This window comes from Pseudomonas sp. S37 (genome assembly GCF_016658545.1).
Lineage (GTDB): Bacteria > Pseudomonadota > Gammaproteobacteria > Pseudomonadales > Pseudomonadaceae > Aquipseudomonas.
The window spans coordinates 1-44983 of the sequence record NZ_JACVZC010000042.1 but is presented as its reverse complement, the minus strand read 5'-3'; the positions used below and the strand labels follow the sequence as shown (position 1 = coordinate 44983).

Genomic DNA, 44983 nt, shown 5'->3' with positions numbered 1-44983 from the left:
AAATCCTGGGGCTGCTGCGCAGCCCATCGCGACGCAAGGCCGCTCCTACAAGTGCCAGTGTTGGCCAGAAGACTTTTGCAAGACAGTTGCTGCCAATGCAGCCCCCCACCATGGCAAGATCACCACTGGCCCTGACTGCGACTCCCACCCATGCCGTTGCCGCTGATCTACCACGAAGACTACAGCCCGGAGTTCCCCGCCGAACACCGCTTCCCGATGGACAAGTTCCGCCTGCTGCACGACCACCTGATCGATAGCGGCCTGACCACCGACCAGGCCCTGCTGCGCCCGGAAATCTGCCCCAACGACATCCTCGCCCTGGCCCACGACCGTGGCTATATCGAGCGCTACATGAACGGCGCGCTGTCACGCGAGGACCAGCGCCGCCTTGGCCTGCCCTGGAGCGAAGCGCTGGCCCGGCGCACCGTGCGTGCAGTCGGTGGCTCGCTGCTCACCGCCGAAATGGCCCTGCAGCATGGCATCGCCTGCCACCTGGCCGGCGGCACCCACCACGCCCATTACGACCACCCCGCCGGCTTCTGCATCTTCAACGACCTGGCCGTGATCAGCCACTACCTGCTGGAGGCCGGGCGGGTACACCGGGTGCTGATCTTCGACTGCGACGTGCACCAGGGCGACGGCACCGCTCGCATCCTTCACGACACGCCGGAGGCCATCACCGTTTCACTGCACTGCGAGCAAAACTTCCCCGCGCGCAAGGCCCACAGCGACTGGGACATCCCGCTGCCCCGTGGCATGGGCGACCACGCCTACCTGAAGGTGGTGGATGACACCCTCAACTACCTGCTGCCGCTGTACCAGCCCGACCTCGTGCTGTATGACGCCGGTGTCGATGTGCACAAGGATGATGCCCTGGGCTACTTGCAATTGAGCGACGCCGGCGTGGCCGCCCGTGACGAGGCCGTGCTGCGCCACTGCCTGGGCCGCGATATCCCGGTGATGGGCGTGATCGGCGGCGGCTACAGCAAGGACCGTGTAGCCTTGGCCAAACGCCACGGCATCCTTCACCACAGCGCGGCACGTGTCATCGGTTGTTCACAATGACTGTGGAACCGCTTGTGGATAACCTGCGGGAAAGACGCTGTAGCCCTTAGCCGACAAGGCCTGCAGAGCATTGATCGATTTTTGATCAGTGCTTCCATGGGCAGCGCTGCGCTAGAATGCGCATCTTTTCCACAGCCCGCTGCCGACCATGCCCGATCTGAACCCTACCGCACCTCCCCTCGCCGTCGTAATCGGTGGCGGCCCCGCCGGCCTGATGGCCGCCGAAGCCCTGGCCCAGGCGGGCCTGGCGGTGGAGGTGTTCGATGCCATGCCATCGGTGGGGCGCAAGTTCCTGCTGGCGGGTGTCGGCGGCATGAACATCACCCATTCCGAACCCTACCCGGCGTTCACCACCCGCTATGCCGAGCGCCAGAAGGAAATCGACGCCCTGCTGCGCGACTTCGACGCCGACGCCTTGCGCCAATGGATTCACGGGTTGGGCATCGAAACCTTCGTCGGCACCTCGGGCCGGGTGTTTCCCACCGACATGAAATCCGCGCCACTGCTGCGCGCCTGGCTCAAGCGCCTGCGTGACAGTGGCGTAGTTATCCACACCCGTCATCGCTGGTTGGGCTGGAACGCCGATGGCGCCTTGCGGATCGCTTATCCACAGGGCGAACGCGCGGTTAACGCAGCCGTGGTGGTGCTGGCACTGGGTGGCGGCAGCTGGGCGCGCCTGGGTTCCGACGGCAGCTGGCAAGCGCTGCTGGCCGAACGGGCTGTGGATATCTCACCGCTGCAGCCAAGCAACTGTGGTTTCGAAGTGGCAGGCTGGAGCGCGCTGCTCAAGGACAAATTCGCCGGGGCACCGCTGAAGAACATTGCCCTCTCCGTGCCCGGCAGCGCGCCGCGCAAGGGCGAGTTCATCCTCACGGCGCAAGGTGTGGAGGGCAGCCTGGTGTATGCCTTGTCGGCGCCCGTGCGTGAAGCCATCAACCGCGAAGGCCGTGGTGTGCTGTTGCTCGACCTGCTGCCGGACAAGCCTGTGGACAAGATTGCCAAAGCCCTGGCCAGGCCGCGTGGTTCGCGCTCCATGGCCAAGCACCTGCACAGCCAGTTGGGGATTGATGGGGTCAAGGCCGCGCTGCTGCGCGAGCTGACCGATCAGGCGACCTTTGCCGACCCTGATGCGCTGGCGCGGGCGATCAAGGCGCTGCCGATCACACTGCTGCGCACGCGGCCACTGGATGAAGCGATCAGCAGTGCCGGCGGGGTGCGCTTCGAAGGCCTGGATGCGGGGCTGATGGTCAAGGGTATGCCGGGGGTGTTCTGTGCCGGCGAGATGCTGGACTGGGAGGCGCCGACCGGGGGTTACCTGCTGACGGCGTGCTTTGCCAGCGGGCTGCGCGCCGGGCGGGCGGCTGCAGAATGGCTCAAATCCCAGGGCTGACACCGCTCCCTGTAGGAGCGGGTTTACCCGCGAACACGGGCGAAGCCCGTGCCATGCACCGCGTCGCCTTCTTCGCGGGTAAACCCGCTCCCACAGGGCCCGCGTAGGCCGCGAGTCTACGGCTTACGCTTGCGCGGCCCACCATTGAAGCTAGGCACCTTGCGCACCGCCTTCACCGCAGGCTCCGCATTACCCGCCTCAGTGCTATCCATCCAGCGCCCCAAACCACGCTTGGCGCTGTTCTCTTTCGGCTTCTTGGGCTTCTTCGGCTTCTTGACCACCTGGCCACTGGCATCGGTCATCGGCACCCGGTGGTCAGGGATGAAGTCCGGCTCTTCATGGCGCGGCAAGGTCTGCCGGGTCAGCACTTCAATCGCCGACAGCAACTGCACTTCATCCGCGCACACCAGCGAAATTGCCTCGCCCTTGTTACCCGCTCGCCCGGTACGACCGATACGGTGCACATAATCCTCGGCAACGATTGGCAGGTCGAGGTTGACCACCAAGGGCAGGTCATCGATGTCCAGGCCACGGGCCGCCACATCGGTAGCTACCAGCACCTGGATCTCACGGGCCTTGAAGCTGTCCAGCGCGCGCTGGCGGGTGGCCTGCGGGCGGTCACCGTGGATGCCGTCGGCATTCACGCCTTCGGCCAGCAAGCGCTCTACCAGCTGGTCGACACCATTACGGGTCTTGGCGAACACCAGTACCTGCTTCCAGCGCTGCTTGCGCATCAGGTGGCAGAACAGGTCTTCCTTGCGTTTTTTATCCACAGGCACCAGCCACTGCTTGACGCTGCTGGCCGTGGCATTGCGCGGGCTGACTTCGATGCTCAGCGGGTCGTTCAGTGCCAACCCTGCCAACAGGCGGATCTGCTCGGAGAAGGTTGCGGAAAACAGCAGGGTCTGGCGCTTGCGTGGCAGCGCGGCGTACACCGACTGCAGCTCTTCGGCAAAACCCAGGTCGAGCATGCGGTCAGCTTCGTCCAGCACCAGGGTCTGCACCTGGTTGAACTTCACCGCGTTCTGCCGGAACAGGTCGAGCAGGCGGCCGGGGGTTGCCACCAGCAGGTCGACGCCACGGCGCAGGCGCATCATCTGCGGGTTGATGCTGACCCCACCGTACACCGCATAGGTGCTCAGCGGCAGGTTCTCTGCATACTCGCGCACGTTGTTGTGCACCTGCTCGGCCAGCTCGCGGGTGGGCACCAGCACCAGCGCACGGATCGAGTTGCTGGCCACCTTTTCGCCTTCCAGCGCGAGGCGCTGCAGCACGGGCAGGGCAAAGCCTGCGGTCTTGCCAGTGCCGGTCTGGGCAGCGGCCATCAGGTCGCGGCCGGCCAGCACGGCGGGGATGGCCTTGGCCTGCACCGGGGTCGGGGTGGTGTAGTCCAGCTGCTGCAGGGTGCGCAGCAGCGGTTCGATCAGGCCGAGTTTGGCGAAATTCATGGCAATACCGTCAGGGGGTTCAGCGAAGGCGGCAAGTTTACCGCATCGCCCCTGCCTACTTGCAGATTTCGCCTTTCAACGGCTGCGTGGGCTGGGGTGCCTTGCGCCACTGCGGCAGGCCGATCAGCACCACGGCGCCAATGATCACCGCCATCGCCACGCACTCTTCGGCACCGATCTGTTCACCGGCAAATACGATACCCAGCAGCACCGCCACCGCCGGGTTGACGTAGGCATAGCTGGTGGCAGCAGCCGGGCGCACGTGCTTAAGCAGGTACATGTAGGCACTGAAGGCCAGGATCGAGCCGAAGAACACCAGGTAGGCCAACGCGCCCCACCCGGCAGCGGTCGGCATTTGCGTCATGCGTTCGCCCGACAGCACACTGCCCAGCAATAGTACCGCGCCACCGACCAGCATTTCGGCCGCGCTGGCCATCGGCCCCTGCGGCAGCGGCAAGCTCTTGCTCCACACGGAGCCGAACGCCCACGACGCCGCCGCAAATATGATCAGCGCTGCACCAACCGGGCTGGCCTGCAGGTTGGAGCCCAGGTTCAGCAGGCCGATACCCACCAGCCCGAGGGCAATGCCTGCCCACTCCAACTTCGAGTTGCGGTGCCCGAACAACAGGCCGAACAGCAAGGTGAACAGCGGCACCGTGGCTACCGCCAATGCCGCCACGCCCGACGCCACGCCGGCATGCTCGGCAACGGTCACGCCACCGTTGCCGCAGCTGAGCAGCAAGAAGCCAATCGCCCCTGCCGCCCGCCATTGCGGCCAGGTCGGCGCCGGCGCACCACGCCAGCGCAGAAAGCCGTACAGCAGGCCACCGGCAATCAGGAAACGCACCCCGGCCATGAGCATCGGCGGCCAGCTTTCGACACCAATACGGATGAACAGATAGGTGGAGCCCCAGACCAGGTAAAGGGCCAGAAAGGCGCCGATCAGCAACAAGGGAAAGCGACGGGAGGCAGGCATGGGGAAAACTCGAAATCCGTTTACGGGTGATTCAGTTTAAGGGCCTGCCTGGGTAAACATAAGTTACAAAATCGTGCGAAATGAGCGGCACACTTTTGGTGCGTTCGGCTTTGGGTTGTGTTGCATGTGATGGCCTCTTCGCGGGTAAACCCGCTCCTACAAAGACCGCGCAACATTGTAGGAGCGGGTTTACCCGCGAAGAGGCCGGCACAGGTGCCACAACCCTCAAACCGAATGCTTGTCAGCCCTCAACAAAACCTCGCCAATGCCTCGCGAACCTTCGCCGCCGGGGTTTTCTGCAACCGGCACAACAGCGCATGCGAAAGCTGTTGCACCCCATGGTCCTGGCGCAACACGCCAGCCAGGTGTTGCAACAGGTTTGCCGCCATTTCGGCATCCGCCATGGCCCGGTGCGCCGTACCGGTATCCGGTAGCCCCGCCCAGCGGGTCAGGGTGCCCAACTTGTGGTTCGGCGCCCCCGGCAGCAAGCGCCGCGACAACAGCAGCGAACAGGCAAACGACTGGCTGCGGCTACGGCCAATGCGGCTCAGTTCGTAGTCCCAGAACTTCTGGTCGAAAGCGGCATTGTGTGCCAGCAGCGGGGTGCTGCCGACAAACTCGGCCACTTCGTTCATCACCTTGTCCACCGGCGGCGCGCTGCGCAGCATGGCGGTGGTAATGCCGGTCAGGCCGGCAACGAACGCCGGCACCGGTACACCAGCGTTCATCAGGCTCTGGTAGCGCTCGACGATGCGCCCGCCTTCCAGCATCACCACCGCTACCTCGGTGGCCCGGCAGCCGGTACCAGGGGAAATGCCGGTGGTTTCAAAGTCGATGACAGCGATACGTTCCACGAAAAACCTCAGTGCTTGAGCAACAGCTTACCCTCGATGGGCACATAGCGGGTGGCGGCGCGGATCAGCGACAGGGCCGTCAGCCCGGGCACACCATACACCACGGCTTCAGTGCCATGGCGCTGGATCACCCGCTCCAGCAGCAGGTCGAAATCGCCATCACCGGAAGCCAGCACCACCTGGTCGACCCGGCTGGCTGCGTCGATCACATCCAGGGTAATGCCTACATCCCAGTCACCTTTGGCCGAGCCGTCGCTGCGCTGGATGAACGGTTTGAGGCGCACGTCGAAACCGAGGTTGCGCAAGATCTGCTGAAACTGCTGTTGCTTGCTGTCGCCCCGGTCAATGGCGTAGGCAACGGCCTCGACGATCTGGCCTTCACGGCTGACGTCGGACCACAGGGCGGTGTAGTTGAAATGGCAGCCGTGGGCTTGGCGCACGGTGTAGTAGAGGTTCTGCACATCGGCGAACAGCGCGATCTTTTTCACCTGGGAACCTCGTGTCTGGGCTGGGAGTGCTGGGGGCTGCTTTGCAGCCCTTTCGCGACGCAAGGCCGCTCCTACAGGGGATTGCGTACCCATGTAGGAGCGGCCTTGCGTCGCGAAAGGGGCGCACAGCGCCCCCAGAAATGCCAGCAGTATGCCAGACCTGTCAGACGTACGAATCGTCGTCCGAGAAGAACCCGCCATCGTCGCTGCCATAATCAGTGTCGGCGTAACCACCCTGGTCACCGCCCCAACCACCATTGTCAGCCACTTGCTGCTGCGCGCCTTGGTCGTTCCAGCCGCCGCTGTCGCTGGCCGGTGTCGGCTCTTCCTTGATCACCTCCACCACCTCTTCAGGCTGCGAGTTGTGGTTGAACAGGCTGCTGATACCCTGCGCCAGCAACACGCCACCCGCCACACCCGCTGCAGTCTGCATCGCCCCACCGAGGAAACTGCTGGCACCACCGCGTGCTGGCGCGGCGCCAAACCCTGCCTGCGGCTGCGCTTGCGGTTGGGAGAAGCCCGGTGCCGACGGCTCACGCCAGCCACCACCAGACGCTACAGGGGCAGCCGAAGGCCGCTGCGGCTGCACCGCCGGGGCCGCATTGCGCCCACCCGAACCAAAGATGCTGGACAGGAAACCACCCCCGCCATTGCTCGGCGCGTTGTTGGCGGCTTGTGCTGCCTGGGCGGCCTGAGCCTGGGCACGGGCCTGCTGCAGCTCGGCTTCCAGCTGTTTGTTTTGTTCGTCGAGGCGCTTGATCGCGGCCTCCTGCACCAGGATTGCCTGGGCCATGTAGTAAGGCGCAGCCGGCTGCTGGCGCAGGTGTTGCTCAATGCAGGCCTGGGCCTGCGGGTCACGCGGCTGGCTTGGGTCTTCGGCTTGCTTGATGCGGCCGAACAGGCCGTCGATCAGGGTTTGTTCTTCAGTGTTCATGGGGCGACCTCGTGGGGTAGCAGGACAACGGACAGCGTCAAAGATGGGGCGTTACGGCGTGGGATTCAATCATTGGCGCGGTGAAACTTTTTTCAGCAAGTGACAGCCGCGGGTCCACTTTGGGCTAAAGTGATGCCCTTGTTTTTACTGCCATGCGATGTAGCCCGATGAATCCGCTGAGCGTCCTGCGCGACTCCCTGTACTTCTTCCGCCGCCACCTGCCGAACATCCTCCCGTTGTGCCTGCCGCTGGTGGTGGCAGAGGCCTTGCTCACCCAGTTGCTGTACCGCCAGCTGGGCGACCAGGCATCCCCCGCCTACGGCATGCTGGTCAGCCTGCTGTTCTACCCGCTGTACAGCGCCGCGCTGATTCTCTACCTCGACACCCGCAGCAAGGGCCAGGACATCGCCAAGCGCGACCTGTTCGCCCGCGCCCTGCAACTGTGGCCACAATTGGCTTTGCTGATCCTGATCAGCTCCTTGCTGATCATGGCCGGCCTGGCGTTGTTCATCTTCCCGGGCGTGTGGATCATGATCAACCTGGTGTTCGCCGAGTACCTGCTGGTATTGCGCGGCCGGCCGGTGATGCTGGCCATGCGTGAAAGCGCCAGCATGACCACCGGGCATTTCATGCGCATCATGTTCTGCGTGGTCGCGGTGCTGGCGCCGATCTGGCTGATCGACGGGCTGCTGCTGATGGCCTTCCCCGAGCCTTCCCCCGGCATGGAGCTGGCCATGGACAGCCTCAGCGGCTTCCTGCAACTGTTCAGCACCGTGGTGCTGTACCGCCTGTTCATGTTGCTGGAAGGTGAGGCCGGCGCCTGAGGCCACAACCTTTCTGCTCAACCCAGTTGCCTGAGCGGCCCCTGCGGCGCCCCTCAGGTCCCGCGAGGCTTGGCCCGCGCGGTGGCTTCAGCCACCAGCGGGTCTTCGGGCCAGTAGTGTTTCGGATAGCGCCCTTTCAGGTCCTTCTTTACCTCGGCATAGGTGGTACGCCAGAAGTTGGCCAGATCCTGTGTCACCTGCACCGGGCGGCGTGCCGGTGATAGCAGGTGCAGCTTGACCTGCTGGCGGCCATTGGCGATGCGCGGGGTATCGGCAAGACCAAACAGTTCTTGCAGGCGCACAGCGAGAATTGGCGGGTTCTCGCTGTAGTCCAGGCGAATGTTCGAGCCGGACGGCACCGTCAGGTGCGCGGGGGCCTGTTCCTCCAGGCGCTGCGGCAATGGCCAAGGCAACAGGTTGCGCAGCATCGACGACAGGTCCAATGCGGCGAAATGGCTGAGGCGCGACACTTTGCCCAGATAAGGCTGCAACCAGTCTTCCAGGCTGGCGAGCAACGCCTCGTCGCCCAGATCGGGCCACTCGCTGTGGCCCTCCTTGGCCAGGTCAAGTTGCCGCAACAGCGCCACGCGTGCCTGCCACTGGCGGAGTTCCGGCGTCCAGGTCAGCAAGCTCAGGCCTTTGCGCCGAACCAGGCCAAGCAGTGCCCGAGCCTTGGCGTCATCATCCAGACCAGGCAGCGGCTCGCGGCTAAGCACCAGTTCGCCAACCTTGACCTGACGCTCGGCGCGCAGCACCTGCTCGCGTTCATCCCAATCGAGGATATCAACCCGCTCGACCTGCTCCGCCAGCACGCCATCAAGCAAGGTCGAATCGAATTCGGCTGCCAGGTAGATACGTTCCTCACGCTGCCCTTGGCGGCTGCCCAAGTCAGCGATCACCAACCACGTGCACTTCATCAGCGCGTCGACCTCGGCAAACAGTGCCGCACGGCCGTTGGCCAGCCGGTACTCCGCCCCACCCTCGCGGCGCTGCTGGGCAACGCGGTCAGGATAGGCCAGCGCCAGCAGTGCGCCCAGCCAACGCGGGTGATCAGGGTCGGTGACCGCTGCCGTGGCCTTGCCACGCAGCAGGCCACGGTACTGGCGAGACAGTTGCCGGGCCCGCTGTACGCCGCCCTGCCCACCTCGTGCCGCCTTGCTTTCGCCGCTCACCAACGCCAACCGGCTGTGCAAGTCAGCACCACCGCCACGCTGAATATCCCGCTCGCCCAGCAGTGCGGCGACATCACAAGCCATCTGCGCCAGGCCCAGGTCCTGCCCGCGTAGCAACAAATGCGCGATACGTGGATGCGCCGGCAGTTCGGCCATGGTCTGGCCATGCTCACTGAGGTTGTCACGGCTGCCGGGCTTGAAGGCATTAAGCCGCGCCAGCAGTTCCTGGGCCTGGGCGAAGGCCGCAGTCGGTGGCTGGTCAAGCCAGCGCAATTGCCCGGGGGTAACGCCCCAACGCGCCAGTTGAAGGGCCAGCCCGGCCAGGTCGGCCTGAAGGATTTCGGCACTACCGTGAGCAGCCAACTGGTCATGCTGCGCCTCGGACCACAGCCGGTAGCACACGCCCGGTTCCAGGCGGCCGGCGCGGCCAGCACGCTGGGTGGCACTGGCGCGGGAAATACGCTGAGTGTCCAGGCGGGTCATGCCGCTGCCCGGGTCGAAGCGCGGCACCCGGGCCAGGCCGGCATCGATCACCACGCGCACGCCATCGATGGTCAGGCTGGTTTCGGCGATGTTGGTCGCCAGCACCACTTTGCGCAGGCCTTTGCCCGGTGGGTCGATGGCGGCGCGCTGGGCTTTGAGGTCAAGCTCGCCATGCAGCGGGCACAGCAGAATCTCGGGGCGTTCGCCCAAGGCCTCCTGCAGGCTCTGGTGCACCCGGCGGATCTCGGCCTGCCCGGGCAGGAACACCAGCACACTGCCGGACTGGTCGGCCAGCGCCTGCAACACGCTGTCCACCACCCGCGGTTCGATGAACTCGCCAGGCTGGAAAGGCCGCCCCCAGTGGATATCCACCGGGTGCATGCGGCCCTCGCTGCTGACCACCGGGGCGTCGTCCAGCAGCCGCGACAGGCGCTCACCCTCCAGCGTGGCAGACATCAGCAGAATTTTCAGTGGCGGGTCGTCACGCAGCAATTCGCGGCCATTGAGGCTCAGCGCCAAGGCCAGGTCGGCATCCAGGCTACGCTCGTGATACTCATCGAAAATCAGCAAACCCACGCCTTCCAGCGCCGGGTCCGCCTGCAGGCGACGGGTAAGGATACCTTCGGTGACCACCTCGATACGGGTTTTCGGCCCGACCTTGCTGTCCAGCCGAATGCGGTAACCCACCGTTTCCCCGACCTTCTCACCCAGTTCGCTGGCCAGCCGTTCGGCCGCTGCACGCGCCGCCAGGCGCCGGGGTTCGAGCATCAGGATGGTCTGCCCGGCCAGCCACGGCTCGTGCAGCAGCGCCAGCGGCACGCGGGTGGTCTTGCCCGCGCCGGGCGGCGCCTCGAGCACCGCTTCGTCACGGTTTGCCAGGGCCTGGCGCAAAGCGGGCAAAACTGCATCAATGGGTAATGAAATCATGGTGGTCCTCGAACAGTCTGGCGAGTATAACGGCGAACCCAGCCTGCTCTATCATGGTCTTAGCATCAGGTGCAGGCGCTTCGCTTGCCCTGCTGAATACCTTCTCGGAGATTTACATGCGCATCCCAACCCGCGTCATCGGTGGCGCTATCATCGTCACCCTGCTGACCCAGCTGACCGCCTGCGGCACCATTTTCTACCCGGACCGGCGCGGCCAGATTGGCGGCAAGATCGACCCCGTGGTTGCCGCAATGGACGCTATCGGCATCCTGTTCTACGTGATCCCCGGGCTGATCGCTTTCGGCATCGACTTTGCCACCGGCGCCATCTACTACCCGGGTGGCCACACCGCCCAGGTCGACCCGGCCAAACTGCAGGACGCTGTCAGCCCTGATGGCAAGGTCGACAACCTGAAACTGCAGGCCATTCTCGAAAGCGAACTGGGCCAGCGCCTGCCGCTGGACGACCCGCGGCTGATCCAGCACCGCGGCAGCATCGAGCAACTGGCCAGCCTGGGCCTGGTTCCGGCCGCCTGAGCCACAAGGGTACAGACCACGGATGATCACCACCCCGGCTGAACACCAGCGCCTGCTGCGCCTGGCCACCCGCGCCTCACTGGCGGTGGCCAGCATCCTGGTGCTGAGCAAGGCGCTGGCCTGGTGGCTGAGCGGCTCGGTGAGCCTGCTGGCCGGGCTGACCGACTCGGCACTGGACGCCGTGGCCTCGTTCCTCAACCTGCTGGCGGTGCACTACGCCCTGCGCCCGGCCGACGATGACCACCGCTTCGGCCATGGCAAGGCCGAAGCACTGGCCGGCATGGCGCAGGCGCTGTTCATCGGCGTCAGCGCGGTGCTGATCGGGGTGCAGGCCGTTGAACGCCTGCAAACGCCACAACCGCTGGGTGATACCGGCATCGGCATCGCGGTAATGGTCCTTTCGCTGGTATTGACCGTCGCCTTGCTGGCGCTGCAGTCCAAGGTCATCCGCCTGACCGGCTCCACGGCGGTGCGGGCCGACTCCCTGCACTACCGCTCGGACTTGCTGCTGAACAGCAGCATCCTGCTGGCCCTGCTGCTGGCACGCTTTGGCTGGCCGCAGCTGGACGCGCTGTTCGGCCTGGGCATCGCTTTTTACATTCTGTGGAGCGCGTTGCAGATCGCCCGCGAAAGTACGGCCATTTTGATGGACAAGGAACTGCCTGGCGATGTGGGTGAGGACATGGCCACGCTGGTACTGGCCATTCCCGGGGTAAAAGGCGTGCATGACCTGCGTACGCGGGTGTCGGGCAGCCAGTGGTTCGTGCAGTTGCATCTGGAGTTGCCGGGGCAGTTGCCGCTGGATCAGGCGCATGGGCTGTGCGTAGAGGCCTCGCGCGTGATCCGCCAGCGTTATCCGCAGGCCGATGTGATGGTGCATGCCGACCCGGTATGAATCTCTCAAGCCACACACGATCGCTGTAGGAGCGGCCTTGTGTCGCGAAAGGGCTGCGAAGCAGCCCCAGCAATATTTGAACTAAAGCTGAAATCTGGGGCCGCTTTGCGGCCCTTTCGCGACACAAGGCCGCTCCTACAGGGTTTCGCGCAGGCCTCAGTTGATGCTGTACCCCCGCCCACTGAAACAAGCCCCCAGCGCCCGCTGGTAAATGCTGAGCACATTGGCCGGCGGCGCGTATGTCGCCGTCGCCGGGTCAAACCCCGACTGGCTCACCGCCCAGCGGTGGCACTGGTAGCGGTCCTGCTCCTGCTGCTCCTGGCCCTGGCCATGCATCGGGTACGCCACCACGTCATAACCACCATTTGATGGCGCCACCGGCGCTGGCGCCGGCACACCGACCGGCGGGTTGACCACCACATACTCCTGGCTGTCGGCCAGGTACTGGTAATAGGTATCAGCCACGAGGAAGAACAGCGCCCCACCCAGCCACACTTCCTGTGCATAAGACGGCAGATAGTTGACCCGCACGCCATAAGGCGGGGTCACCACGATGTAACTGCCGCCATGCGGGCGGTACCAGTAGCCGCCAGAATAGAAGTAATCATTGCCGCGATAAGGCACCTTCCAGTAGCGATCGGGGAAATGATCGATGGTGTGCCCGGGGCGATACTGCGGCCCGGGGCCCCAACCATTGCCATGGCCATCCGGGCGCCCCTGCCAGTCACCCCCGGGGCGTTGCCCCGGCCCGCCAGCTTGCCAATGGCGGTTGTCGCCGTGACGCTGGGGAATATCCTGGTAATAGCCTTGGCGCGGCGGCTGGGTCTGGCGCACTTCGTCGCGCGAGTTGAGCGAGCGACCGGGCCCACCCTCACCTTGCACCTGCTGACCGTGTTCACCGTGCCCCTCACCCGGCCCTTCGGCCATGGCTCCGAAACTGATGCTCAAACCCAGCAAACCAACACCTGCCAACTGCCAGATGCGCGACTTCATGGTATTCCTCTCGGTAGAAAAACTGCACCTGCAACCAGTCTACCGCGCCCGTCACGCAGGCCAATTAAAATTCCGGTCATGAAAAAAGGGAGGCCACAGGGCCTCCCTTCAGGAATTGTCGTCCGTGCTCGGCACTTGTGGCGCCGGCTCACCTCACAGCGTCTTCTGGAAGCTGTGTAGCCCGGGGGCCTGCTGATCCTGTTGGATGGCTGGCCGCGACCGCCCGCCTAGGGCGCGTCGCCGTGGACTGATGTCCGGGCAGTGATTCTGTTGATAAAGATACCGGACAGGTTGCGACAGAGGATTGCGAAGATTGCTCGGATAAATAGCACTTGCGCAATTTTTCACCCTGGATTGATAATTCGCAGCAATATGAACAGAAAAGGCAAATGCCATGAGCAAACTTGACCGCTACGACCTGAGCATTCTCGCCGAACTGCAGCGCGATGCGCGCATTTCCAACCAGGAACTGGCCGAACGCATCGGCCTGTCGCCTTCGCCATGCTCGCGTCGGGTCAAGCAACTGGAAGACGATGGCTACATCTCGCGCCAGGTTGCCCTGCTCGACCGCAAGAAGCTGGGCCTGAGCCTGACCGCCTACGTACTGATCGGCATGGACCGTCATACCCCGGAACGCTTTGAAACCTTCGAAGCGGCCATCCGCAACCTGCCACAGGTGCTCGAGTGCAGCCTGGTCACGGGTATGGATGCCGACTACCAGCTGAAAGTGGTGGTACCGGACATGGACCACTACCAGAAACTGCTGCTAGGCAGCCTGACCCGCATCGACGGCGTCACCAGTGTGCGTTCGAGCTTCGTGCTCAACCAGGTCCTGGCCAGCACCGAGCTGCCATTGACCCACCTGCGCTGAATGCCTGCGCCTGCAGACGTATAATCGAACGCTCAACCCGCCTGGAGAACACCGATGGATCCCGCCGTATTCGAAGAGTGGATGATGATCATCCTGGTCACCGTACTGATCGGTTTCATGGGTTTCATCGTCTGGGACCTGGCGAAAAAGTCCAAGGCGGGCAAGTTCGGTACGCTGATCCTGTTCTTCGTGCTGGGGCTTGGGGTGTTGGCCTTTATCATCAAGAGCGTGGTGGTGGGGTTTCTCGAGGGCGTTTAAAAATTCCAAGGCCTCTTCGCGGGTGAACCCGCTCCCACAGTTAGCCCGCCGCACTCAAGGACAGTGCAGTACCTGTGGGAGCGGGTTTACCCGCGAATGGGCCTAGCGTTGTGGAGTTACTTCACGCCAGCACCCCTGCTCCAACCCCTCCAGCGCCCAGTCACCAATCCGCACCCGCACTAGGCGCAAGGTCGGTAACCCCACCGCTGCCGTCATCCGCCGCACTTGGCGGTTACGCCCCTCACGAATCACCAGCTCCAGCCAACTGGTCGGCACGCTCTTGCGAAACCGCACCGGCGGGTTGCGTGGCCACAGCTCGGGCTCATCCAGGCGCCGCGCCTCGGCCGGCAAGGTCGGCCCGTCATTCAGTTCCACGCCATCGCGCAAACGCTGCAACTGCTCGTCGCTCGGCTCACCTTCCACCTGCACCCAATAGGTCTTGGCCAGCTTGTGCTTAGGGTCGGCAATCCGTGCTTGCAGCCCGCCATCGTTGGTCAGCAACAGCAAGCCTTCACTGTCGCGGTCCAGCCGCCCGGCCGGGTACACGCCCGGGATGTCGATGAAGTCCTTGAGCGTCGCCCGCCCTTCGCCATCGCTGAACTGGGTCAGCACGTCGAACGGTTTGTTGAACAGGATCAGGCGTGGCTCGGCCGGCGGCGCCTTGGCCTGGCGACGTGGGCCGGTGGCAGGCCGCGCCTGGGGGCGGCGCGGCTTGTTACGGGGTGGCAGTGACATGGATCCTCAGCGGAACGGCGGCTCATCGAAGCTGCGCAGTTTACGCGAGTGCAGCGAGTTGAGCTCGGTACGCAGCAGGTCGAGGGCGGCAATGCCGATCTTCAGGTGCTGGCTGACCGCCCGGTTGTAGAAGGCGTTGGCCGAACCCGGCAGCTTGATCTCGCTGTGCAGCGGTTTGTCGGACACACACAGCAAGGTGCCGTACGGCACCCGCAAACGGTAGCCCTGGGCGGCAATGGTGCCGCTTTCCATGTCCACCGCCACGGCGCGCGACAGGTTGATCAACGGGCGCTCCTGAGCCCAGCGCAGCTCCCAGTTGCGGTCGTCGTAGGTCAGCACGGTGCCGGTGCGCAGGCGCTTCTTCAATTGCTCGCCACGCTCACCGGTGACTTGCGCGGCAGCCTCCTGCAGGGCCAGCTGCACTTCGGCCAGGGCCGGGATCGGAATGTTTGGCGGCACGACGCGGTCGAGAATGCCATCCCGGCGCATGTAAGCGTGGGCCAGCACGTAGTCGCCGATGGTCTGCGACTGGCGCAGGCCACCGCAGTGGCCGATCATCAACCAGCAATGCGGGCGCAGCACCGCCAGGTGGTCGGTGATGTTCTTGGCGTTGGACGGGCCGACACCGATATTGACCAGGGTAACGCCGTCGCCATCCCCGGCGATCAGGTGATAGGCCGGCATCTGGTAACGGTGCCAGACCACGCTGGCCACCAGCGCCTGGGTTTCACCGTGGTCCATGCCCTTCTCGATCACCACGTTGCCCGGCAGCACCATGCGCACGAAGCGCGGGTCGTCACGCAGTTGCTCCAGGCCATGGCTGATGAACTGGTCGACATAGCGGTGGTAGTTGGTCAGCAGGATCCACGGCTGCACATGGCGCCAGTCGCTGCCGGTGTAGTGCACCAGGCGGCGCAGCGAGAAATCGACGCGCGCCGCATCGAACAGTGCCAGCGGCAGGACCTCGGCACGTTCCCAGTCGCACAGGCCGTCGGCAATGTTGTCGGTGGCAGCCGACAGGTCGGTGCTGGGGAACACCCGCGCCAGTTGCGCGGCGGTAATGCCGCTGCCGGCCAGTTCGTCACCCTGGTCGACCACGTAGGGGTAAGGGATGTTCTGCTCGCTGACGCCGACCTCCACCGTGACGGTGTAGTCGTGCATCAGCGGACGCAGTTGCTCCAGCAGGTAGCCACGGAACGCGGCGGGCTGGGTGACGGTGACGCTGTAGGTACCGGCTACCTGGACCTTGGCATAGGCGCGGGTGGTGGCAGCCACTTCACCGTGGCTGTAGTAGGTCAGGCGCAATGCCGGGTAGCGGAACAGGTCACGCTCATCGGCATCGGGCTCGGTACGGTCCTTCAGATAACGCTTGAGGGCCTGGCTAAGGGCACCGGTGGCCTGTTCATGCAGGGCCGCCAGACGGTCGACGGCCTGTTCGGGGGTATCAACGACTACAAAAGCGTGGCTCACACTGTGCTTCCTGTCTGGACATGCATGTGAACCATCTTGCCTGCCTTCTGGGCTAATTACATCCCCATTGATCGGTGTTGATCAGCAGGCCAGCGCTGATCCCTGTAGGAGCGGCCTTGTGTCGCGATCGGGCTGCGAAGCAGCCCCAGCAATTTGTGCAGCTGTGCTGATACCCTGGGGCTGCTTCGCAGCCCGATCGCGACACAAGGCCGCTCCTACAGGTCCACTGATGGCGTCGCCCTTGCCACCAATGCCTCCACATCCACACCACGCGGCAACGCCCCATACACCCGGCCACCCCCTGCCAGCCGGCTGCCAATGAACGCATCACTCACCAACGCATTCCCCGCCTCCAGCAACAGCTTGGCCTGCAATGCCAGGGCAATATCCTCGGTCAGTTGCCGCGCGCGGTACTGCATGTCGCCAGTATCGGCAAACGCCCCCTTGAGGTTGCCGATATGCGCCGCCAACCGCGGGTCGCCATGCCCATCGCCCAGCTCGGCGAACAAGGCATCAAGTACCCCCGGCTCCTTGGACAAGGCCCTTAGCACATCCAGGCACTGCACATTGCCCGAGCCCTCCCAGGTCGAGTTGACCGGCGCTTCGCGGTACAGCCTTGGCAGGATACTGTCCTCCACGTAGCCTGCACCGCCCAGGCACTCGGCGGCTTCGTTGATCATGGCCGGCGCACGTTTGCAGATCCAGTATTTACCTACCGCCGTGACCAGCCGGGCGAAGTGCGCCTGTTGCGGGTCGTCGAGCTGCTCCAGCGCTTGCCCCATGCGCAGGCTCAGGGCCAGCGCGGCCTCGCTTTCCAGCGCCAGGTCGGCCAGCACGTTCTGCATCAACGGCTGCTCGTTCAGCACCCGCCCACCGACCTTGCGGTACGCGCAGTGGTGGGTAGCCTGGGTCAGGGCCTGGCGCATCAGCGCACTTGAGCCCACCATGCAGTCGAAGCGGGTCATGGCCACCATCTCGATGATGGTCGGCACGCCGCGCCCTTCCTCACCGATCATCCAGGCCAGCGCGCCACGGAACTCGACTTCGCTGGAAGCGTTGGAGCTGTTGCCCAGCTTGTTCTTCAGGCGCTGGATATAGAACTGGTTGCGGTTGTCGTCCGGGCGGTGGCGCGGCAGCAGGAAGCAGCTCAGCCCCTTTTCGGTCTGCGCCAGGGTCAGGAAGGCATCGCACATGGGCGCCGAGCAAAACCACTTGTGGCCAACCAGCTCATAGGCCTGGCCGGGCCCCGGCGCCCCGACCGGGTAGGCCCGGGTAGTGTTGGCGCGCACATCGGTGCCGCCCTGCTTTTCGGTCATGGCCATGCCCAGGGTGACCCCGGCCTTGTGCCGATCGCCGACGTTGCGCGGGTCGTATTCGCAGGCGAGGATCTTCGGCAGCCAGTATTCGGCCAGTTCGGGTTGCAGGCGCAGCGCCGGCACGGCGGCGAAGGTCATGGTCAGCGGGCAGCCGGTACCGGCCTCGGCCTGGCTGTGCAGGTAGGTCATCGAAGCCCGCGCCACATGTGCGCCGGGGCGGGGTTCGGCCCAGGGCAGCGACGGCAGGCCGTGTTCGACGGCGGTGCGCATCAGTTCGTGGTAGGCCGGGTGGAATTCGACCAGGTCGATGCGATGGCCATAGCGGTCATGGCTGCTGAATTCGGGTTTGTGCGCGTTGGCCAGGAAACCTGCCTGCATCAGCGGGCCGCCGGCCAGGGCCCCGTAGGCATCGATCCGCGACTCGGCCCAGCCCGCGCCGAAACGCCGCGACCATTCCTGGAGTGGCAGGTCCAGGCGGTACAGGTTGGCACCGTCGAGGGATGGCGGCTGGTTGGTGACTTCGTGGGTTTCAGCGTACTGGTGCAGGTTCATCGGGGGCTCCTGGATCCGGGTAGGCTTGAGAGACCCAGTGAAGCACTGCCTGCGGGGTTGGCAAAGTGGCATTCGTGACTAAAGGTGTGGTGGTGGGGGCATGGGTTGCAGATGCATGGCTTGCGCCTGCATCTGGGCTGGCAGGTGTTCGCCACAGGCGCTGCATCTGTCGTGGCAAGCACCTGCAAGCCCTGACCCAATCCCCCGCCTTACTTCCCGGCAGTCAACGCGTTGTAGCTGGTCATCAGATTCCGATAATCCGGAATATGGTTCGAGCACAGCGCCGCCAGCCCTTCCACATCATTACGCCAGTCACGGTGCAACTCACAGGCCACCCCAAACCAGGTCATCATCTGCGCCCCTGCCTGGCTCATGCGGTCATGCGCCGCATCACGGGTCATTTCGTTAAAGGTGCCGGAAGCATCAGTCACCACGAACACCTCAAACTCTTCCTCCAAAGCCGACAGCGCCGGAAACGCCACACAAACCTCGGTCACCACACCGGCAATGATCAGCTGCTTCTTGCCAGTCGCCTTCACCGCCTTGACGAAGTCTTCGTTGTCCCAGGCATTGATCTGGCCTGGGCGGGCGATGTACGGCGCGTCCGGGAACAGCTCCTTCAGCTCGGGTACCAGCGGGCCATTGGGGCCTTGTTCGAAGCTGGTGGTGAGGATGGTCGGCAGGTTGAAGAACTTGGCCAGGTCAGCCAGGGCCAGCACGTTGTTCTTGAACTTGTCCGGCTCGATGTCACGCACCAGCGACAGCAGGCCAGCCTGGTGGTCGACCAGCAGTACGGCGGCGTCGTCTTTGTTCAGGCGGTTGTAGGTGAATTTGCTCATGGTCTGTGCTCCTAAGGGTTTTGATCTTTTCAGTAAGTTGGGTGTTTCGCGTTGATGGGAGAAGATTAAAACCATCACCTTTGGAGCGGTAGATAGTGGTTTTTGGCTTTAGCGTTCTGTTTTATGAACGATGGATTTGTATTGGCTGCACTGGCCCTTTCGCGGCGGTTCGACGCCTCGATAAACCCGCTCCTACAAGGGACTGCGCAAGTCTTGGGCACTGCGCTGAACACTGTAGGAGCGGGTTTACCCGCGAAGAGGCCATCATTGCCAGAACAAACATGTAGTCCAAATCCCTATTCCTTGTAGGACCCTTCCTAAAGACTCCCCACCCCGAAAATACCTGCCCACAGCCTGCTAGGTTCCTGGCTCCCACCTTGAAAAAAGAGGCGAGCCATGAGCATGCGCATGAACATCTTTGGCCGATACCAAGGCCTGGACGGCGACCAAACCACCACAGGCGCCATCTGCATTGCCAGCCAGGCCAGGGGCCGTGTGCATGGCCGCAACTGGCTGCTGCAAGGCGACCCGACCACGCCGTGCCCGCTATGTGGACAAGCAGGCACCATCGTCGAGGGCGAAGTCCGCTGGCGGCAGGATGGCATTCCCACGGCTCTGGACGGCGCACTGGTGCAATGCGGGTGCCCACAGGGCAGCAATCGCGTGGTTGCGGGTGGGTCTGCAACACCGGCATCGCACAGGGCACCGGCAGCTGAGCCTGTTCGTCAGGCACCCGCGCAGGCTCAGGCGAGTAGCCCAATCAGAAGTACCTATCAGCCAGAAGTGGCTCAGCCTTCGCCTACTCCACAAGGCATGGAGCCTGGGTTCTACATCGTTCCACGTTGCATGTCGTATCAGGAAGTACTGGCAGAACTGGGCGCGCCGCAGGCCAATATGCCTCGATCAATTCTGGAGCGGCTGAACCCGACGCATCAGCGTGGGTTCAAGGCGGGCGAGATCTTTGTCATTGGTGATGGTTTGCGGCGGCCGGTGTGTACTCAGGAAGAGCTTTATGCGATGAGTGCGGCGAAACAGGCTAGGGAAGCGTTAGCGGAACTGACGCCAGAGGAAGCCGAATTCATGATGCGCCATCAGGCCGAGATCGCCGGGTTGCTCAGTGATGTGAGCCTGGCGATGGGGGTCAGCGAGGCGATGGTTGGCAAGTCGCTTGATGAACTCAGCGAGATATTGCGAAAAATTGAGGACCTGCATAAAAATCAATTCATCAAACACGGGCATCTTCGGCACCCTGATTTTTTTGCAGAGCGTCAAAAACTATTTAAGCAATTGAGCTCAAGTCTGAAAGCGACCGTTCTGAACAAGCGACTCAATCTCGGAAACTATGAGAGCCTGCGTCGGGACTTGGGAACCTCATCGAGAAGCTTGGTGCATCACTGGAGTAAGGCTGGAGGACCGACACACATCCCTGGCTACTCGACACATTTGGATAAGCTGGCCAAGATGGCCAAATATTTAAAAACCGGAGGACATATTAGCGTTGCTATTGGCGGGGGCGGATCAGCACTAAAGATTTCTGAGGTATGCAAAGAGGGCAACACAAATGCCTGTAAAAAAGTCAGCGTTACCGAGGCAGGTAATTTCTCCGGTGGCTTAGCTGGTGGCTGGCTGGCAGGAAAGCTTGCAGGCGAAATCTCTGCGAAGATTTGCTGGAGAGCCGGCCCCTACGCCCTAGCATGCGGAGTAGTAATCACCGGTGGAGGCGCTTTGACCGGTAGCATTGGTGGCATGGAGGCTGGCGAGGAGTTCGGCGAATTAGTCTTCGAGGTCTTTGGAGATGATTGACCAACTTGACGTAAAACTAAGACTATTTCTGTTGGGCACTCCTATATTCCTCGCGTTAATCGGGCTTGTTTCTGACCTTCACATCGCCTGCTCTCGCCAATATAAAGAAATGACCTCAGCGCTCCAACGGAGCGCTTGCCTTCCATTTGCGACCAGCATGTGGGGAGAGAAGAAAATAGGTTCTAGGATTCTAGTTATTTCTGTAATCGCTGGCGCCATTGGCTCCCCCACCTCAAGCATTCGCAGTGGGCTATTGGATGAGCAAGACCATTTACAATTCCCTAGGAATTTAAGAAGAAAAATACTTATTGCATCTTCGCTAAATACCATTGGCATTGTATGGGTAGCGATATACTACCTAATGAAGCTGATAAAATGAGAAACTACCATATGAGCTCAGACCAGAAGCACCATCCGGAATCGCTAACCACCTCGCACTCCAAAAACATACAACTCTATGTGATTTCCATTTCAAAACTAATAATCATGGCTTCCTTATCAATGGGCCTGTACCTCTATTACTGGAACTATCGACACTGGTTACTCATCAGAGGTCAGCATGGCCTCAGACTCATCCCGCTGCTTTGTACAATATTCGGCGCTTTCACAATATTTTTCTTGATGAAAAAAATTGTCGATCGATGCCACCAAACGAACCGCCCGATAGAAGGTACCGCCCTCGGTGTCACCCTGATGTATTGCATCCCTCCACTATTGCTAATGCTCTGGGAGTTCTCACTTACCGAATCCATTCTTGCCAACATGCCGCTCTCGATCTTGATTATGGCCCCGATTATGCTGATGCTCATCTACATCACATTTTTTGTGGTAGCCGTTATACAAGTTCAGCAGGCAGTCAATGTTTTCGAAGGAGATGCGTGTGGACTGAAAAACTCACAAATCACTTGGACAAATGTTATCTGGTTAATTGCTTGCTGGATGCCTATGGCCGCGCTCTTCGGATTCCTGTCAGCTTACGCACCATTCACGGAGTAACTCGTTCAGCCAAGCCTTGCCTACTGGAACCTGCCCTGGATGAAGCCATTCCCACAGGAGTTGCGCAAGGCCAGAGCCATACGCAATCCCTGTAGGAGCGGCTTTAGCCGCGAAAGGGCCGGCCCAGTCAATACAAAAGTCAGCGCATCAAACCCAACTCGGCATCATCCAGCAGCGCCTTGGCCATGGCTGCGAAGTAATGCGATGCCCACATCATCTGCTGGTCGCCATCCATCAAACCGGTCAGCGACAGGTCGCGCGCATAGCCCATCAGTTCAGAGGCCTGCTCGCGGGCGCTGCGGCAGGGGATGCCCTCGGCGATGCGGAACAGTGGGTGGGTTTGGCCTTCGCCCTGGAAGAAGTAGGTGACGCCGGGGGTGGTTTTGGTTTCGTCGGTCATGGGTTTTCCTGATTGCTAGTTAAACCCTGAAATGCTTGCTGCAGGTTTCCACACCCGATCGCTGAACCGTCAGCGACAGGCAAAGCCTAGAGGGCGGGATTTGCAGGAACAATCAGACGCGTGTCGACAGAGGTTGTAGGGTATTTCGCAGGGGGTGGAGTTTCCAGTGCTGGGGCGTAGGAAGAGTCTGGAATTGTTGTAGGTTGCTGGGGGCATGGCTGGGGACGGCATCAGCCCCTCCCTCAAACCGAACGCCGCGCCTGCAGAATCGTCGGCCCCACCCGCACCTGCGAAACGGCCATATTCAAACTCAACTCAAACTTGCTCCCCAACCCGCGCGTCGACTCATGCGCCAACCGCGCCCCCAGCAACTCCCCCATCTGCCGACAAATCGACAACCCGATCCCCAACCCGCCATAGCGCCGGGTCATCGAGCCATCCACCTGGAAGAAGCGCTGATACAAGGTCGCCTGGTCCAGGTCATCAAAACCGATCCCGCTGTCACTCACCGTAAAGGTCAACGCCAGGTCATCCGGCCCTACCCGACGCCCGCGTACCTGGATCATCACCCCGCCCTGATGGGTGAACTTCAGCCCGTTGTCCACCAGGCACCCCAGGCAACGCGCAAGCTTCTGCCCGTCACCCAACAGACCGTCCGGCAAATCGGCCGGGATGTCCAGGCTCAGGTACAGGCCCTTGCCCAGGGCCTGCCCGGCATACCCGGCACGCAAGCTCTGCAACAGCGTGCGCAAGCTGAACGGCGCCGGCTGCGCACGCAGGCGGCCCGCTTGCAGCTCGGACAGGGTCAGAATCGCATCCACCATGTCCATCATGCCCTGCGCCGAGCCCACCGCCGTACGGTGGTACTGGGCCATCTCGCCCTCCATCGGCAGCGTGTGCATCAGCTCCAGCGAGCCAATTACCCCATTCATCGGCGTGCGCAGCTCATGGGTCACGCTGGCCAGGAACTCATCCTTCAGCCGGTTGCTCCTGGCCAGTTGCAGGTTCAGTTGCTCCAGCGTACGCCCGGTCTCACGCAAGGTCTGCGCCTGCTGCTCGCGCAAGCTGTTGATACGGTCGGCCAGCGCCAGCGACAGCAACGCCACTTCCAGCGCCGAACCCAACTGGCTGGCATACATGGTGATGAACACGTTCGGCAGGTAACCCAGCACCATAAGGGTGTTGACCAGCCCACCGAGCAGGAACGCCGTCCAGGCAATAATGAACCAGCGCGCCACGCGCAGGCCGCGCCACCAGGCATACAGCCCGGCACTGAAAATGCTCACGGTAAACAGCAGCGCCAGCAACGTGGCCATGCGCAGCGCAATGCCATAAGGCACGCTCACCGCCAGCACCATCACCACGGCGCCGCCCAGCATCAGCAGTTGCAACAACCGGTCGAAGCTGCGGCTGATGCTGCCCAGTTGCAGGAAGTGCCGGGCAAACTGGCAACCGAACAACCCGGCAGCGCCAATGAACAGCGGTGTCGAGGCATTCGCCCACCATGGGCTGTCCGGCCAGAAGTAGGCGACACCGGCACCGTTCACCGACACCTGATAAAAGCCGAACGACGCAATATAGAGGATGTAATAGAGGTAACTGACATCGCGCACGCTGAGGTAGATGAACAGGTTGTACACCAGCATCACCAGCAACACGCCGTAGATCATCCCCAGCACATACAGGCGTGTGGGCTGGTCCTCCATATAAGCTTGGGGGGACCACAGCGCCAGCGGCGCCTGCACCGAGCCCTGGCTGTGCAGGCGCAAGTAGGCGGTGGTGACCTGGCCAGGCGGCAGCTGCAGTTCGAACAGGTAGTTGTTCTGGCGGATTTGCCGGCTGTCGTAGGGCAAGGCATCGCCGGTACGCTGGGCCAGGCGATACACGCCGCGGTCATCGGCAAGATACAGCTCAAGGTGATCCAGTGGTGGATAGGCCAGCTCCAGCAGCCATTGCCGGGGGGCAGCACCAGGCGCGGCAACGGGGCGCAGCTCGACCTTGAGCCAGAACACCGAAGTGGAGTAACCGGCGTTCAGCACGTCTTCATGATGGGGGCGAAAGCGTTTGGCGAACCCGGGGGCGCTGACCTGGGCGATGCTGGCACTGCCATCGAGGTCTTCGTAAACCTGCATGGCCTTGCCCAACGGAACATGCCCGGTCGCGTCGTCGAAATCGACCGCTCCGGCCAGCATGGGCAGCAAACCCAGAAGCACAATCAGCAAATAGCGCATACAGCCCCAGCATGGCCTGTCCGGTCGCGTCGCGGTTGCCTCCCATCCGTTTGAGACGACGTGATCCGGCAGAACCCGTTTGTCGAGTTATCCGAGCACTCTAGCATAGCTTCACAACCTGGCAATCGGCCATAACAAATCACAAAGAAAAGGCTCTAACTCAATGCTTTCAGAAGAAAAACAAAAACAAATCTGACCGAACGATCAGCAAATCTCGTTTGTCGGACGATCCGCCCAAACAGGTTTGGTGGTAAGCTCGCCGACCATGAATACCTACAGCTCCCGCCCCGTTGTCCTCTGTCTCTCCGGCCACGACCCAAGTGGCGGCGCCGGCTTGCAGGCAGATATCGAAGCCCTGATCGCCCAAGGCTGTCACGCTGCACCTGCAGTGACCGCCCTGACCGTGCAGGATACCGTCAACGTTTCCGACTTCCGCGTGCTCGACCGTGAGTGGGTGCTGGCCCAGGCCAACGCCGTGCTGGCCGACTCCACGGTGGCCGCCGTCAAGCTGGGCATGCTCGGCTCGATCGACATGGTCGACACCGTCGCCGAACTGCTCGCCGCCCACCCGCACCTGCCGCTGGTCTGCGACCCGGTACTGCGTGCCGGTGGCGGCGGCCGCCTGGGCAAGGACGAAGTGGGCTACGCGCTGCGCGAACGCCTGCTACCGCTGGCGACCATCGCCACGCCGAACCTGCCCGAAGCGCGCATCCTCGCCGAACTGCCCGAAGGCACTGCCGACCAGTGTGCCGAGAAACTGCTGCCGTTCTGTAGACACCTGCTGATTACCGGCGGTCACGGCGACGAAGACGAAATTCACAACCGCCTGTACACCCAAGACGGCCAGCAACATACCTGGACCTGCCAGCGCCTGCCTGGCAGTTACCACGGCTCGGGCTGCACCCTGGCCAGCGCCCTGGCCGGTCGCCTGGCCCTGGGCGAGCAACTGGAAAGCGCCGTGCGCAGCGCCCTGGACTACACCTGGCGCACCCTGCGTGACGCCGAGCAACTGGGCAAGGGCCAGTACGTGCCACGGCGCCTGCCCCTGGATTTCTGCTCCTGATACGAGGCTTTCAATGACGCTACGCGGTCTGTATGCCATCACCGACAGCCAACTGCTTGCCGGCCGTTTCCTGTCCCATGTCGAAGCGGCGCTGGAAGGCGGTGTGTGCCTGCTGCAGTACCGCGACAAAAGCGACGACGCGGCGCGCCGCCTGCGTGAAGCCGAAGGGCTGCTCAAGCTCTGCGAGCGCTACGGCACGCAGTTGCTGATCAACGACGATGCCGAGCTGGCCGCGCGCCTGGGCGTTGGCGTACACCTGGGCCAGACCGACGGCCCGCTGACCCCGGCCCGTTCCCTGCTCGGCCGCCAGGCGATCATCGGCTCTACATGCCACGCCAGCCTTGAGCTGGCCGCCCAGGCTGCCAGCGAAGGCGCCAGCTATGTGGCCTTTGGCCGTTTCTTCAATTCCGTCACCAAACCGGGCGCGCCCGCTGCCAACGTCGAACTGCTGGAGCAGGCCCGCGCCCAGGTGAAACTGCCGATCGCGGTGATCGGCGGCATTACCCTCGACAACGCCGCCCCGCTGGTCGCCCATGGCGCCGACCTGCTGGCGGTGATCCACGGCCTGTTCGGTGCCGACAGCGCGCAGGAAGTCACCCGCCGCGCCCGCGCCTTCAACGCCTTGTTCGCATCCTGATTCGAGAGAACCCCCATGTCCCGTTCCGAAGCCCTGTTCGCCCAAGCCCAGAAGCACATCCCCGGTGGCGTCAACTCGCCGGTCCGCGCCTTCAAGAGCGTGGGCGGCACGCCGCTGTTCTTCAAGCATGCCGAAGGCGCCTACGTCGTTGACGAGGACGACAAGCGTTATGTCGACTACGTGGGCTCCTGGGGCCCGATGATCCTCGGCCACGGCCACCCGGACGTGCTCGACTCGGTGCGCAAGCAGCTGCAACACGGCCTGTCCTACGGCGCACCGACCGCCATGGAAACCGAAATGGCCGACCTGGTCTGCTCGATCGTGCCGTCGATGGAAATGGTACGCATGGTCAGCTCGGGCACCGAAGCCACCATGAGCGCCATCCGCCTGGCCCGTGGCTACACCGGCCGTGACGCCATCATCAAATTCGAAGGCTGCTACCACGGCCATTCCGACAGCCTGCTGGTAAAAGCCGGTTCCGGCCTGCTGACCCAGGGCGTGCCAAGCTCGGCGGGCGTGCCGGCGGACTTCGCCAAGCACACCCTGACCCTGCCGTTCAACGACATCGCCGCGGTCGAGAAAACCCTGGCCGAAGTCGGCCAGACCGTGGCCTGCATCATCGTCGAACCGGTGGCCGGCAACATGAACTGCGTACCACCGGCGCCGGGCTTCCTCGAAGGCCTGCGCGAGCAGTGCGACAAACACGGCGTGGTGCTGATCTTCGACGAAGTGATGACCGGCTTCCGCGTATCCCTCGGTGGCGCCCAGGGCCACTACGGCATCGAGCCGGACCTGTCCACCTTCGGCAAGATCGTCGGCGGCGGCATGCCGGTCGGCTGCTTCGGTGGCAAGCGCGAAATCATGGGCTGCATCGCCCCGCTGGGCCCGGTCTACCAGGCTGGCACCCTGTCGGGCAACCCGCTGGCCATGGCTGCCGGCCTGACCACCCTCAAGCTGATCAGCCGCCCGGGCTTCCACGCCGAGCTGACCGATTACACCAGCCGCATGCTCGACGGCCTGCAGCAGCGCGCCGATGCGGCTGGCGTGCCGTTCGTCACCACGCAGGCCGGGGCCATGTTCGGTCTGTACTTCAGCGGTGCCGACGATATCGTCACCTTCGAAGACGTGATGGCCAGCGATGCCGAGCGCTTCAAGCGCTTCTTCCACCTGATGCTCGACGGTGGCGTGTACCTGGCACCGAGCGCGTTCGAGGCGGGCTTCACCTCCATCGCCCATGGCGACACGGAGCTGCAGATCACCCTGGATGCGGCTGAGAAGGCTTTTGCTGCGCTGAAGTGATATTTAGCCTGTACTGGCCTCTTCGCGGGTGAACCCGCTCCTACAAGGACCGCGCGCCCATGAAAGCAACGCGGTCCTTGTAGGAGCGGGTTCACCCGCGAAGAGGCCGGTACAGACAATAATTATTCATGCACAATCAGCTGACTTCCCCAACCAAGCAGAAATTCGAGTAAAACTTTGTAAGGTTGGCGCTGCTTATCCCATAATGTGCCACCAGAGACATTGGCCGCAGCTTTGCAGAGGTAAGTCGATCCCCATGAACCGCACCGGCCGCGCCCTGACCCTGGGCTGCCTGTTGCTTCTTCAGCCCCTGCTGGCCCTGGCGGAGGGCGGTAACTCGCTGCTGATTCCGGCAACGGGCCGCTGCACCTTGAACGTTCAGCCAGAAGACCTGGCGAACGCCCTCGAGGCCTGCGAGCAGACGGCAACCGCGGGTGATGCCCAGGCGCAATTCGAACTGGGCGAGTACTACTACACGCAAACGCCAAAAAACCTGAACAAGGCGCTGGACTGGTTCCAGAAGGCCTCGTTGCAAGGCCACGCCGATGCACAGTACCGCTTGGGTGCCATTTTCTTCCATGGCGAAGGGGTCAAGGCCAACAACGTGCAGGCCTACATCCTGCTGAAGATGGCCGCGGTCAACGGCGCCGAGGATGCGCTGGACATGGCCGACGAAGTGACCGAGCAAATGCCCCGCGACGAGCTGGAGCACGCCACCCAGGTGCTCGGCCAGATCTTCCGCAAGTACCTGCTGGAACTGCAGAACGCCGAAGGGCGCACGCCGTTCTCGCCACTTCCCTGAGGGTTACTTTTCCGGCATTGGCATCGGGAACGGCATCACATTGCCGCCGCCCTTGGCTTCGCTGATCTTTGCCGTGCCCAGCCGCTCTACCTCATCGATGCGCACGATCGAGTGCATTGGCACGAAACTGCGGATCACCCCCTCGAACTGGCTCTTGAGCTTCTCCTCGCTCGGGTCCACCACCAGCTGCGAGCGCTCGCCGAACACGAACTCCTCAATTTCCAGGAAGCCCCACAGGTCGCTCTGGTAGATCTGCTTGGCGTACATCTCGAAGACCTGCCCCTGGTTGAGGAAGATCACTTTATAGATGGCAGGTTCGCGTTTGCTCATGTTCGGCGGGATAACACATGCGTAAGAAAAGGGGCGCATCATAGCAGTGCCGGCCTCTTCGCGGGTGAACCCGCTCCCACAAGGACGGTGGTGACCCTGTGGGAGCGGGCTCACCCGCGAAGAGGCCGGAACAGGCAGTACATACCGTTGAACGTTTCAGTGCTTTCGCCACTGCCATTCAAGGGTTATTCTTGAGATCAACTCCATTGCCGTCGAGCGGCTAAAAACGACCTTGAACGCACCCATACAACCCCATCGCTTCATCCTCGAACCTTTCGAGGCCCACCGTTTCGCCAACTTGTGCGGCCAGTTCGACGAGCACCTGCGCCTGATCGAACAGCGCCTTGCCATCGAAATCCGCAACCGTGGCAATCAGTTCGAACTGATCGGCGAACCCAAGACCACCTCCGCTGCCGAACAGCTGCTGCGCCGTCTCTACCGCGAGACCAAGGGCAGCGACCTGTCGCCGGAAACCGTGCACCTGTACCTGCAGGAGTCGGCCGTCGAGAACATCGACAACCCGGCCGTCAACGAGGTCAGCGTTTCGCTGCGCACGCGCAAGGGCAACATCCGCCCGCGCGGGCTTAACCAGCAGCGCTACGTCAAGGAAATCCTGGCCAACGATATCAACTTCGGCATCGGCCCGGCCGGTACCGGCAAGACTTACCTGGCCGTGGCCTGCGCGGTGGACGCGCTGGAGCGCGAACAGGTGCGCCGCATCCTGCTGGTGCGCCCGGCGGTCGAGGCGGGCGAAAAGCTCGGCTTCCTGCCCGGTGACCTGGCCCAGAAGATCGACCCGTACCTGCGCCCGCTGTACGACGCCCTGTACGAAATGCTCGGCTTCGAACACGTGGCCAAGCTGATCGAACGCCAGGTGATCGAAATTGCCCCGCTTGCCTACATGCGTGGCCGCACCCTGAACAACAGCTTCATCATCCTCGACGAAAGCCAGAACACCACGCTGGAACAGATGAAGATGTTCCTCACCCGCATCGGTTTCGGCTCCACCGCCGTCATCACCGGTGACATCACCCAGGTCGACCTGCCGCGTGGCACCAAATCGGGCCTGGCGCACGTCATCGAGGTACTGAAGGACGTTCCGGGTATCAGTTTTACCCACTTCCAACCCAAAGATGTGGTTCGTCACCCACTGGTGCAGCGTATCGTCGAAGCCTATGACCGCTTCGAAGGCCGCCAGGCCAAGCCCGAGGCGCCCGGCAAAGATGCTTGAACTTGATATCCAACGGGCCACGGACGCTGCCGCCCCGGGTGACGACGCCTTCCGCCGCTGGTGCGAACTGGGCTTGCGCCAGCGCAGCGCCGACTCGGAAATGACCATTCGCCTGGTCGACGAGGCCGAAGGCCGCGAACTGAACCACACCTACCGGCACAAGGACTACGCGACCAACGTGCTGTCGTTCCCGGCCGACGTGCCCGATGACCTGCTCGATATCCCGCTGTTGGGCGACCTGGTCATCTGCGTAGCCGTGGTCGAGCGCGAGGCTGCCGAACAAGGCAAGTCGCTGGAAGCACACTGGGCGCACCTGGTCATCCATGGCTGCCTGCACTTGCTTGGCTACGACCACATCGAGGATGAGGAAGCCGAGGAAATGGAAGGCCTGGAACGAGAATTGCTGGCAGAACTGGGTCACCCTGACCCGTACGCCGACGATGAAACCGACACTCTCACACACTGATACACGAAGGATCACGAGAACCGCCATGAGCGAAGATCGATCGAGCAACGGGCAAAAGTCCTGGCTGGGTAAACTGACCCAGGCTTTTGCCCATGAGCCGAAAAACCGCCAGGAGCTGCTTGAGCTGCTGCGCGAAGCCCATCAGAACAAGCTGCTGGACAGCGAAGCGCTGACCATTGTCGAAGGTGCCATCCAGGTCGCTGACCTGCAGGTGCGCGACATCATGGTCCCACGCTCGCAAATGATCAGCATCAAGGCCAGCCAGTCGCCGCGCGAATTCCTGCCGGCGGTGATCGACGCCGCGCACTCGCGTTACCCGGTGATCGGCGAAAGCCACGACGATGTGCTCGGCATTCTGCTCGCCAAAGACCTGCTGCCGCTGATCCTCAAAGAGAACGGCGACAGCTTCAACATCAAGGACCTGCTGCGCCCGGCCACCTTCGTGCCCGAGTCCAAGCGCCTGAACGTGCTGCTGCGCGAGTTCCGCGCCAACCATAACCACATGGCCATCGTCATCGACGAATACGGCGGCGTGGCGGGCCTGGTCACCATCGAGGACGTACTGGAGCAGATCGTCGGCGATATCGAGGACGAGCACGACGTCGAGGAAGACAGCTACATCAAGCCGCTGCCCAGCGGTGACTTCCTGGTCAAGGCGCTCACCCCGATCGAGAACTTCAACGAGTTCTTCGACAGCGAATTCTCTGATGACGAGTTCGACACGGTCGGCGGCCTGGTGATGAGTGCCTTCGGCCACTTGCCCAAGCGCAACGAAACCACCGAGATCGGGTCTTATAAGTTCCGTATTCTCAACGCCGACAGCCGGCGGATACACTTGCTGCGCCTGACCCCGATCAGCCGTTAAGGACAAACATGCGTTGGATCACCCGCCCCGGCTGGCCCGGTAACCTGCTGGCCCTGGCGGCCGGTGCTTCCACCCTCCTGGCCCTGGCGCCGTTCGACATCTGGCCGTTGGCGCTGTTGTCGATCGCCGTGCTCTACCTTGGCCTGCGCGAGCTCAGCCCGCGCCAGGCCATGTGGCGGGGCTGGTGGTTCGGTTTCGGCCTGTACGGCGCCGGCACCTGGTGGATCTACGTCAGCATGAACACCTACGGCGGCGCCTCGCCGTTGCTGGCAATCCTGCTGCTGCTGGCGTTTTTCGCAGCCTTGGCCTGGTTCTTCGCCCTGCCCACCTGGCTGTGGGCACGCTGGCTACGGCGCAACGAAGCGCCACTGGCCGATGCCCTGTGCTTCGCTGCGCTGTGGCTGCTGCAAGAGGCCTTCCGCGGCTGGTTCCTGACCGGTTTCCCCTGGCTCTACGCCGGCTACAGCCAGCTGGACGGCCCCTTGGCCGGCCTGGCACCACTGGGCGGTGTATGGCTGGTTTCCTTCACCCTGGCCCTGACCGCCGCCCTGCTGTGCAACCTGCACCGCCTGCGCGAGCGCCCGTCGTTCCTGGCCATTGCCGCGGTATTGCTGCTGGCGCCGTGGGCACTGGGCCTGGCGCTCAAGGGCCACGCCTGGACCAAGCCGGCCGGCGACCCGCTGAAAGTGGCGGCAATCCAGGGCAACGTCGAGCAGGACCTGAAATGGGACCCGGCGCACATCGACGCGCAACTGGCGCTGTACCGTGACCTGAGCTTCACCGCCAAACCCGTGGACCTGCTGGTCTGGCCGGAAACAGCGGTGCCGATACTCAAAGACCAGGCCCAGGGCTACATCGACGTGATGGGCCGCTTCGCTGCCGAGCGGCATTCGGCGCTGATCACTGGCGTACCGGTACGTGAAGAAGTGCACCATCAGCGCCGCTACTACAACGGCGTCACCGTTACCGGCGAAGGCGATGGCACCTACCTCAAGCAGAAGCTGGTGCCGTTTGGCGAGTACGTGCCGCTGCAGGACATGCTGCGCGGCGCCATCGAGTTCTTCAACCTGCCGATGTCAGACTTCGCCCGCGGGCCGGAAGACCAGCCGCTGCTACAGGCCAAGGGTTACCAGATTGCGCCGTACATCTGCTACGAAGTGGTCTACCCGGAGTTCGCTGCCAGCCTGGCCGCACGTAGCGACCTGCTGCTGACCATCAGCAACGACACCTGGTTTGGCACGTCGATCGGCCCGCTGCAGCACCTGCAGATGGCACAGATGCGTGCGCTGGAAGCCGGCCGCTGGATGATCCGCGCCACCAACAACGGCGTGACCGCGCTGATCGACCCGTTTGGCCGCATTACCACGCAGATTCCGCAGTTCCAGCAGGCGGTGCTGTATGGCGAGGTGGTGCCGATGCAGCAGCTGACGCCGTACCTGCAATGGCGCTCGTGGCCGCTGGCGATTGTCTGCGTGCTGCTGCTGGGCTGGGCGTTGCTGGCCGGGCGTATTGCCAAGACCGTCTGAGTTTTCCTGTTCTGGCCTCTTCGCGGGTGAACCCGCTCCCACAGGGACCGCACAAGCCCATGGCCTGCGGTGTACCTGTGGGAGCGGGTTCACCCGCGAAGAGGCCAGAACAGGCAACACAAGACTCAATAGAACACCCGATACCCCACCAACCCCACCACTTCATTAACCAACTGCCCGCTCTGCCACATCGCCCGGCTCTCCGGCAGCAACCCGTCAAACGGCCGCGCATGCTCGTGCCCAAGGAACCCCACAGGCGCCGGCACCACCTCGAACCCTGCCTGTTCAAAACTCCAGCGCGAGCGCTGCATGTGCCAGGCCTGGGTCACTACCACCACCCGGCGAATGCCCAACGGCTGCAGCACCTTGGCCGTTAGCTGGGCGTTCTCCCAGGTCGTGCGGCTGCCCTCCTCCCGCCACTTCACCTCGACCGCAAAATCTTCACGCAAGCGATCCGCCATCAACTGCGCCTCACTCGGCGGCGTCCCGTAGTGCAGCCCGCCACTGGTCAGCACCGGCAAGCCCGACGCCTTGGCAAGCTGCGCGGCAAAGCGCATGCGCTCCAGCGCCGTGGCCGTAGGCTGGTCACCACCACCCCAGGCCGGGTCACCCCGCTCGCGCCCCGCACCCAGCACCACGATGGCATCTGCGCGGCTGGCCAGGCCCGCCCAGTCATTCACCGCCAGTGGCGGCTCGGTCTCCAGCACCCGGGCCGTTTCCTGCACCACCCGCGGCAGGCTCATCAGCCACAGGCCACCCAGCCCCACAGCAAAGCACAACGCCGCCAACCGTGGCCGCCGCGCACGCAACCACCATGCGGCAAGCAGCAGCAGGAACAGGATGCCCGGCGGCATCAACCATTGTTTGATGAAAAATCGGATCGGCATTGGCCACAGCTCCTTGGCAGAGGTGCAGCCTAGAAGGATCGGCGCCGGTCAACAAGGGTGCGACCGGCGCCAAACGTGAGCTGTGGTGATATTGAAGAACCGGCGCGCTTGGCCTGCGCCTGGCGTCCTGAACGGCTAGCGATGCGGCAGCGTCCTGGATCTCGCCGTATTGGCGGGGCGTTTCTTGTCCTTGAGCCAGATGATCTTGGCTGATGTCGGCTCCGCTTGTGGGTAACTGCCGACAGTGGCGTTCTGGCGCTCCGGGAGGGTATCCAGGTAGGCCTTGATCACTTCGAACTCTGCATGGCTCAGGCCACGCAACTCCAGCTCGGCTGGCATCTCGTCGCGCAATCGCACCGAGGTCCTGGCGGTTTCCAGTGCCAGGCCAAGCCGGTCGATCAGGCGCTCGTAAAGCTCCGGTCTGCTTGCGGGTAGCTGCGTCTCTCCCATCCGTTCACCTCATTGAAGATAAGAATATCTCCCCCCACACCTGAGCTTAGCGTCGTTGCAAAAAGCAGCTGCGTGCCGCGACCAGCGGCCATTCGCAACGAAGGTTTCCCACGATGCGCAGCGCTGCTGTATGCTACGGCGTTCACTCTAAACGACACCGGAGTGCCGGTCGCAGCGAGGTTCCGCTGCCTGGAACAAGGTCTCTTCTCTCTCAGCCAAAAGTAGCCATGCACGAACAATACACGCCCCGTGATATCGAAGCCGCCGCCCAGAACTTCTGGGACGAGCAACAATCGTTCGCTGTTACCGAACAGCCAGGCAAAGACACCTACTATTGCCTATCGATGTTCCCGTACCCGAGCGGCAAGCTACACATGGGCCACGTGCGCAACTACACCATCGGCGACGTGATTGCCCGCTACCAGCGCATGCTGGGCAAGAACGTCCTGCAGCCGATGGGCTGGGACGCTTTCGGCATGCCTGCGGAAAACGCGGCGATGAAGAACAACGTCGCCCCGGCCAAGTGGACGTACGAAAACATCGACTACATGAAGACCCAGCTCAAGAGCCTGGGCCTGGCCATCGACTGGGCACGTGAAGTCACCACCTGCAAGCCCGACTACTACCGTTGGGAGCAGTGGCTGTTCACCCGCCTGTTCGAGAAAGGCATCATCTACCGCAAGAACGGGACCGTGAACTGGGACCCGGCCGACCAGACCGTACTGGCCAACGAGCAGGTCATCGACGGCCGTGGCTGGCGTTCCGGCGCGCTGATCGAAAAGCGCGAAATCCCGATGTACTACTTCCGTATCACCGACTACGCCGACGAGCTGCTGGAAAGCCTCGACGAGCTGCCGGGCTGGCCTGAGCAGGTCAAGACCATGCAGCGCAACTGGATCGGCAAGTCGCGCGGCATGGAAGTACAGTTCCCGTACGACCAGGCCAGCATTGGCCACGAAGGCGCGCTCAAGGTCTTCACCACCCGTCCCGACACGCTGATGGGCGCCACCTACGTCGCCGTCGCCGCCGAACACCCGCTGGCCACCCAGGCCGCCCAGGGCAACCCGGCGCTGCAGGCGTTCATCGACGAGTGCAAGGGCGGCAGCGTCGCCGAAGCCGACATGGCCACCCAGGAGAAGAAGGGCATGGCCACTTCCCTGCTGGTCGAGCACCCGCTGACCGGTGAGAAGCTGCCGGTGTGGGTCGCCAACTACGTGCTGATGCACTACGGCGATGGCGCGGTAATGGCCGTACCGGCCCACGACGAGCGCGACTTCGAGTTCGCCCACAAGTACAAACTGCCGGTCAAGGCCGTGGTGCGCACCAGCGCTGGCGATGAAGTCGGCAACGAGTGGCAGGACGCCTACGGCGAGCACGGCCAGTTGATCAACTCCGCCGAGTTCGACGGCCTGGACTTCGCCGGCGCCTTCGACGCCATCGAAGCTGCCCTTATCCGCAAGGAGCTGGGCAAATCGCGTACCCAGTTCCGCCTGCGCGACTGGGGTATCAGCCGCCAGCGCTACTGGGGCTGCCCGATCCCGATCATCCACTGCCCGTCCTGCGGCGACGTGCCGGTGCCAGAAGACCAGCTGCCGGTCACCCTGCCGGAGAACGTGGTGCCGGACGGCGCTGGTTCGCCGCTGGCACGCATGCCAGAGTTCTACGAATGCAGCTGCCCTAAATGCGGTACTGCGGCCAAACGCGAAACCGACACCATGGACACCTTCGTCGAGTCGTCCTGGTACTTCGCCCGTTACGCCTCGCCCAACTACGAAGGTGGCATGGTCGACCCGAAAGCGGCCAACCACTGGCTGCCGGTCGACCAGTACATCGGTGGTATCGAACACGCCATCCTGCACCTGCTGTACGCGCGCTTCTTCCACAAGCTGATGCGTGACGAAGGCCTGGTCACCTCGAACGAACCGTTCAAGAACCTGCTCACCCAGGGCATGGTGGTCGCCGAAACCTACTACCGTGTGGCCAGCAACGGCGGCAAGGACTGGTTCAACCCGGCCGATGTCGAAATCGAGCGCGATGCCAAGGCCAAGATCATTGGCGCCCGCCTGAAGACCGACGGCCTGCCGGTGGAAATCGGCGGCACCGAGAAGATGTCGAAGTCGAAGAACAACGGCGTAGACCCGCAATCGATGATCGATCAGTACGGTGCTGACACCTGCCGCCTGTTCATGATGTTCGCCTCGCCACCTGACGCGAGCCTGGAATGGTCCGACTCCGGTGTCGAGGGCGCCAGCCGCTTCCTGCGCCGTGTATGGCGCCTGGCCCAGGCCCACGTGGCCCAAGGCCCGGCAGGCAAGCTGGATATCGCCGCCCTGGACGACGCGCAAAAGGTCATCCGCCGCGCCATCCATGCTGCCATCAAGCAGGCCAGCACCGACGTTGGCCAGTTCCACAAGTTCAACACCGCCATCGCCCAGGTGATGACCGTGATGAACGTGCTGGAAAAGGCCCCGCAAGCCACCGAACAGGACCGCGCCCTGCTGCAGGAAGGCCTGGAAGCCGTGACCCTGCTGCTGGCGCCGATCACCCCGCACATCTCCCACGAGCTGTGGCAGCAACTGGGCCACCAGCAGGCCGTGATCGACGCCGGCTGGCCAGCCGTCGACGAAGCCGCCCTGGTCCAGGACACCGTTACCCTGGTGGTGCAGGTCAACGGCAAGCTGCGTGGCCAGGTCGAAATGCCGGCCGCCGCCAGCCGCGAAGAAATCGAAGCTGCCGCGCGCAGCAACGAAAATGTCCTGCGCTTCATCGATGGCCTGGCCATCCGCAAGGTCATCGTGGTACCTGGCAAGCTGGTCAACATCGTCGCCAACTGATGGCAACGCCCGCCCGCAGCCACTGCGGGCGGGCGGAACAGGCCCACAAGGGAGCAACAACATGATCAAACGCAATTTGCTGGTAATCGGCCTGGCGGTCATGCTCAGCGCCTGCGGTTTCCAGCTGCGCGGCACTGGCACCAACGAGTTGAGCATCAAGGAAATGGACGTCAGCGCGCGTGATGCCTACGGCGCCACCGTGACCGAACTGCGCCAGGTCCTGAAGAACAGCGGCGTCAATGTGCACACCGGCGCGCCTTACCGTCTGGTGCTGACCAACGAACAGGAGCGCGAGCGCTCGGCCAGCTACAACAGCGGCAACCGCACCGCTGAATACGAACTGACCACCGAACTCGACTACAGCATTCAGGGCCTGAACAACCTGGAACTGCTCAGCGACAAGCTGGAAATGCGCAAGGTCTACGTGCGTGATGGCTCGAACATCACCGGTTCCGAGCAGGAAGCCGCCCGCTCCCGCGTGGAAATGCGCCGTGACCTGGTCAACGCCATGGTCGTGCGCCTGCAGCAGCTGAGCCCGGCCCAGCTGGACGAACTGCAGCACAAAGCCGACCAGCGCGCCCAGGCTGAAGCTGCCGCACTGGAGGCTGCCCGCCGCCAGCAGGCAGAAACCCCGCAGCAATCGCCACTGGAAATCCCGGGCAACTAAGCCCGTGCGGGGCACCTTCGGGTGCCCCACCTGCTCGCCATGAAGCTCGCCCCCGCCCAACTCAACAAGCACCTGCAAGGCGCCCTGGCCCCAGTCTACGTGGTCAGCGGTGACGACCCGCTGCTGTGCCAGGAAGCCGCCGACGCCATCCGCCACGCCGCGCGTCAGCAAGGTTTTGACGAACGTCAGGTATTCAGTGCCGACGCCAACTTCGACTGGGGCACCCTGCTCCAGGCGGGCGCCAGCCTGTCGCTGTTCGCCCAGCGCCGCCTGCTGGAGCTGCGCCTGCCCTCGGGCAAGCCCGGTGACAAGGGCGCCGCGGCCTTGATGGAATACTGCGCCAACCCCGCTGAAGATACCTTGCTGCTTATCAGCCTGCCCAAGCTCGACGGCAGTGCGCAGAAGACCAAGTGGGGCAAGGCCTTGATCGAAGGCGCCCATTGCCAGTTCATCCAGATCTGGCCGGTGGATGTGCACCAGCTGCCACAGTGGATCAACCAGCGCCTGCAGCAGGCTGGCCTGTCGGCTCAGCGTGACGCCGTCGACCTGATTGCCGCACGCGTCGAAGGCAACCTGCTGGCCGCCGCGCAGGAGATCGAAAAGCTCAAGCTGCTGGCTGAAGGCAGCCAGATCACCGTGGAAACCGTGCAGTCGGCTGTCGCCGACAGCGCCCGTTTCGATGTCTTCGGCCTGGTCGATGCCATTCTCAACGGCGAAGCCGCACATGCCCTGCGCATGCTCGAAGGCTTGCGCGGTGAGGGCGTGGAGCCACCGGTGGTTCTCTGGGCCCTGGCCCGCGAGTTGCGCCAACTGGCCGGGCTGGCCCAGCAGTTCAGCCAGGGCGTGCCGCTGGACAAGGCGTTCAGCCAGGCTCGCCCGCCAGTCTGGGACAAACGTCGGCCACTGGTCAGCAAGGCCCTGCAGCGCCTGTCGGCGCAGCGCTGGGCGCAGCTGCTGCAGGATGCCCAGCGTATCGATGCACAGATCAAGGGCCAGGCCGAGGGCTCGCCTTGGACCGGCCTGGCGCGCTTGTCATTGCTGATGGCTGGCCAGCGCCTGGCGCTGCCTCCCGAATAGTTCCTCCCCTGTGGGAGCGGGTTTACCCGCGAACACCGGCGACGCCGGTGCCATACACCGCGTCGCATGCTTCGCGGGTGAACCCGCCCCCACAGGTCCGGTGCTCGGCCCAAACTCGGCGTCACGATTCCGACCATATACACAATCAATTGGCCCTCCCCCACCCAGGGCCCTACAGTGCGCCCCGAAACCCACCCACCACGGGAACCCCGCCATGAGCAAAAAGCCGAAAAAGCACGGCCCCAACAAGGCCAAATCGATCATCGCCCAACCGCTGTTCCGCTGCCGCCAGGAACAACCGGAAAAAGGCAAAGGCAGCTACCGCCGCGAAGCCTTCCAATCGAGAGATTGGGAGGCTTCCTACTTTTTGGCGGCATGAAAGCATCGCAAGCGCAGGCATGGTATGGTCGTCACCTGACCTGCAATTCTGGATCTGTGCATGCTCTTCCGTCTTCTCCCCCGTTGGGAAACCCGCCAGCTGATCGCGGCCTCCAGCTTCATCCTGCTCGTTGCCTGCGCGGAAAAACCCACCGCGGCAGACGCGCTGCCGCTGGCCCCTGCGCAACCTGCGCCCGTGGTAACCGTGCCCGGTGCAACGCCAGACGTCAGCACTGAAATCCAGCCCCTGCAAACCTTCGCCCAATGGCAAGCAGGCTTCCGCCAGCAGGCCCTGCAAGCCGGTATTTCGCCAAGCACCTTCGACCGCGCCTTCCTCGGTGTTACCCCCGACCTGGACGTGATCAAGGCCGACCGCAGCCAGCCAGAATTCACCCGCCCGGTATGGGAATACCTCGAAGGCGCCCTGTCGCCCCTGCGTGTGCGCAACGGCAAGCGGCTGCTGGAGCAGAACGCCGACCTGCTGACCCGCCTTGAACAACGCTATGGCGTCGACCGCCAGGTGCTGGTGGCGGTATGGGGCATGGAGAGCAACTTCGGCCAGTTCCAGGGCAGCAAGTCGGTTATCCGCTCGCTGGCGACCTTGGCCTACGAAGGCCGCCGTCCACAGTTCGCCCAAGACCAGCTTATCGCCGCCCTGCAGATCATCCAGCATGGCGACATCCAGCCTGAGGCCATGCGCGGTTCGTGGGCCGGCGCCATGGGCCAGACCCAGTTCATCCCGACCACCTACAACACCCACGCCGTGGACTTTGACGGCGATGGCCGCCGCGACATCTGGAACAGCACCCCGGACGCCCTGGCCTCGACGGCCCACTACCTGCAAAGCTCAGGCTGGAAGCGTGGCCAGCCATGGGGCTTCGAAGTGCAGGTGCCCGCTGGCTTCGACTTCTGGCAGGCCGATGGCGCCTTGCGCAAGCCGGTCAGCGAATGGCTGGCGATGGGCGTGAAGCTGCCGGCAGGCACGCAATTGCCAGCAGGTAGCAACCAGCTGTCGGCTGCCCTGCTGCTGCCTGCGGGCGCGCGTGGCCCGGCGTTCCTGGTACTGGACAACTTCCGCGCCATCCTCAAGTACAACAATTCGTCGTCCTACGCGTTGGCGGTCAGCCTGCTGGGCGATCGCTTCAGTGGCTGGGGCTTCATTGCCGGCAGCTGGCCGAAGGAAGACCTGCCGCTCAGCCGCAGCGAACGCATGGAATTGCAGAACCTGCTGAACAGCCGCGGGCATGAGGCGGGCAATGCTGATGGCATTATCGGCGCCAATACCCGCAAGGCCATTCGCAATGCCCAGCAAGGGCTGGGGTGGCCGGCGGATGGGTATCCGACCCATAAGTTGCTTGAGAGCTTGCGTCAGCAGTGAGATAGCTGGGGGCGCGTTGCGCCCCTATCGCGACACAAGGCCGCTCCTACAGGGGACCGCGATACATTGGAGTAATGCGATCCCTGTAGGAGCGGCCTTGTGTCGCGATGGGCTGCAAAGCGGCCCCAAAAATCTCAAGCCTTGAACAGGTCCTGCTCCAACACCAGACTCTGCCGACCACTGTCCAGCCTGACCCGAGCCCCCAGCGGCAAGCACACATTCGGGTCACAATGCCCACTGCGCCACCCGGCCAGCACCGGCACGCCCAGCGGCCCGAAGGTCTCCACCAGCAACGGCGCCAACGCTGCCGTGGTAATCCCGGCAAAATCCCCCACCAGCACGCCCTTGATCCCTTCCAGCTTGCCCGCCAGGCGCATCTGGGTCAGCAACCGGTCCACCCGGTACAGCGGCTCGTTGACGTCCTCGATGAACAGGATGCCGCCCTGGGTATCCAGCTCGGCCAGCGTGCCCATGGTCGCGCCCAGCATCGACAGGTTGCCCCCCAGCAACGGCCCGCTGGCCACGCCTGGCAGCACACTGTCCAAGGCGAACCCTGCCGGGTGCACGATCTGCTCACCCGCCCGCACGTGCCCGCCCAGTTGCGCCAGCAACGACGACTCGGTCGGTGCCAATTTGCCCCCTAGCAGGTCGGCATTGAGCATCCCGCCATGGAAGGTAAGCAGCCCGCAATGGCGGTACAGCGCCGTATGCAGCGCGGTTATGTCGCTGTAGCCGATCAGCGGCTTGGGGTTGCGCCGGATCAGCTCGAAATCCAGCTGGTCGAGCAGGCGCATGCTGCCGTAACCGCCGCGCATGCACAGGATGGCGTCGATCGCCGGGTCGGCAAAGGCATCGTGCAGGTCCTGCAGCCGCTGCTGGTCCGGGCCTGCCAGGTAACCCTGAGCCTGCAGGGCACCTGGGTAAATGCGGCAACGGTAGCCGCGATCAGCGAACCATTGGTTGACCTTGTGCGTATCCAGCCGCGCCGAGCCCGCCGGCGCGATGATGGCGAAGCAGGCGTCTTGCAGGATCGCCTTGGGCAAATGTACGGGAAGGGTATCGACACAATTCATCATGCAGCTCCAGACATCTTGTCGCTTGTAGCTTATGGCTTGTTGCCGACAAAAAAAAATGCCGATGTTGCCTTTTCGGCAAGCATCGGCATTTGTGTTTCAGCCCAGGCTCAGAGCTTGATCTTGGCTTCGTGCGCCTGTTGGTCGGCGTGGTACGAAGAACGCACCAGCGGGCCAGAAGCAACGTTCTTGAAGCCCATCTTGTAGCCTTCCTCGGCGAACCAGGCAAAGGTGTCCGGGTGGACGAAGCGCTGTACCGGCAAGTGGCTACGCGACGGCTGCAGGTACTGGCCGAGGGTGAGCATGTCGATGTCATGCTCGCGCATGCGGTGCATCACTTCGATCACTTCTTCGTCGGTCTCGCCCAGGCCGAGCATCAGGCCCGACTTGGTCGGTACATGCGGCACCAGCTGCTTGAACTTCTGCAGCAGGTCCAGCGACCAGTCGTAATCCGAACCCGGGCGCGCAGCCTTGTACAGGCGCGGTACGGTTTCGAGGTTGTGGTTGAACACATCCGGCGGCTCTTGCGCGGTGATTTCCAGCGCCACGTCCATACGGCCGCGGTAGTCCGGCACCAGGGTTTCCAGCTGCACGCCCGGCGACAGCGCGCGGATTTCGCGGATACAGTCGGCAAAGTGCTGGGCACCACCGTCACGCAGGTCGTCGCGGTCCACCGAGGTGATCACCACGTACTTCAGGCGCAGGTCGGCAATGGCGACTGCCAGGTTTTTCGGCTCGTCCAGGTCCAGCGGCTTCGGCCGACCGTGGCCAACGTCGCAGAACGGGCAACGACGGGTGCAGATGTCACCCATGATCATGAAGGTGGCGGTACCACCGGAGAAGCACTCGCCCAGGTTCGGGCAGGAGGCCTCTTCACACACGCTGTGCAGCTTGTGCTTGCGCAGCAGCTGCTTGATGCGGTCTACCTCGGGCGATACCGGGATACGCACGCGAATCCAGTCGGGCTTCTTCGGCAGCTCGTCGGTAGGGATGATCTTCACCGGGATGCGCGCGACCTTGTCGGCGCCCCGCAGTTTTACCCCAGCTTCCACCTTCTTCGGCGCTGGGCGCGGGGTGACATCCTGGGTGGGTATCAGGTTCGGCACGGCTTCTTGCACAGTTGTCATATTCAGTCGATTCCGCCCGTGAGGGTCGTCTGCTCAGCGTAGTCGAGGTGCTTGACCAGCTGTCCGCGCAGCCTTGTCCTGACCTCGTCGAGTTCGATCGGGCCTGCCAGGTCACGCAGCTGGGTCATCGCCAGCCCCGCATAACCGCAGGGGTTGATTCGGCGGAATGGCGCAAGGTCCATGTCCACGTTCAGGGCAAGGCCGTGGAACGAACGGCCATTGCGAATTCGCAGGCCGAGGGAGGCGATTTTCGCTCCATCGACATAGACGCCCGGCGCATCGGGCTTGGCCGCAGCCTGGACGTCGTAACTGGCAAGCAGATCAACCAGGGTCTGCTCGATACGGCTGACCAGCTCTCGCACGCCAAAACCCAGCCGGCGTACATCCAGCAGCAGGTAGGCCACCAGCTGCCCGGGGCCATGGTAGGTCACCTGGCCACCGCGGTCGGTCTGCACCACCGGGATGTCGCCCGGCACCAGCAGGTGCTCGGCCTTGCCGGCCTGGCCCTGGGTGAAGACCGCGGGGTGCTCGACCAGCCAGATTTCGTCCTGGCTGTCCGGGCTGCGCTGCTCGGTGAAGCGACGCATGGCCTCCAGCACCGGTTCATAGGGCTGCAGGCCAAGCTCGCGAAAACCGAGGCAGGCGGACATCAGAGCACCATTTTCACGATGCCGGTAGCGCGCAGGGCGCTGTTGATATCGTGCAGCTGGTTCTCGCTTTCGGCAACGATGTGCAATTGCACGGTGGTGTACTTGCCTTCCTTGCTCTGGCGTTCGGCCAGTGTGGAAAGGTCGACCTTGGCGTGCTTGCTGAGAATCTCGATTACCGTGTCCTTGAAGCCGACAACGGTGTCACCGATGACCTTGATCGGGTAATCGGCGCAGGGGAATTCGATCTTGTGCGACTTTACGTCTGGTTCGCTCATGGCGGAAACGGCCTCGTAAGCCGTGGCAACAACAATGCCCCCGCGTGATACGCGGGGGCTTGCAGGTCACGTATCAGTTGAACAAGCCATAGAAGAATAGACGGATGCTATCCCACATACGGCGGAAGAAACCACCTTCCTCGACGCCATCGAGGGCGATCAGGTCGGCGCTGTGAACCACTTTCTCGTCCAGTTTGACTTCCACTTTACCGATCACGTCACCTTTGGCGATAGGCGCGGTAATTTGCGGGTTCATGGTCATCGAAGCCTGCAGGCGCTTCAATTGGCCTTTAGGCATAGTCATGGTCAGGTCGTCGGCCAGGCCGGCCTTGACGATGCTGGAGGCGCCCTTCCACACCGGAGCCTGGGTCAGCTCGGTACCCTTCTGGTAGAAGGTCTGGGTTTCGAAGAAGCGGAAGCCATAAGTGAGCAGCTTCTGGGTCTCGGCAGCACGCGATTGCTCGCTGTTGGTGCCGAACACCACGGCGATCAGGCGCTGGCCATCGCGAACGGCCGAAGCCACCATGCAGTAGCCGGCTTCGTCGGTGTGGCCGGTTTTCAGGCCATCGACGGTCTTGTCACGCCACAGCAGCAGGTTGCGGTTAGGCTGCTTGATGTTGTTCCAGAAGAACTCTTTCTGCGAGTAGATGGCGTAGTGGGCCGGGTCGACGTTGATGATCGCACGGGCCAGGGTCGCCATGTCGTGGGCAGACGAGTAGTGCTCCGGGTTCGGCAGGCCGGTCGGGTTCATGAAGTGGCTGTTGCTCATGCCCAGGTCGGCAGCCGTCTTGTTCATCATGTCGGCGAACGCGTCTTCGCTGCCGGCGATGTGCTCGGACAGGGCGACCGAGGCGTCGTTGCCGGACTGGATGATGATGCCGTGCAGCAGGTCGCTGACCGTTACCTGGCTGCCCACCTTGATGAACATGCGCGAACCGCCGGTACGCCAGGCGTTTTCGCTGACAGTAACCGGGTCGTTCTCGCCGATCTGGCCGCGGCGGATGTCCAGGGTGGCGATGTAGGCAGTCATCAGCTTGGTCAGGCTGGCTGGCGGCAGGCGCTCGTCACCGTTGTTCTCGACCAGCACGTTGCCGCTGGACGCGTCCATGAGTACGTAGGACTTGGCTGCCAGTTGCGGTGGTGCCGGTGTCATCTGCTCAGCCGCGAAGGCGGCAGGCGTGATCATCAGCAGTACGGGCAGGCAAAGTCGTTTGGCAAGGTTGGTGATGTTCATCCGTCTCTCGAAAATCGCTAATGGTCTGATGTTCCCTGGGCAAGATCATGTGCCCAGCGCCAGTCAGTCTAGTTTTATGGCCGTAGGCCTGGCCCGGCAAAAGCACTTCTGGATCAAAGTGCGGCGTTATGTCGCTGCGGGCAAAAGCCGACATTGTACATGGCCGCGCCCGGCAATTCATGACAAAACCGACAGTTTAACGGTGGCGCTGCATGGAAATGCAGTCACTGTAGGAGCGGCCTTGTGTCGCGATCGGGCTGCAAAGCAGCCCCGGCAAT

At 63.1% G+C, this 44983-nt stretch carries 44 protein-coding genes; 23 read left to right on the top strand and 21 right to left on the bottom strand.

The genetic code is table 11. The features are described from left to right. Positions 1 to 150 precede the first annotated feature (150 nt). Positions 151 to 1065, top strand: a complete 915-nt coding sequence (locus tag IAE39_RS15015; protein ID WP_201203656.1) for a histone deacetylase family protein — start codon at positions 151 to 153, stop codon at positions 1063 to 1065. 148 nt (positions 1066 to 1213) lie between these two features. Beyond that, on the top strand, positions 1214 to 2455 hold the full coding sequence (locus IAE39_RS15010; protein WP_201203654.1) for a TIGR03862 family flavoprotein: 1242 nt from the start codon (positions 1214 to 1216) through the stop codon (positions 2453 to 2455). A 116-nt stretch (positions 2456 to 2571) separates the two neighbouring features. Here the strand turns inward: IAE39_RS15010 and IAE39_RS15005 are convergent, their stop codons facing one another. The 5 genes from IAE39_RS15005 to IAE39_RS14985 all read right to left on the bottom strand — a co-directional run bounded on the left by IAE39_RS15005 (position 2572) and on the right by IAE39_RS14985 (position 7155). Next, positions 2572 to 3903 (bottom strand): DEAD/DEAH box helicase, encoded by a 1332-nt coding sequence (locus tag IAE39_RS15005; RefSeq protein WP_201203647.1) that lies wholly within the window; start codon positions 3901 to 3903, stop codon positions 2572 to 2574. Positions 3904 to 3958: 55 nt separating this feature from the next. Then, positions 3959 to 4879 carry a drug/metabolite exporter YedA gene (gene yedA, locus IAE39_RS15000; RefSeq protein ID WP_201203645.1) on the bottom strand — a complete coding sequence of 307 codons (921 nt, stop codon included), beginning with the start codon at positions 4877 to 4879 and terminating at the stop codon, positions 3959 to 3961. 248 nt (positions 4880 to 5127) lie between these two features. Next, positions 5128 to 5733 (bottom strand): 3'-5' exonuclease, encoded by a 606-nt coding sequence (locus IAE39_RS14995; RefSeq protein WP_201203644.1) that lies wholly within the window; start codon positions 5731 to 5733, stop codon positions 5128 to 5130. A gap of 8 nt (positions 5734 to 5741) precedes the next feature. After that, positions 5742 to 6221 carry a LabA-like NYN domain-containing protein gene (locus IAE39_RS14990; protein WP_028699930.1) on the bottom strand — a complete coding sequence of 160 codons (480 nt, stop codon included), beginning with the start codon at positions 6219 to 6221 and terminating at the stop codon, positions 5742 to 5744. Positions 6222 to 6384: 163 nt separating this feature from the next. Next, positions 6385 to 7155 (bottom strand): DUF2076 domain-containing protein, encoded by a 771-nt coding sequence (locus tag IAE39_RS14985; RefSeq protein ID WP_201203643.1) that lies wholly within the window; start codon positions 7153 to 7155, stop codon positions 6385 to 6387. A gap of 167 nt (positions 7156 to 7322) precedes the next feature. On the opposite strand from IAE39_RS14985, the gene IAE39_RS14980 reads away from it, so the two are divergent. After that, the gene (locus IAE39_RS14980) at positions 7323 to 7979 is read left to right on the top strand and encodes a YciC family protein (protein ID WP_201203642.1); all 657 of its coding nucleotides are present in this window, start codon (positions 7323 to 7325) and stop codon (positions 7977 to 7979) included. Between the two features lie 53 nt (positions 7980 to 8032). On the opposite strand, the gene hrpB is transcribed toward IAE39_RS14980, so the two are convergent. After that, complete coding sequence (hrpB, locus tag IAE39_RS14975) at positions 8033 to 10561, bottom strand: ATP-dependent helicase HrpB (RefSeq protein WP_201203641.1); 2529 nt, start codon at positions 10559 to 10561, stop codon at positions 8033 to 8035. Positions 10562 to 10677: 116 nt separating this feature from the next. Here hrpB and IAE39_RS14970 point away from each other — a divergent pair, with 116 nt between their 5' ends. Then, the gene (locus IAE39_RS14970; RefSeq protein WP_201203635.1) at positions 10678 to 11097 is read left to right on the top strand and encodes a polyribonucleotide nucleotidyltransferase; all 420 of its coding nucleotides are present in this window, start codon (positions 10678 to 10680) and stop codon (positions 11095 to 11097) included. Between the two features lie 22 nt (positions 11098 to 11119). Next, on the top strand, positions 11120 to 11992 hold the full coding sequence (locus tag IAE39_RS14965) for a cation diffusion facilitator family transporter (RefSeq protein WP_236548599.1): 873 nt from the start codon (positions 11120 to 11122) through the stop codon (positions 11990 to 11992). A gap of 156 nt (positions 11993 to 12148) precedes the next feature. On the opposite strand, the gene IAE39_RS14960 is transcribed toward IAE39_RS14965, so the two are convergent. Beyond that, positions 12149 to 12985, bottom strand: coding sequence for a DUF6515 family protein (locus IAE39_RS14960; RefSeq protein ID WP_201203634.1), 837 nt, complete (start codon positions 12983 to 12985; stop codon positions 12149 to 12151). A gap of 394 nt (positions 12986 to 13379) precedes the next feature. Here IAE39_RS14960 and IAE39_RS14955 point away from each other — a divergent pair, with 394 nt between their 5' ends. After that, positions 13380 to 13856 carry an Lrp/AsnC family transcriptional regulator gene (locus IAE39_RS14955; protein ID WP_125462492.1) on the top strand — a complete coding sequence of 159 codons (477 nt, stop codon included), beginning with the start codon at positions 13380 to 13382 and terminating at the stop codon, positions 13854 to 13856. Positions 13857 to 13910: 54 nt separating this feature from the next. Beyond that, the gene (locus tag IAE39_RS14950; RefSeq protein WP_003249787.1) at positions 13911 to 14114 is read left to right on the top strand and encodes a DUF2788 domain-containing protein; all 204 of its coding nucleotides are present in this window, start codon (positions 13911 to 13913) and stop codon (positions 14112 to 14114) included. Positions 14115 to 14216: 102 nt separating this feature from the next. On the opposite strand, the gene IAE39_RS14945 is transcribed toward IAE39_RS14950, so the two are convergent. The 4 genes from IAE39_RS14945 to ycaC all read right to left on the bottom strand — a co-directional run bounded on the left by IAE39_RS14945 (position 14217) and on the right by ycaC (position 19026). After that, positions 14217 to 14849, bottom strand: coding sequence for a pseudouridine synthase (locus IAE39_RS14945; RefSeq protein WP_236548597.1), 633 nt, complete (start codon positions 14847 to 14849; stop codon positions 14217 to 14219). Positions 14850 to 14855: 6 nt separating this feature from the next. Then, positions 14856 to 16319: an AMP nucleosidase gene (gene amn, locus IAE39_RS14940; protein ID WP_201203633.1), complete on the bottom strand. Its 1464-nt coding sequence runs from the start codon at positions 16317 to 16319 to the stop codon at positions 14856 to 14858. A 215-nt stretch (positions 16320 to 16534) separates the two neighbouring features. After that, a complete protein-coding gene (locus tag IAE39_RS14935; RefSeq protein ID WP_201203632.1) occupies positions 16535 to 18187 on the bottom strand; it encodes an acyl-CoA dehydrogenase family protein in 1653 nt (550 codons plus the stop codon). Positions 18188 to 18396: 209 nt separating this feature from the next. Beyond that, positions 18397 to 19026 (bottom strand): isochorismate family cysteine hydrolase YcaC, encoded by a 630-nt coding sequence (ycaC, locus tag IAE39_RS14930; RefSeq protein WP_201199382.1) that lies wholly within the window; start codon positions 19024 to 19026, stop codon positions 18397 to 18399. A gap of 402 nt (positions 19027 to 19428) precedes the next feature. Between ycaC and IAE39_RS14925 the strand changes: the two genes are divergently transcribed. Both IAE39_RS14925 and IAE39_RS14920 read left to right on the top strand, forming a co-directional pair. Then, positions 19429 to 20829, top strand: a complete 1401-nt coding sequence (locus IAE39_RS14925; protein ID WP_236548600.1) for a PAAR domain-containing protein — start codon at positions 19429 to 19431, stop codon at positions 20827 to 20829. 390 nt (positions 20830 to 21219) lie between these two features. Beyond that, on the top strand, positions 21220 to 21825 hold the full coding sequence (locus tag IAE39_RS14920) for a hypothetical protein (RefSeq protein ID WP_236548596.1): 606 nt from the start codon (positions 21220 to 21222) through the stop codon (positions 21823 to 21825). Positions 21826 to 21964: 139 nt separating this feature from the next. Here IAE39_RS14920 and IAE39_RS14915 read toward each other — a convergent pair whose 3' ends face one another. Together IAE39_RS14915 and IAE39_RS14910 are read right to left on the bottom strand one after the other, a co-directional pair. After that, positions 21965 to 22225, bottom strand: a complete 261-nt coding sequence (locus tag IAE39_RS14915; protein ID WP_201203624.1) for a DUF3077 domain-containing protein — start codon at positions 22223 to 22225, stop codon at positions 21965 to 21967. Positions 22226 to 22467: 242 nt separating this feature from the next. Beyond that, positions 22468 to 24456 (bottom strand): sensor histidine kinase, encoded by a 1989-nt coding sequence (locus tag IAE39_RS14910; protein ID WP_201203622.1) that lies wholly within the window; start codon positions 24454 to 24456, stop codon positions 22468 to 22470. Positions 24457 to 24721: 265 nt separating this feature from the next. On the opposite strand from IAE39_RS14910, the gene IAE39_RS14905 reads away from it, so the two are divergent. The 4 genes from IAE39_RS14905 (at position 24722) to IAE39_RS14890 (ending at position 28257) form a co-directional block, all read left to right on the top strand. Next, positions 24722 to 25519 (top strand): hydroxymethylpyrimidine/phosphomethylpyrimidine kinase, encoded by a 798-nt coding sequence (locus IAE39_RS14905; RefSeq protein WP_201203620.1) that lies wholly within the window; start codon positions 24722 to 24724, stop codon positions 25517 to 25519. 13 nt (positions 25520 to 25532) lie between these two features. Next, positions 25533 to 26156: a thiamine phosphate synthase gene (gene thiE, locus IAE39_RS14900; protein ID WP_201203619.1), complete on the top strand. Its 624-nt coding sequence runs from the start codon at positions 25533 to 25535 to the stop codon at positions 26154 to 26156. A 15-nt stretch (positions 26157 to 26171) separates the two neighbouring features. Beyond that, positions 26172 to 27455 (top strand): glutamate-1-semialdehyde 2,1-aminomutase, encoded by a 1284-nt coding sequence (gene hemL / locus IAE39_RS14895; protein ID WP_201203618.1) that lies wholly within the window; start codon positions 26172 to 26174, stop codon positions 27453 to 27455. Positions 27456 to 27711: 256 nt separating this feature from the next. Beyond that, the gene (locus IAE39_RS14890) at positions 27712 to 28257 is read left to right on the top strand and encodes a tetratricopeptide repeat protein (RefSeq protein ID WP_201203617.1); all 546 of its coding nucleotides are present in this window, start codon (positions 27712 to 27714) and stop codon (positions 28255 to 28257) included. 3 nt (positions 28258 to 28260) lie between these two features. On the opposite strand, the gene IAE39_RS14885 is transcribed toward IAE39_RS14890, so the two are convergent. Beyond that, on the bottom strand, positions 28261 to 28587 hold the full coding sequence (locus IAE39_RS14885; RefSeq protein ID WP_016489346.1) for a DUF1820 family protein: 327 nt from the start codon (positions 28585 to 28587) through the stop codon (positions 28261 to 28263). Between the two features lie 232 nt (positions 28588 to 28819). Here IAE39_RS14885 and IAE39_RS14880 point away from each other — a divergent pair, with 232 nt between their 5' ends. The 4 genes from IAE39_RS14880 to lnt are packed head-to-tail and all read left to right on the top strand — an operon-like array spanning position 28820 to position 32675. Beyond that, positions 28820 to 29818: a PhoH family protein gene (locus IAE39_RS14880; RefSeq protein ID WP_201203616.1), complete on the top strand. Its 999-nt coding sequence runs from the start codon at positions 28820 to 28822 to the stop codon at positions 29816 to 29818. Continuing rightward, the gene (gene ybeY / locus IAE39_RS14875; protein WP_201203615.1) at positions 29811 to 30284 is read left to right on the top strand and encodes an rRNA maturation RNase YbeY; all 474 of its coding nucleotides are present in this window, start codon (positions 29811 to 29813) and stop codon (positions 30282 to 30284) included. The genes IAE39_RS14880 and ybeY overlap by 8 nt, the downstream gene beginning before the upstream one ends. A gap of 25 nt (positions 30285 to 30309) precedes the next feature. Next, the gene (locus IAE39_RS14870; protein ID WP_201203614.1) at positions 30310 to 31149 is read left to right on the top strand and encodes an HlyC/CorC family transporter; all 840 of its coding nucleotides are present in this window, start codon (positions 30310 to 30312) and stop codon (positions 31147 to 31149) included. A gap of 8 nt (positions 31150 to 31157) precedes the next feature. Beyond that, a complete protein-coding gene (lnt, locus tag IAE39_RS14865) occupies positions 31158 to 32675 on the top strand; it encodes an apolipoprotein N-acyltransferase (RefSeq protein ID WP_201203612.1) in 1518 nt (505 codons plus the stop codon). A 125-nt stretch (positions 32676 to 32800) separates the two neighbouring features. Here lnt and IAE39_RS14860 read toward each other — a convergent pair whose 3' ends face one another. Further along, positions 32801 to 33562, bottom strand: a complete 762-nt coding sequence (locus IAE39_RS14860; RefSeq protein ID WP_201203611.1) for a YdcF family protein — start codon at positions 33560 to 33562, stop codon at positions 32801 to 32803. Positions 33563 to 33697: 135 nt separating this feature from the next. Continuing rightward, the gene (locus IAE39_RS14855) at positions 33698 to 34012 is read right to left on the bottom strand and encodes a hypothetical protein (protein ID WP_201203609.1); all 315 of its coding nucleotides are present in this window, start codon (positions 34010 to 34012) and stop codon (positions 33698 to 33700) included. Between the two features lie 227 nt (positions 34013 to 34239). Here IAE39_RS14855 and leuS point away from each other — a divergent pair, with 227 nt between their 5' ends. The 5 genes from leuS (at position 34240) to IAE39_RS14830 (ending at position 40346) form a co-directional block, all read left to right on the top strand. Continuing rightward, on the top strand, positions 34240 to 36846 hold the full coding sequence (gene leuS, locus IAE39_RS14850) for a leucine--tRNA ligase (RefSeq protein WP_201203607.1): 2607 nt from the start codon (positions 34240 to 34242) through the stop codon (positions 36844 to 36846). A gap of 61 nt (positions 36847 to 36907) precedes the next feature. Continuing rightward, positions 36908 to 37513, top strand: a complete 606-nt coding sequence (locus IAE39_RS14845; protein ID WP_201203605.1) for an LPS-assembly lipoprotein LptE — start codon at positions 36908 to 36910, stop codon at positions 37511 to 37513. A gap of 39 nt (positions 37514 to 37552) precedes the next feature. Continuing rightward, a complete protein-coding gene (gene holA, locus IAE39_RS14840; RefSeq protein WP_201203604.1) occupies positions 37553 to 38590 on the top strand; it encodes a DNA polymerase III subunit delta in 1038 nt (345 codons plus the stop codon). Positions 38591 to 38804: 214 nt separating this feature from the next. After that, positions 38805 to 38969 carry an alternative ribosome rescue factor ArfA gene (gene arfA / locus IAE39_RS14835; protein ID WP_009685838.1) on the top strand — a complete coding sequence of 55 codons (165 nt, stop codon included), beginning with the start codon at positions 38805 to 38807 and terminating at the stop codon, positions 38967 to 38969. Between the two features lie 60 nt (positions 38970 to 39029). After that, positions 39030 to 40346 carry a lytic murein transglycosylase gene (locus tag IAE39_RS14830; RefSeq protein ID WP_201203601.1) on the top strand — a complete coding sequence of 439 codons (1317 nt, stop codon included), beginning with the start codon at positions 39030 to 39032 and terminating at the stop codon, positions 40344 to 40346. 134 nt (positions 40347 to 40480) lie between these two features. On the opposite strand, the gene IAE39_RS14825 is transcribed toward IAE39_RS14830, so the two are convergent. From IAE39_RS14825 to IAE39_RS14805, 5 genes are all read right to left on the bottom strand, one after another. Beyond that, on the bottom strand, positions 40481 to 41419 hold the full coding sequence (locus IAE39_RS14825; RefSeq protein ID WP_201203599.1) for a S66 peptidase family protein: 939 nt from the start codon (positions 41417 to 41419) through the stop codon (positions 40481 to 40483). A gap of 110 nt (positions 41420 to 41529) precedes the next feature. After that, positions 41530 to 42546, bottom strand: a complete 1017-nt coding sequence (gene lipA, locus IAE39_RS14820; RefSeq protein WP_236548594.1) for a lipoyl synthase — start codon at positions 42544 to 42546, stop codon at positions 41530 to 41532. A gap of 2 nt (positions 42547 to 42548) precedes the next feature. After that, a complete protein-coding gene (gene lipB / locus IAE39_RS14815; RefSeq protein ID WP_201203597.1) occupies positions 42549 to 43196 on the bottom strand; it encodes a lipoyl(octanoyl) transferase LipB in 648 nt (215 codons plus the stop codon). Continuing rightward, the gene (locus tag IAE39_RS14810) at positions 43196 to 43471 is read right to left on the bottom strand and encodes a DUF493 domain-containing protein (RefSeq protein ID WP_009685832.1); all 276 of its coding nucleotides are present in this window, start codon (positions 43469 to 43471) and stop codon (positions 43196 to 43198) included. The genes lipB and IAE39_RS14810 overlap by 1 nt, the downstream gene beginning before the upstream one ends. Before the next feature lie 73 nt (positions 43472 to 43544). Beyond that, on the bottom strand, positions 43545 to 44705 hold the full coding sequence (locus IAE39_RS14805) for a D-alanyl-D-alanine carboxypeptidase family protein (protein ID WP_201203595.1): 1161 nt from the start codon (positions 44703 to 44705) through the stop codon (positions 43545 to 43547). On the opposite strand from IAE39_RS14805, the gene IAE39_RS29680 reads away from it, so the two are divergent. Beyond that, on the top strand, positions 44698 to 44983 hold a 286-nt coding region (locus tag IAE39_RS29680), incomplete at its 3' end, for a hypothetical protein (protein WP_236548593.1). The genes IAE39_RS14805 and IAE39_RS29680 overlap by 8 nt on opposite strands.

What these genes read in the sequence shown, in the direction of transcription:
- IAE39_RS14890 (WP_201203617.1), top strand. Translation starts at nt 27,712, where the DNA reads ATGAACCGCACCGGCCGCGCCCTGACCCTGGGCTGCCTGTTGCTTCTT.
- IAE39_RS14825 (WP_201203599.1), bottom strand. Translation starts at nt 41,419, where the DNA reads ATGAATTGTGTCGATACCCTTCCCGTACATTTGCCCAAGGCGATCCTG.
- IAE39_RS14830 (WP_201203601.1), top strand. Translation starts at nt 39,030, where the DNA reads ATGCTCTTCCGTCTTCTCCCCCGTTGGGAAACCCGCCAGCTGATCGCG.
- hemL (WP_201203618.1), top strand. Translation starts at nt 26,172, where the DNA reads ATGTCCCGTTCCGAAGCCCTGTTCGCCCAAGCCCAGAAGCACATCCCC.
- IAE39_RS14905 (WP_201203620.1), top strand. Translation starts at nt 24,722, where the DNA reads ATGAATACCTACAGCTCCCGCCCCGTTGTCCTCTGTCTCTCCGGCCAC.
- thiE (WP_201203619.1), top strand. Translation starts at nt 25,533, where the DNA reads ATGACGCTACGCGGTCTGTATGCCATCACCGACAGCCAACTGCTTGCC.
- lipB (WP_201203597.1), bottom strand. Translation starts at nt 43,196, where the DNA reads ATGTCCGCCTGCCTCGGTTTTCGCGAGCTTGGCCTGCAGCCCTATGAA.
- IAE39_RS14955 (WP_125462492.1), top strand. Translation starts at nt 13,380, where the DNA reads ATGAGCAAACTTGACCGCTACGACCTGAGCATTCTCGCCGAACTGCAG.
- IAE39_RS15010 (WP_201203654.1), top strand. Translation starts at nt 1,214, where the DNA reads ATGCCCGATCTGAACCCTACCGCACCTCCCCTCGCCGTCGTAATCGGT.
- IAE39_RS14915 (WP_201203624.1), bottom strand. Translation starts at nt 22,225, where the DNA reads ATGACCGACGAAACCAAAACCACCCCCGGCGTCACCTACTTCTTCCAG.
- IAE39_RS14980 (WP_201203642.1), top strand. Translation starts at nt 7,323, where the DNA reads ATGAATCCGCTGAGCGTCCTGCGCGACTCCCTGTACTTCTTCCGCCGC.
- IAE39_RS14870 (WP_201203614.1), top strand. Translation starts at nt 30,310, where the DNA reads ATGAGCGAAGATCGATCGAGCAACGGGCAAAAGTCCTGGCTGGGTAAA.
- IAE39_RS14910 (WP_201203622.1), bottom strand. Translation starts at nt 24,456, where the DNA reads ATGCGCTATTTGCTGATTGTGCTTCTGGGTTTGCTGCCCATGCTGGCC.
- IAE39_RS14965 (WP_236548599.1), top strand. Translation starts at nt 11,120, where the DNA reads ATGATCACCACCCCGGCTGAACACCAGCGCCTGCTGCGCCTGGCCACC.
- IAE39_RS14960 (WP_201203634.1), bottom strand. Translation starts at nt 12,985, where the DNA reads ATGAAGTCGCGCATCTGGCAGTTGGCAGGTGTTGGTTTGCTGGGTTTG.
- IAE39_RS14920 (WP_236548596.1), top strand. Translation starts at nt 21,220, where the DNA reads ATGAGCTCAGACCAGAAGCACCATCCGGAATCGCTAACCACCTCGCAC.
- yedA (WP_201203645.1), bottom strand. Translation starts at nt 4,879, where the DNA reads ATGCCTGCCTCCCGTCGCTTTCCCTTGTTGCTGATCGGCGCCTTTCTG.
- ycaC (WP_201199382.1), bottom strand. Translation starts at nt 19,026, where the DNA reads ATGAGCAAATTCACCTACAACCGCCTGAACAAAGACGACGCCGCCGTA.
- IAE39_RS14985 (WP_201203643.1), bottom strand. Translation starts at nt 7,155, where the DNA reads ATGAACACTGAAGAACAAACCCTGATCGACGGCCTGTTCGGCCGCATC.
- IAE39_RS14970 (WP_201203635.1), top strand. Translation starts at nt 10,678, where the DNA reads ATGCGCATCCCAACCCGCGTCATCGGTGGCGCTATCATCGTCACCCTG.
- leuS (WP_201203607.1), top strand. Translation starts at nt 34,240, where the DNA reads ATGCACGAACAATACACGCCCCGTGATATCGAAGCCGCCGCCCAGAAC.
- IAE39_RS14885 (WP_016489346.1), bottom strand. Translation starts at nt 28,587, where the DNA reads ATGAGCAAACGCGAACCTGCCATCTATAAAGTGATCTTCCTCAACCAG.
- lipA (WP_236548594.1), bottom strand. Translation starts at nt 42,546, where the DNA reads ATGACAACTGTGCAAGAAGCCGTGCCGAACCTGATACCCACCCAGGAT.
- IAE39_RS14945 (WP_236548597.1), bottom strand. Translation starts at nt 14,849, where the DNA reads ATGTCACTGCCACCCCGTAACAAGCCGCGCCGCCCCCAGGCGCGGCCT.
- IAE39_RS14810 (WP_009685832.1), bottom strand. Translation starts at nt 43,471, where the DNA reads ATGAGCGAACCAGACGTAAAGTCGCACAAGATCGAATTCCCCTGCGCC.
- IAE39_RS15005 (WP_201203647.1), bottom strand. Translation starts at nt 3,903, where the DNA reads ATGAATTTCGCCAAACTCGGCCTGATCGAACCGCTGCTGCGCACCCTG.
- IAE39_RS14950 (WP_003249787.1), top strand. Translation starts at nt 13,911, where the DNA reads ATGGATCCCGCCGTATTCGAAGAGTGGATGATGATCATCCTGGTCACC.
- IAE39_RS15015 (WP_201203656.1), top strand. Translation starts at nt 151, where the DNA reads ATGCCGTTGCCGCTGATCTACCACGAAGACTACAGCCCGGAGTTCCCC.
- IAE39_RS14855 (WP_201203609.1), bottom strand. Translation starts at nt 34,012, where the DNA reads ATGGGAGAGACGCAGCTACCCGCAAGCAGACCGGAGCTTTACGAGCGC.
- IAE39_RS14805 (WP_201203595.1), bottom strand. Translation starts at nt 44,705, where the DNA reads ATGAACATCACCAACCTTGCCAAACGACTTTGCCTGCCCGTACTGCTG.
- IAE39_RS14935 (WP_201203632.1), bottom strand. Translation starts at nt 18,187, where the DNA reads ATGAACCTGCACCAGTACGCTGAAACCCACGAAGTCACCAACCAGCCG.
- IAE39_RS14925 (WP_236548600.1), top strand. Translation starts at nt 19,429, where the DNA reads ATGCGCATGAACATCTTTGGCCGATACCAAGGCCTGGACGGCGACCAA.
- lnt (WP_201203612.1), top strand. Translation starts at nt 31,158, where the DNA reads ATGCGTTGGATCACCCGCCCCGGCTGGCCCGGTAACCTGCTGGCCCTG.
- holA (WP_201203604.1), top strand. Translation starts at nt 37,553, where the DNA reads ATGAAGCTCGCCCCCGCCCAACTCAACAAGCACCTGCAAGGCGCCCTG.
- IAE39_RS14860 (WP_201203611.1), bottom strand. Translation starts at nt 33,562, where the DNA reads ATGCCGATCCGATTTTTCATCAAACAATGGTTGATGCCGCCGGGCATC.
- arfA (WP_009685838.1), top strand. Translation starts at nt 38,805, where the DNA reads ATGAGCAAAAAGCCGAAAAAGCACGGCCCCAACAAGGCCAAATCGATC.
- IAE39_RS14845 (WP_201203605.1), top strand. Translation starts at nt 36,908, where the DNA reads ATGATCAAACGCAATTTGCTGGTAATCGGCCTGGCGGTCATGCTCAGC.
- hrpB (WP_201203641.1), bottom strand. Translation starts at nt 10,561, where the DNA reads ATGATTTCATTACCCATTGATGCAGTTTTGCCCGCTTTGCGCCAGGCC.
- ybeY (WP_201203615.1), top strand. Translation starts at nt 29,811, where the DNA reads ATGCTTGAACTTGATATCCAACGGGCCACGGACGCTGCCGCCCCGGGT.